The sequence below is a fragment of the Sinorhizobium terangae genome, from assembly GCF_009601505.1.
Lineage (GTDB): Bacteria > Pseudomonadota > Alphaproteobacteria > Rhizobiales > Rhizobiaceae > Sinorhizobium > Sinorhizobium terangae.
Genome location: NZ_WITC01000101.1, coordinates 1 through 53010, shown reverse-complemented (window position 1 = coordinate 53010; position 53010 = coordinate 1). Strand labels below are relative to the sequence as shown.

Genomic DNA, 53010 nt, shown 5'->3' with positions numbered 1-53010 from the left:
CAATTCGACGCGCCAATGATCAATGCCGTCTGCGGCGCACTGGTCACGGTTCAGGCGGCCGTGCTTTCTTCCGTCGCCGACACGCACCACCGAAAGGAACTGCGCAAGGCGATGGAGCGTGCGCTTCCGCGAGCGCTTGCGGAGCAGATCGCCAGAGGCAACGGCCACTGCCAGACAGTCGTGATTGGAGCGCCGCGCCAATGACGAAGCCCGTCCGCCTCCAGCTTTCCCGCCGCAAGGGCTTCGACCTGCAGGCGCATTCCAAATCGGTCAACGGCCTCGAAGTCGTCCATGTCGGACGGCCCGGGCTATGGGGAAATCCCTTTGTCGTCGGCAAGCATGGAGAGGCGGCCTATTGCGTTGACCTCTATAAGGCGCTGCTTGCCGGACTGCTGCACGTCGGCGCCGATCCCGATGTCGAGGCGCTGCAGCGCACCCGTCGCTTCATCGCCGAAAACATCGACGAGCTTCGCGGCAAGAATCTCGCCTGCTGGTGCAGGCCAGGCGCGCCCTGCCACGGCGAAGTGCTGCTCGGTCTCGCCAACGCTCCCGAATGGAAGGGCGGCCGCCGATGAATGCAGGCCCGTCTCCAGATCAGATACGGCTGGACAAGATCCGTGCCCGCCATGGCGAGGCCAGCCGTGACTGGACCGTGGACGTCAAGGCACGCGGCCAGCGTCAGCTCTTCGCGCGCCTGCTACCGGGCGCTGCGCTATCGCCTGTCGCCACTGTTACCGAGGAATGCGGTTGGCAGGACGAGGAGTTTCTCCTCCACGCCCATTCCGATATCGAATTCCTGCTGCGGATCTATGGCCGCCTCGTTGATCGACTGGCCGAAAAGACGCGCGCGCTCGCCTGCTACGAAGAGCGGCCGGAAAAGAACTATGCCGCCGAGTGCGCCATTAAATGCGGCGAGCCGTCATTCAAGAAATTCCTCGAGGAGTGCCACGGCCTTGATCGTCCGCTGACCGACGAACGCGCCGCCACGAAAGTGCGCTCCATCCTCGGCATCGGCTCGCGCAGGCAGTTGAACGAAGATCACGCAGCCGCGGAGCGCTGGTGCGACTTGCGCGGCCACTTCGACGCCTGGAGGCGCCGCGGATGAGCAGCAGGCGTGACCGCATCAGGGCGAAGATTATGGCCCGGGTCGAGATCGACCCTGTTACCGGCTGCTATGTTTGGACCGGCCCGGACTCGGGAAAGAACGGCCGCGGCGCTGGCTACCCGCGCATGTCGCTCGACGGCCAAACCGTTGCCGTCCACATCGCCATGTGGACCAACGAGCACGGATACATCCCGGGCAAAAAGGAACTCGACCACTATTGCCGCAATCGGCTCTGCGTCCGGCCGGACAAGGGACACGTCGAGATGGTTACCCGCAAGGAAAACGCGAAGCGCCGAGAGCAGGCAAAGCGCGGCATGATCGGCCACAACGGCGGGCCGGCACTGGAATGTGAGGAGGTACTGTGATGGCAACAGCACTTAACCGCGCACAGAACGACCGCCCCCGCCGTTCGGCCATCCTTCCGACGACGCTGCAGCCCTTCGGCGTTACACGCGAGCAGGCAGCGGCCCTCCTTAGCATCAGCCCATCGCTGTTCGACAGCGCTGTCGAGGCCGGCACCATGCCGCAGCCGCGCGTGCTACGCGGCCGCAACATCTGGAGCGTAGACGAATTGTGGGATAGCTTCCTTGCGCTCCCCCACAAGGCTGGCGCGGCGAGCGACCAAGACGAACAACAGCCACAGGGCAATGCTTTCGACAATGCCAAAAAGGGTCAATGACAAACTGCCGAAAGGCGTCAGCCTCGATCGCGACTTCCGCACCCGGGAGCCGCGATATTATTTTCGCGCGCCGGGCAAGAAGAAGATCCGCCTTCGCGAGAAGCCGGGAACGGCCGAGTTTGACAGGGAAGTCGCCTGCGCACGCCTCGGGGTGGCCTATGTGCCGGAGGGACAGGAGGAGAAGAGACCGGAGCCACTGAAGCGTCAGGCGGCGGAAGGCACCGTCGATTGGCTTCTGGCAGAGTATAAACGGCGCGTTCAGGGAAATATCAGCGCCACTGTACTTGCTCGCCGGTCGACCATTCTGGAAGAAGTCTGCGAGTACAAGTTCGGCAAGGCCCGCTGCGGCGACCTGCCCTATGCCGACATGCGCAAGCGGCATGTTCTGGAGATCCGTGACGCGCTACGCGAAAAGCCCGGCGCCCGCAACGACGTAAAGCGGGCGATCTCCGCGATGTTCTCATGGGCAGTCGAAAGCGACCTAGCCGCCTTGAATCCGGCCGCCAAGATCAAGCTCCTCTATTCAGGCGACGGCTTCCACACATGGACAGTCGAAGAGGTGCGGCAGTTCGAGGCAACGCATCCAGCTGGATCGAAGGCGCGACTTATGCTGCACTTGGCGCTCTATACTGGCCTGCGTCTCGACAGCCTTGCCATCCTCGGTCGCCAGCACATCCGCAACGGCATCCTGTCCATCCGGCCGGAGAAGACGCGGAAGTCCAGCGGCGTCACGGTCGAGATCCCCGTCCTGCCTGATCTGCAGAAGACGATTGATGCGAGCCCGACCGGTGAGCTGACGTTTCTCGTGACCGAGTTCAAGAAGCCGTTCACTACCAACGGCCTCGGCAACAAGATGCGCGACTGGTGCGACCAGGCCGGGCTCTTCCATTGCACCACCCACGGCCTGCGGAAAGCCGGCGCCACGATTGCTGCAGAGAACGGCGCGACGGACGAAGAGTTGATGGCAATTTTCGGCTGGACGACGAAGAACCAGACGACGACCTACACCAAAAAAGCACGCCGAAAGAAGATGGCGGCAGGCGCAATGCACAAGCTCGTGCCGGAACAAAAGTAGGTCATTTTTGTCCCACACTTTCGAGGGTTGGAAAATGTGAGGCAAAAACAGGCAAAAAGCACAATAAAATCAAAGCTGATTTTAGAGGTTGGTGCCCCATGCCGGGGTCGAACCAGCACTCCTTTCGGAACTCGATTTTGAGTCGAGCGCGTCTACCAATTCCGCCAATGGGGCTCAGGCTGTGATGTCAGCGGATTGCGATTTACACGATCGATTTCGCGCCGGTCAACCGCGAAAATGCATTTCGCCATCCGGCGATCACAAAAGCGTGCAGGCTGTGTGTCTTGCGGGCAATTTACAGCGCCGCCAATCCTTCTTAAGAAGGCGTCGTGATTATACGTCCGGCGCCGCAGCGCCCACCCTGTCGCTCGACCGCGAGGTATCCATGACCGCAGTTTCCGTCGTCCAACGCCAGCATCTTGTTGGCGCCGTTCTTGTCACGCTCGGCATGGCGGCGACGGTCGGCGGCGCGCTCGGCTTCGAGCACATTGGCGGCTATATCCCCTGTGCGCTTTGCCTGCTGCAGCGCAATCCCTATTACTACGGCATTCCGCTCGGCCTTCTGGCAATCGTTTCGAGCGCTCTCAAGCTGCCGGCATGGATCACGCGCACGCTGCTTCTGCTCGTCGGCGTCCTGATGCTCGTCGGCGCCGGGATGGGCGTCTATCATTCGGGCGTTGAATGGCATTTCTGGGAGGGACCGTCGACCTGCGCGACGGCCGCCCAAGGCGTCTCGTCTGATGTGGGCGACCTGCTCGGCGATCTCGATGCGAAGCACGCCCCTTCCTGCACGGATGCGGCGCTGCGCGTGCTTGGCCTCTCATTCGCGGGCTGGAACGTGATCGCAAGCCTTATCCTGGCTGCGATCGCATTGCGCGCTGCCGCCAAGGCTTGATGACGCCTACTGCATGTTTCCTTGAATCGTAGCCGATTGCGCATCTGATAGGACGCGCGGCGCTGTAGGCCTGACCCTTACGGCTGCAGTTCAACATCCCAGTAGAGATAGTCCATCCAGCTTTCGTGCAGATGGTTCGGCGGGAAGAGCCGGCCGTTGTTGTGAAGGTCCTGCACCGTCGGCTGGTACGGCTTTTGATGCGGGAACATATTGGCCTGCTTCGGTAGCTTGCTGCCCTTGCGCAGGTTGCACGGCGAACAGGCCGCCACGACATTTTCCCAGGTCGTCTGGCCACCATGGGCGCGCGGCACCACATGATCGAAGGTCAGGTCGTCCGGCGATCCGCAATACTGGCACTCGAACTTGTCACGCAGGAAGACGTTGAACCGGGTGAAGGCCGGATGGCGCGACGGCTGCACATAACTCTTGAGACAAACGACGCTCGGCAGCCGCATCGAAAAGCTTGGCGACGAGACTGAATGTTCGTATTCGGCGAGGATCGTGACGCGGTCAAGGAAGACGGCCTTGATCGCGTCCTGCCAGGACCAGAGCGACAAGGGATAGTAACTCAGAGGCCGGTAGTCGGCGTTCAAGACGAGCGCCGGCAGGGCCTGTGGTGAGACTGCAATCGTCAAGCGTATTCTCCTGATCGATTCGGCATCTGCACCTTCTATATTAGTCGTGTTGCAACAGGATTGTGAAGCCACAAACAAAAACGGCGTGAAGGATTCGCTTTTTTCTTCAAGGCGTCACCGGCAGCACATCGCGCCGCATTTCCTGTGCATAATAGGCCCAGAACAGGCGCGCGGCGACGCTGCGCCAGGGTGACCAGGAGGTCGCGAGCGAATCAATCTCGCTTGCCGTCGGGCGCAGATCGAACTCGAGCGCGTGGCCGATGGCGTTCTGCAGTGCCACGTCGCCGGAAGGAAAGACGTCCGGATGGCCGGCACAGAAAAGCAGGTAGACCTCCGCCGTCCACCGACCGACCCCCTTGATTGCCGTCAATTCGTGGATCGCCACCGTGGCCTCAGCGTTGCAGATGGCGTCGAGATCGATCTCGCCGGCAGCCGCCGCTGCTGCGACTCGCCGCAATGTATCGGCCTTGGCGCGGGAGAGGCCGAATTGCCGGCAATCTTCGTCGCCGAGCGAAAGGACCGCCGCCGGACTGATCTCGCCGAGGGAGGCTTCCATGCGCCGCCAGATCGCGGCGGCGCTCGCCTTCGAGACCATTTGCGAAACGATGATGTTGGCGAGACCGCGATATCCGGGATCGGTTCTCCTGAGCGGCACCGGCCCTGCCTTGGCGACCACGTGCTCGAGGCGGGCGTCGAGCATCACCAGGCCGGCAAGCCCGGCCTCGATATCCTCGTGCGTCCGGATGATCCGCATGCGCCCTCCACTGCATAAGTTTCCTTGGATCGTAACCGATTCAAGGACAAAAACATGCAGCAATTCAAAGTGCTACAACGTGCCTTGTGCGTATGAAAAGACGCGCGGCGCTGTAGAAAGCGGATGACCTTTATACCGCTTCCATGTCAAAGGAAACGATGCCCATTTTGCCGGAACAACCCGTTTTTCGTTTCGCACCGAGCCCTAACGGCCTTCTGCACCTCGGTCACGCCCTGTCCGCCATCCTCAATCATGACATGGCGGCCGCCGCTAATGGACGCTTTCTGCTGCGGATCGAGGATATCGACCGCGCGCGTTGCCGCCCGGAGCTCGAACAGGCGATCTTCGACGATCTTGGCTGGCTGGGTCTTAGTTGGGAGCAGCCGGTTCGCCGCCAATCCGAACACCTCGACCTTTATGACGATATGCTTCAGCGCCTGCTGGCAATGGGTATCGTCTATCCATCCGTCATGACCCGCGGGGAGATCCGGGCGGCGGTGGCCGCGGCGGAAGCCGAGGGGTCGGCCTGGCCGCGCGATCCGGACGGAACGCCGCTTTATCCGGGCCGCGAGCGCGAACTATCGCTGGGCGAGCAAGCTGCTCTCATCGCCGGAGATCGGCCCTTTGCCTGGCGCCTGGACGTCGAAAAAGCGGTCGATCTCGTTCCCGGCCCATTGACGTGGCAGGAGACGGGAGCGGGGCCCGCCGGGGAAAAGGGCCAGATCGCGGCCGATCCCGCAAGCTGGGGCGATGTGATCCTTTCGCGTTCGGACGCGCCATCGAGCTACCACCTCTCGGTGGTTGTTGACGACGCGTTGCAGGGCGTCACCCATGTCGTGCGGGGGCGCGATCTCTATCATGCGACGTCGCTCCATCGTCTGCTCCAGCGGCTTCTCGACCTGCCGGAACCGGTCTACCACCATCACCGCCTGATCCTCGGGCCGGACGGCAGGAAGCTGGCGAAGAGCAACAAGGACACCGGAATCGCGGCTTTCCGCGCTGCCGGAAGGACGCCCGCGGATATTCGTGAAATGGTGCTATGAGCCATTCTCGGCGGGGTGATCGTCATTCACGCGCTGGCCCAGGAAACTGCGCATGACGAGGCGCTTGACCCTGAACTTCATGATGGCGGCGTTGATCTCGGCGCCGATGATGAAGATTGCGCCGATCATGTACAGGAACACCAGAACGATCACGACCGAGGCGAGACCGGCATAGGTGGTCACATAGCTGGAGAAGGCTTTGAGGTAGTAAGCAAAGGCGTAGGCGCCAATCGACCAGCACAGCAGTGTCAGAACAATTCCGGGAAGCACATCGAGGATCTTGCGGTGCCCGTCCGGAAGCCAGAGATGCGATACCAGCAGCCCGCCGGTGACCATGACCAGGGCCAGCGTCAGCCCCCAGTCATCGGCGGTTGCGAGGACGGAGTCCAGCCAGGGTAGCCATTGGTCGGCATTGCGCACCGCAAGCGGCACGGCGACGAGCAGGACGCTGATGACGGCAAGGATGAGCACGCCGGCGATCACGAAGCCGAGGCTCGCAAGCCGCGTCATGTACCAGGGGCGGCTTTCCGCCACCCGGTAGGCGCGGTTTAGCGCAATTCTGAGCGCTTCGACACCGTTGGAGGCGAAATAGGCGGCAGCGAGCACCGAGACGGTGAGCAATCCGCCGCGCGGGATCGTCAGCACCCGCACAACCTCGTCAGCCACCGGTTTGGCGATCGATTCCGGCCAGGCATCGAAAATCAGATGGACGGCGGTCTCCGCAAACTGGTCGGCGCCGAGAAAGCTGCCGAGCGCCGTGCCGAAGATCAGGAAGGGAAAGACGGCCATCAGCGAGGACAGTGCCACATGGCTCGCCATCGCCCAGCCGTCATCCTCGCTGAAATGCCAGAGCGCATCGAACACGACCTTCCAGATGATGCGAACGACGGCCATTCCAACTCCGAGCCTGCGGTATCCACGCGCACCGACTGGCGCCCGTGTAACACACGCAATTCAATTGTATCCCACCGACGAATATGGGAAACGGGGGATGGATTTCTACAGGAATCGACCGGATGCCCGATCGCCCCACAATCATCGTCACAGGCTGCTCTTCCGGCATCGGCGCCTACTGCGCCCGCGCGCTGAAGGCGGACGGCTGGCGCGTCTTCGCGACCGTTCGCCGGCCTGAAGATCAAGGGGAACTGGAGGCCGAAGGCATCGAGATCTTCATCATGGACTACACCAGGCCCGAAACGATCGTCGCGCTGACGGAGGCGGTGATGGCCCGTTCGGGCGGGCGCATCGACGCACTCTTCAACAATGGTGCCTATGGCCAGGCGGGTGCGGTCGAGGACCTGCCGGCCGAGGCACTCAGGCTGCAGCTCGAAACCAATGTCGTCGGCTGGCATGAACTGACACGCCGTGTGATACCGGCGATGCGCGCCCGCGGCCACGGCCGCATCGTCCAATGCTCCTCGATCCTCGGCATCGTCCCCTATCGCTGGCGCGGTGCCTACAACGCCTCGAAGTTCGCCATCGAGGGACTGTCGCTGACCTTGAGGATGGAGCTCGCCGGCAGCGGCGTCTACGTCAGCCTGATCGAGCCCGGGCCGATCGCGTCGAAATTCACGGCCAACGCGATCCCCTATATCGAGCGCTTCATCGATCTCAAGAATTCCGTGCACCGCGAGGAGTATGAGCGGCAGATGCGACGCCTGCGCGGCGAAAGCAAACCAGCACGGGGCAAGCTCGGGCCGGACGCCGTCTATGCTGTTTTGAAACATGCGCTGACGTCACGCAGGCCGAGACCGCACTATATAGTGACAAGACCCGCCAAGCAGGGTGCACTGTTGAAGAAGCTCCTGCCGGCCGCACTATTCTATCGCATCATCGGCCGTCTCGGCTGACCGAAATTGGAGGGATCTGCATCATGTCCACTTTCTTCACCGGCCTGACCCTGCTCGTCATGGGCCTGGTCGTCATCGTTCTGATCCGCGGCCTCTTCAATATGGCGGTCGGCGGCAGCGGCAATACTTCGAACAAGCTGATGCAGGCGCGCATCGTCCTGCAGGCGATCGCCATCGCGCTGATCCTGCTGACGCTTTGGTTCACCGGCGGCGGACGGCCGGGCTGAGAGAGGGCGACGACATCATGGTGAGGCTCAACAAGATATACACCAGAACAGGCGACGACGGCACGACCGGACTTGTTTCCGGCCCACGCCGAGCGAAATGCGACCTGCGCGTCGATGCCTATGGCACGGTCGACGAGGCAAACGCCCTGGTCGGCCTTGCGCGCCTGCATACAGAGGGCATGACCGATCTCGACGCCATGCTGATGCGCATCCAGAACGACCTCTTCGACCTCGGAGCAGACCTTGCAACACCGGATACCGGCGAGACGCTTGACCATGAACCGCTGAGGATCGCAGCCGCCCAGGTCAAAAGGCTCGAAGTTGAGATCGACCGCCTCAATGCCGATCTCGAGCCCTTGCGATCCTTCGTTCTGCCGGCCGGCAGCCCGGCCTCCGCGGCCCTGCACGTTGCCCGCACCGTCGCACGACGCGCCGAACGCCAGATCGTTGCACTTGCGGCCGGCGAGATCGTCAGCCGGGACGCCATCGCCTATATCAATCGACTCTCCGATTTCCTTTTCGTGGCCGCTCGCTGGGCAAATGACAGGGGACGTTCGGATGTGCTTTGGGTTCCGGGCAAGAACAGGTAACGTTCCTCAAGAATCGCGCTCGAGGGCCGCATGTTCATACCGCTTCACGACAGCAACGCACTGAAGCACATCAGCATGCAATACGTGACGATCGCACTGATCGCGACGAACGTCGCGGTCTGGCTGGTTACCGGCCCGATCGCCACGGAGGAATTCGCGAACGCAGCCGTACTCGGGCTCGGCTACATCCCGGCGGTGATCTTCGAGTACGCCGACCTCGATCCATCGCTCGTCATCGTTCCCGATCAATTCACGTTCGTCACCTATTCGTTCCTGCATGGCGACTTCTCGCATCTGGCGATGAACATGCTGTTTCTCTGGGTCTTCGGCGACAATGTCGAGGATGCCCTCGGGCATTTTCGCTTCCTCGTCTTCTACCTGCTGTGCGCTGCCGCGGGCGCGCTTGCGCACGGCCTGCTCGATCCTGCCTCGGAAGCGCCGCTGATCGGCGCCTCCGGCGCCATTTCCGGTGTCGTCGCCGCCTATTTCCTGCTGCATCCGAAGGTGCGCGTGTGGGTTCTCGTCCTTTTCCGCATTCCGCTGCCGCTGCCCGCGGCGATCCCTCTGGCTTTCTGGATCGGCCAGCAATTCTACATGCTGGTGGTTGACCCCGGCAGCGGTGTCTCCTGGAGTGCGCATGTCGGCGGCATTGTTGCGGGACTGCTGCTGGTGGTCGCTTTGCGACGTCGCGGCGTCCCGCTTTTCGATCGCACCATCGTCAGCCCGCGCGCCGTCGAGCATCGTGAGGAGCGTCCGGCGGACGTCGACGTCAGCACGGCGAGCACCCGCAAACCGCCTACTCCGTGGGGGCGCCCAACCTGAGACCTGGAGCGGGCGGAGAATATTTGGGCAGATATGGATCGCAATTTCAATATGTTGATCGTGTCGCGAGCGGCAATATCGGGCCGTTCGACGCCCCTCGCCTCAACTCTTGCCACGCGACTATATGACGTGTACGTAAACGTCATTCGAAATCTCGAGCATATATCGATTTAGCTTCGTGGGCGACGATTGTAATTGGAGAAAAAACGCGTATCGATGTCGCCAACCGACAATCAGGCAGCTCTGTTAAGGGGCATTTTCCTGCGAAAGCTCTTGGAGGGAATGAATCCATGAAAATCCTAGTAACGGTGAAGCGTGTCGTCGACTTTAACGTCAAGATCCGCGTGAAGGCGGATGGCACCGGCGTCGAGCTTGCCAATGTCAAGATGTCGATGAACCCGTTCGACGAGATCTCGGTCGAAGAGGCGCTGCGGCTGAAGGAAGCCGGCAAGGCGAGTGAAGTGGTCGTCGTCTCGGTCGGCCCGGCCAAGGCCGAGGAGACGCTGAGGACGGCGCTCGCCATGGGCGCCGACCGGGCGATCCTGGTCGAGACCGAAGACCAGGTCGAGCCGCTCGCCGTCGCCAAGATCGTCAAGGGTGTGGCCGAGGCCGAACAGCCGGGGCTGATCATCGTCGGCAAGCAGGCGATCGACGACGATTCGAACCAGACCGGCCAGATGCTCTCGGCGCTGTTGGGCTGGGCCCAGGGCACCTTCGCCTCCAAGGTCGAGATCGGCGACGGCAAGGTCAACGTCACCCGCGAAGTCGACGGCGGCCTGCAGACGGTGGAACTGAAGCTGCCGGCAGTGGTCACCACCGATCTCAGGTTGAACGAGCCGCGTTATGCCTCGCTGCCGAACATCATGAAGGCGAAGAAGAAGCCGCTCGACAAGAAGAGCCCGGCCGATTTCGGCGTCGACACGGCGCCGCGGCTGAAGGTGTTGAAGACGGAAGAGCCGTCGGGCCGCAAGGCCGGCGTCAAGGTCAAGTCGGTCGCCGAGCTCGTTGAGAAGCTCAAGAGCGAAGCCGGCGTGCTTTAGTTCATGCGTCCGGAAAGTGGGCACCGGTTTCCGGACAAACGCATGAACCACTTCAGAATCTAGAAGCTCCGATCGGGAACCGATCGTTGAGCTCAAACCGAAAGGGAGATCTCACCATGGCCATTCTGCTTCTGGCTGACCACGACAATGCCAATCTTTCCGACCAGACCGCCAAGGCGCTGACGGCGGCAACGAAGATCGGCGGCGACGTTCACATTCTCGTTGCCGGTTCGGGCGCCAAGGCGGTCGCCGAACAGGCGGCGAAGCTTGCCGGTGTTGCCAAGGTGCTCGTCGCCGACGACGCTAGCCTCGCCAACAGTCTCGCCGAGCCGCTCGCCGCCACAATCGTCTCGCTTGCCGGCGGCCACGACACCATTGTTGCCGCCGCCACCTCGGTCGGCAAGAACGTCATGCCGCGGGTTGCCGCGCTGCTCGACGTCGCCCAGGTGTCGGAGATCATCGAGGTGGTGTCCAGTGACACGTTCAAGCGGCCGATCTATGCCGGCAATGCCATCCAGACGGTGCAGACGAGCGAAGCGAAAAAGGTGATCACCGTGCGCACCGCCGCCTTCGCCTCGGCGCCGGCAGGCGGCTCGGCCGCGATCGAGACGGTCTCGGCCGCCGCCAATCCCGGTCTTTCGAGCCATGTTGCCGATGCGCTGTCGTCGTCGGACCGGCCGGAACTGACCTCGGCGAAGATCATCATCTCCGGCGGCCGGGCGCTCGGCTCGTCGGAAAAGTTCAAGGAAGTGATCCTGCCGGTTGCCGACAAGCTCGGTGCCGCCGTCGGCGCCTCGCGTGCCGCCGTCGATGCCGGTTATGCCCCGAACGACTGGCAGGTCGGCCAGACCGGCAAGGTGGTCGCCCCCGACCTCTACATCGCCTGCGGCATCTCCGGTGCCATCCAGCATCTCGCCGGCATGAAGGATTCCAAGGTGATCGTCGCGATCAACAAGGACGAGGAAGCGCCGATCTTCCAGGTCGCCGACTACGGCCTCGTCGCCGACCTCTTCGATGTTCTGCCGGAACTCGAAAAGGCGCTGTAACCATGCGTAAATCCCGTTTGCTTCCGGCATGAAAAAGGCTGGAAAAAGCGCGGACTTGGCATTAACAATCGTACCGGGCCGGCGCCATCGGCCCGGTATTTTTGTTTCTGCGGCTGCAAAGCTGCGGAAAGTCTCTTGAGGATGGATGTTCGCTTCGATGATCAAGACGGTCGGAATCATTGGCGCTGGTCAGATGGGCTGCGGCATTGCCCACGTTTCGGCAGCCGCCGGATACAAGGTGCAGCTCTATGATCTCGCTGCGGACCGCATCGAGGCCGGGCTTGCGACCATCAACGGCAATCTCGCCCGTCAGGTCTCCTCCGGCAAGATGACCGACGAGGACCGCAAGAAGGCGCTTTCCCTGATCAAGGGCTCCGCCGACATCAATGATCTCTCGCAGGCCGACCTCGTCATTGAGGCGGTGACGGAAGACGAAACCGTCAAGCGCAAGATCTACGGCCAGGTTTGCCCGATCATGAAGCCGGAGGCGATTCTCGCAACCAACACCTCTTCGCTGTCGATCACGCGGCTTGCATCCGCGACCGACCGGCCGGAACATTTCATGGGCATCCATTTCATGAACCCGGTTCCGGTGATGAAGCTGGTGGAACTGGTGCGCGGCATTGCGACCGATGAAGAGACCTTCAAGACGGCGAAGGAGTTCGTTGCTCATCTCGACAAGACCGTCACCGTCGCCGAGGATTTCCCCGCCTTCATCGTCAACCGCATCCTGCTGCCGATGATCAACGAGGCGATCTACACCCTCTACGAGGGCGTCGGCACCGTGGATGCCATCGATACGGCGATGAAACTCGGTGCAAACCATCCTATGGGACCGCTGCAGCTGGCCGACTTCATCGGCCTCGACACCTGCCTCTCGATCATGCAGGTGCTGCATGACGGCTTGGCCGATTCGAAGTACCGCCCCTGTCCGCTGCTGGTCAAATATGTCGAGGCTGGCTGGCTCGGCCGCAAATCCGGCCGCGGCTTCTACGACTATCGCGGCGACGTTCCGATTCCGACGCGCTGAGCCTTTTTGGTCCACATGCCTCTGGCCTGCCGGCCATCTCCCCCACAAGGGGGGAGAATAGATGCGGCCCGCCCGTCACTCCCAGCGAAGCATTCTGCTTGCGGCAGCGTAGCGAACGTAGCGAGGCGAAGCCGCTTGTTTTCTGCCCCCTTGTGGGGGAGATGGCCGGCAGGCCAGAGGGGGTAGTCCGGTGCGACTCCGTCGATGCAGCGCGCTTTGAAGCGCTAATCTCAAGTGCCCGCAGGCGACTTCAGCGCCGCCTGGATAAGCCTCTTCGCATCTTCGCTGTCCCAGGCGGCCGGACCGTTCATCGATCCGATCAGGCAGCCCTTCTCGTCGAGAAGCAGTGTCGCAGGAAGACCGAAGGCGAGGCCCTCCTTCTTGAGCGTATTAAACACGCCCATCGATGCATCCCGGTAGTAGCCGAGTTCGTGAACCCCGATCTCATCGAGGAAGGCCTTCGGCTTTTCGTCGTCGCCGGCATCGATGTTGATCGCGACGACCGAGAAGCGGTCGCCACCGAGCGCTTTCTGCAGTCCGTTCAGCGCCGGCATCTCTTCCCGGCAGGGCACGCACCAGGTCGCCCAAAGGTTGACGAGGACGGTCTTGCCGGCAAAGGCGGCAAGCGTCAGCGGTTTGCCATCGGGGCCGTTAAAATTGAGATCACGGATCGGACGCGGGTCGTCCGCCGGCGTCATGGCGGCGACCTGGCCCTTCATGAACGGGGTCAGCGAGGCGACTTTTTCCTTGATTTGCGGGCAGCTCCCGCCATCAGCCGTTTGCGTCGCCACGCGGTCGCCGGATCCTGTGGCATTGCCAGACCCCGTCTCCTTCACGTATACCGCAGCCGCGCCGACGATTACGCCGAAAAGGGCGGCGAGCGCGATCAAACGGACGGCCAGGGGATTTTTTTTCTGGTCTGGCATTTCATTCTCCAAGGCGGGCATCCTCATGGCTGACGGCAGTTCCGAGACGAAATCCTCCAACCAGATGTGGGGCGGGCGCTTTGCCTCTGGCCCGGATGCGATCATGGAGGAGATAAACGCCTCGATCGGCTTCGACAAGAAGCTCTACGCACAGGACATCCGCGGCTCAATAGCGCATGCGACCATGCTGGCGCATCAAGGCATCATTTCTGCCGAAGACAAAGACAAGATCGTTCACGGGCTTAACACGATCCTGTCAGAGATCGAAAGCGGTGCGTTCGAGTTCTCGCGGCGCCTGGAAGACATTCACATGAATGTCGAGGCGCGGCTGGCGACCCTGATCGGGCCCGCTGCCGGCCGGCTGCACACGGCACGCTCGCGCAACGACCAGGTCGCGCTCGACTTCCGCCTGTGGGTCAAGGAAGAACTGCAAAAAACCGAAAAGGCACTGACCGCGCTGATCGCCGCCTTCCTGGATCGCGCCGAAGAGCATGCCGACACGGTCATGCCGGGCTTCACGCACCTGCAAACGGCGCAGCCGGTCACCTTCGGCCATCATTGCATGGCCTATGTCGAAATGTTCGGCCGCGACCGCTCGCGCGTCCGCCATGCGATCGAGCACATGGATGAAAGCCCGATCGGCGCTGCGGCCCTGGCGGGCACGGGCTTTCCGATCGACCGGCACATGACGGCAAAGGCGCTTGGCTTCCGCGAGCCGACCCGCAATTCGATCGACACCGTCTCCGATCGCGACTTCGCACTGGAGTTCCTTTCGATCGCCTCGATCGCGGCGACCCACCTGTCGCGCCTTGCCGAAGAGATCGTCATCTGGTCGACGCCGCAATTCGGCTTCATCCGTCTGTCGGACGCGTTCTCGACCGGCTCGTCGATCATGCCGCAGAAGAAGAACCCCGACGCGGCCGAGCTCGTGCGCGCCAAGACGGGCCGCATCAACGGCTCGCTGATTGCACTGCTGACCGTGATGAAGGGCCTGCCCCTCGCCTATTCGAAGGACATGCAGGAGGACAAGGAGCAAGTCTTCGACGCCGCCGAAAGCCTCGAACTGGCAATCGCCGCGATGACCGGCATGGTGCGCGACATGACCGTGCGCGCCGATCGAATGAAAGCTGCCGCCGGCTCCGGCTATTCGACCGCGACCGACCTTGCCGACTGGCTGGTCCGGGAAGCAGGTCTGCCCTTCCGCGACGCTCACCATGTAACCGGCCGCGCCGTGGCGCTTGCCGAACAGAAGGGCTGCGACCTCGCCGATCTGTCGCTCGCCGACTTGCAGTCGATCAATCCGGCGATCACCGAGAAGGTCTTCGACGTACTGACCGTCGAGGCCTCGGTCGCGAGCCGCACCAGCTTCGGTGGCACCGCGCCTGCCGAAGTGCGCAAGCAGATCGCCTGGTGGCGGGCCCGCAACTAGGACAACGACGTGCATGCAAGCAAAGACCGAAAGCGTGTCGCCGCGCTGCCATTGTGTGCGCCATGCGTTGGGCAGCGCAGAAAGAGGGTGCACAAGGCCCTGAAAAATCGATAAGACATCGCACCAGAGCGGGAGAGAAAGACCCGCCCGCTCCAACTCACTCGGCTCCCGTTTCGGCAAAGGATAATGACGATGACATTGACGAAGTCAGCCCGGCTTGCGCTTGTGCTCGCTATCTCCGGGCTGGTTCTCATCGGTTGTGGGCGTAAGGGCGATCTCGACCGACCGGGCGCCACCACGCTCAACACCAAAGCGCCGGCGGGAACCGTCGAAGAGAAGGATACGGTAGAGGACCGGCCCTTCCTGCTTGATCCCCTCCTCTGAACCGAGCAAAGCCCCGTGAACCATTTCCAATACCGCGACGGAATTCTTTATGCCGAAGACGTCCCCGTAACGGACATCGCAAGAGCCGTCGGAACACCCTTCTATTGCTATTCCACCGCAACGCTGGAACGCCATTACCGGGTCTTCGCGCAAGCCTTTGCCGATGTTGATGCCATGGTCTGCTACGCGATGAAGGCCAATTCGAACCAGGCCGTGCTGAAGACGCTGGCCCGGCTTGGCGCGGGGGTTGATGTGGTTTCCGAGGGTGAACTCCGTCGCGCGCTTGCCGCCGGGGTGCCGGCGGACCGGATCATGTTTTCCGGCGTCGGCAAGACGGCGCGCGAGATGGACTTCGCGATCGAGGCGGGCATCTATTGCTTTAATGTCGAATCCGAGCCGGAGCTGGAGGTCCTGAACCAACGGGCACTACGGGCCGGCAAGCAGGCGCATGTTTCCTTCCGCATCAATCCGGACGTTGATGCCCGCACGCATGCGAAGATTTCGACCGGCAAGAAGGAGAACAAGTTCGGTATTTCCTGGGAGCGGGCGCGCAGCGTCTATGCCCACGCCGCCACCCTGCCTGGCATCAAGGTCACCGGCATCGACATGCATATCGGCAGCCAGATCACCGAGTTGCAGCCGTTCGACGATGCCTTCAAGCTGCTGCGCGAACTCGTCGATACCCTCAGGTCGGATGGCCATGCGATCGACCACGTCGATATCGGCGGAGGTCTCGGCATTCCCTACAGGGACGACAACAATCCGCCGCCGTTGCCCGATGCCTATGCCGACATCGTCAAGAACCAGCTCAAGGGCCTCAACTGCCGCATCGTCACCGAACCCGGTCGGCTGATCGTCGGCAACGCCGGCATTCTTGTTACCGAAGTGATCTACGTGAAGGATGGCGGCGACAAGACCTTCGTCATCGTCGACGGCGCGATGAACGACCTGATCCGCCCGACCCTCTACGAGGCATATCACGAAATCCGGCCGGTGAAGATTTCCGCCGCCAATGCACCGCGCATCAAGGCCGACGTGGTTGGCCCTGTTTGCGAAACCGGTGACTACCTGGCGCTCGATCGCGAGATGGCGATGCCGAAACCGGGCGATCTGTTCGCAATCGGCTCGGCCGGTGCTTACGGAGCGGTGCAGTCGGGAACCTACAACAGCCGCCTGCTCGTGCCGGAAGTGCTCGTCAAGGGCGACCGCTTCCACGTCGTGCGCCCACGCCAGGACTATGACCGCCTGATCGGCCTCGACTCGGTGCCGGACTGGCTCGACTGAGCCGCATCGTTCGGCTTCTGGCCAGGATGTCGCAGGGCCGTGCGGCGATCACGATTTGTTGTCGCCCTCGTCTTCGCCACAAACGGTGTTATCCTGCGTTGCAAGGATCACTACGCGCCGTGCGTCTGTTCAGACACGCAAGAACGCTGTAGCACTTTGAATTGCTGCATGTTTTATCCTTGATCGGCTGGGATTTGAGCATACATGCAGAAGAACGACCATGAGCGACCGAAAGGGAACTTGGGCGGATGACGCAATTCCGGCGGGATGACACGCCACAACCGAAGCCCTTCGCCAGGATGCTGGCGACAAAGAGGTTTTTCGCCCGCTTGGTCCTTTTCGCGGAGCAGGTTCTGCCCCGCGCGCTGTTGCCTGCGTCGATCGTTCTCCTGTTCCTCTCCGCAGGCTGGCTCGGTTTCTTCCGCGTCGCGCCGTTGTGGCTGCACGCCGCAATCCTTCTCGTCTTCCTCGCAGGATTGTTCTTCTCGCTCCTGCCGCTGACCCGGGTCCGCTGGCCGGAAAACACTGATGCCGACCGGATGCTTGAAGACCGCAACGAGCTGCCCCATCAGGCGATCCGCGTCCAGGACGACACGCCGGCAACAGAGGGAGCATTCGGGGCGGCGCTGTGGCGCGAGCACCAGGTGCGCATGGCCAAACTGGTCCGTGCATTGGACACCGGCCTTCCGCGTCCCGATATCGCGCGGCACGACCCCTGGGCACTGAGAGCGGTCCCCGTGTTGCTCGCCTGCCTTGCATTTGCCTATTCCTATTCGAACCGCGCGGGGTTGGTAACGGACGCTTTCCGACTGCCCCAGCAGACGGCTGTGGCGGCGGACATCCGCATCGACGCCTGGGTGACGCCGCCGGCCTACACGGGCCGGGCACCGATTTTCCTGACCGGCCGGCATGACACGGCTTCAGCTCAAGAGCAGGCTCCGGCTCCTGACAAAGCCCTCATCACCGTGCCGCAGTTCAGCGATTTGACGGTCAGGATAACCGGTGCCGGACCGGAGACACGCGTGAGCTATGCCGAAACCGCTGGAACCGGACCGGTGGTCATTCCCGCTGCCGCGGACAAAGCGAAGTCGGAACCAAAGACGGAACCGCAGGAAGCGGTGCAGGCGCGGAATGACGTCCGCAACCATCTCTACAAGATAACCAAGGACGGAACGCTTTCAGTCGGCGGGCAAAGCTGGAACTTCAAGATCACGCCGGACAGCGTCCCCGACATCGCTTTCGATGGGCCCCCGCGCCCGACCGCGAATGCGTCGCTCGAAATAAGTTTCCTTGGGCATGACGACTACGGCATCTCGCAGGCCTGGGCTGAAATCAAGCCGTTGGACGAGCCGCCCGGCGCCCGGTCGCTTTACCCCCCGCCCGAGTATCGCCTCGACCTGCCGCGCCGCAATGCCCGCGAGGCCAAGGGGACCACGAGCCGGAACCTTAGCGAGGATCCGCTCGCCGGAAAGCGTGTGCGCATCACCCTGGTCGCCCGCGATGCCGCCGGTCAAGAAGGCCGAAGCGTGCCGCAGGACATCATCCTTCCGGCACGCCAGTTCTTCGAACCGCTCGCTGCTGCCGTTGCCGAGCAAAGGCAGGTCTTCGCGCTTAACGTCAACGACCTGCCACGCGCGATCGATCTCAACGACGCACTGACGCTCTACGCGGAGGAGACGATCCCGAACCTTACGCATTTCCTGCTGATCCAGTCGGCACGCACGCGCATGGCGCTCGCGCGCAACGACGACATGCTCAGGGACGCGGCTGATCATCTCTGGGAGATTGCCCTCGGCATCGAGGACGGCGACCTGTCGCTCGCCGAACGGAGGCTGCGCGACGCTCAGCAGAAGCTTTCCGATGCACTCGACCGCAATGCGTCCGACGAGGAAATCGCCAAGCTGATGCAGGAATTGCGCCAGGCGATGCAGGAATACATGCAGCAACTTGCCGAGCAAGCCGCAAAAAACCCGCGCATGGCGATCAACCCCAACCAGAACAACGTGCTGCGCCAGCAAGACCTGCAAAAGATGATGGACCAGATTGAAAATCTGGCCCGGTCCGGCTCGCGCGACGAGGCGCGCCAACTCCTGTCTGAACTGCAGAGAATGATGAACAACCTGCAGGCCGGGCGCATGCAGCAGATGGGCGAGCAGAACGACGCGATGCGCCAGCAGATGGACAAGCTCGGTCAGTTGATGCAGCAGCAGCAACAGTTGATGGACGAGACCTTCAAACTTGACCAGGCGCTCCGCGACCGGATGCAACGTGGCGATCCGCTACAGGGCGAAGACAACGAGCTTTTCGGTCAGGACATGCCGCAGGATCCCGGGCAGCAAAGCGATCCCAACGGCAAGCCCAACCCGCTCGACGACAAGACTGCCGAACAGTTGAAGGAAGCCTTGAAGCAACTGCGGCAGCAGCAGGAAGGGCTTGGCAAGCAGCTCGGGGAACTGCAGAAAGGCCTCGAGCAGCTTGGCGTTAAGCCCGGCAAGGGCTTCGGCCAAGCACAGCGCGAGATGAAGGGAGCGGCCGACGCGCTTGGCGAGGGCGAGGGCGAACAGGCTGTCGGCAGTCAGGGCCGGGCGTTGCAGGCCTTGCGCGAAGGCGCACAGGACATGATGAACCAGATGCAGGCCCAAGGGCAGCAGGGTCCCGGACAGGGCGTTCCCCAATACGGTCAGAATGGACGGGACCCGCTCGGCCGTCGTCAGCAGAATGTCGGCCCTGACTTCGGCGACCAGGTCAAGGTTCCGGACGAAATCGATACCCAGCGCGCCCGCGAAATCCTCGACGCGATCCGCCGCAAGCTCGGCGACAGCCTGTCTCCGGAGGCCGAGCGGCAATATCTCGAACGCCTGCTCGATATGCGCTGACCGCCGCATAATTCCTTCGGTGGTATAGAAGGATGCATGTGACCGGCCATCGCCGGCAAGCGGCGACGGCCCTAAATCGGAAATGGCTGTCAGGCGACGAGCGCCAGGGCGACTGCCTTGCGAATATCGGGCAGCGAGAACGGCTTGGAAATGACATCGACAACCTTGCCCGAGAGATCGTCCGCGCGTTCGCGCTGTTCCGCATAGCCGGTCATGAGCAGGATCTTGAGCGCGGGAAACGCGGCGGAGGCCTGATGCGCCAATTCGATGCCGTCCATCACCGGCATGCGGATATCGGACAAGAGCAGATCAAAGGCCTGGCTTTGCAGGCAGGCGAGGCCGTCGGCTCCATCGCCCGCCTCGACAGTTTCATGTCCATCGAGTCGCAATGCGCGCGCCACAAATGAGCGCAAGGCATCCTCATCCTCGGTAATCAGGATTCTCGCCATCATGGCCTCCCGTCTTCGCTCCCATTGAGCGCCATGCGTCCCTTGGACTTACAAAGGACGCTCATCTCGTTGAACTCGAGCATCATGCCTTCTGAAACCGCTGCCGATTTCGAGCATATGCCGACGCCACGCTTCGACATGCCGAAGCCGTGACGCCCCTCCAAACAACCAGCTTTTCGTTTGCTTTCGGTAAACGCCGCAGCGTCGATTTTCAGAAAAGGCGGCGCATCACACCTTGGGCCGGTCCCGATCCAAGGACAAAGTCATGTAGAAAATCAAACAGCGACCTATGCGCGTCTAACTAGACGCGCGCCGCTGCAGGTATCACTCAGCATCACCCGTGACGACGCCGACGAATGGCAGTTCGCGGAAGGCGTAGGCGACGTCCATGCCGTAACCGACGACGAAATGGTCCGGACATTCGAAGCCGACGTAATCGGCCTCCAGATCGACCCGACGCTTCATCCGCTTGTCCAAAAGGACGGCGATCGTGACATTTCGCGCGCCGCGCTCCAAAAGCAGGTCCTTGGCGAAACGCAACGTCCCGCCGGATTCGAGAATGTCATCGATCAGCAGGACATCGCGACCGTGCACGTCGCTATCGATATCCTTGGTTATCTTCACGCCCTTGGATTCGGTTCCCGTGCCGTAGCTCGATAGCGTGATGAATTCGACCTCCGGCGCGAGACCGGCGTCATGCATGGCGCGGATGAGATCGGCCGCAAAAATGAACGAGCCTTTCAATATCGAAATGACCAGCAGATCCTTGTGGGGCCCACGAACGATCGCATCCGCCAGTTCGTGATTGCGGGCAGCGATCGTCTCGGCGCTGTACAGGACTTCGATATTCTTGCCGCGGACGACGGGCATGCGGGACTCTCCAGCACTTCATTGCGGAAGACAGGGAGTGGCTTCCTTTCAAGCGCCGCTTAGCACAATCAGAGCCGAGAAACACTGTTTTCGGCGAAAGAAACCGTGACGTCCGGCATTTTTCCGCCCGCGTAGGGAAGGCGGGCAGCGAAATGACGACTCTCGCCGGGTGCAATCGACGCACCGTCGGGCATCAACCGCGTTGCCGTCACCTTGTGCCCGTTGCTCCTGACATCGACCACGACAAGCGGCAGACGTTGTTCCGTGCCGGAGCGGTTGTCTATGCTTCCGTAGACCGAAAGCACCTGCATGCCACCGGCATAGTCGAACGATGCCCTGACGCCTCCGATCGACAGAGGTTGGGTGTCCGCCTGTCCTTCGCTGAAAAGGCCTGCGATCAGAAGGAACACCCCGAGGCCCAACCCGCTGACCAGCCCGGCGAATTGGCGGGCCGGCATGCCGCGCAACCTGGCCTCGACGATCGTCAAAACCTGCCGAGTGGGCTTTCCGCGCCTGGCGAGCGCGGCTTTCCGGTTGACGTTGAAGACCGGATAAGGGCTGGGCCGCGCGGTGGTGGCAATAGTCTCGAATTCGGCGTCGACATAATCGAGCATTCTGGCTGTGGCGCCACTCGGACGCGCCTCCCGTTCCGGCGGAAGCAGATCGACGTGGGCGGTCGTTCTTGAGCGAAATGCCTGCATGGGTTCCCCCTGATGCATGTCGCCCAAAAGTGTGCAGCGGTTTTGGACAACGACATGCATGAAAACAAAGAACTAAAGCGCGTCGCATAAGGCCGTTTGAATGCGACCCGCTTTGGATCGCTCCGTCGCTCCTCCCGAAGCAACGTGCGGCACCGTACGGCAGCGCGACCGGCGGCAGCCTTGAGCGGAGCTTGCGGGCAATGCCTGTAACCGGCCTGTGCAAGAAACAGGGCATTGCATCAAATCCTGACGACACGTAAACCGAAATGGTTAATGTTTCGGAAAGAAGCCGTGAAAGCGACGCCTTTTCATGGAAAGTTAACCGCCGTGCCGCACACGGATTTTACTCTGGCGGAATTGCTGTCCTCTGCGCGGACGATCGGCTTGGCGGCGGATGTCGAAGGTCGTGACGAGAAACTGGGCTGGCCCATTGATTCACTTTGAGAACGTCGGATTGCGCTATGGCATGGGACCGGAAATCCTCCGGGACCTGACATTCGACATCCCACGCCGGTCGTTTCAGTTTCTCACCGGACCGTCGGGCGCCGGCAAGACGACCCTGCTGCGGTTGCTCTTCCTGTCGCTGCAGCCGACACGCGGGTTGATCCGCATGTTCGATCGCAACATATCCTCCATCCCGAGAGACGAATTCCCGATGCTGCGCCGGCGCGTCGGCATCGTCTTTCAGGACTTCCGCCTGCTTGACCATCTGACAACCTACGAGAACGTCGCCCTGCCACTCAGAGTGCGGGGCAAGGAGGAGGCAAGCTATCGCGCGGACGTGCTCGAACTTCTAAAATGGGTCGGCCTCGGCGAGCGTATCAACGTGCTGCCGCCGGTGCTTTCGGGTGGCGAGAAACAACGCGCGGCGATCGCCCGGGCTCTGATCGACCGGCCGGAGATCCTGCTCGCCGACGAGCCGACGGGTAACGTCGATCCGCCGATGGCGCGCCGCTTGCTGAACCTCTTCCTCGAGCTCAACCGGCTCGGAACGGCGGTGGTGATCGCCACCCACGACCTGTCCTTGATGGATCAGGTCGAAGCCCGGCGCATGATCCTGTCACAGGGGCGGCTCGACATCTATGAATGAGAACAGCGTCCCCCGCCGCGAACCCGAACAGCAGCCGCGCCGCACCGAAATGCGCGTGCGCCCGACCGGTCCGATCGTGCCTTCGGCCAATGTTTCCGGTCACGCGCTGATGTGCGTCATCGCGATCATGTCCTTCCTCGCCTGCCTGACGCTCGGCGGGGTCAGCATGGTACGGGCGACGGCGCAAAGCTGGCAGTCCCAGATCTCGCGGGAAATCACCATCCAGATCAAGCCTGACGACAATCTCGACATGGAAAAGGCGCTCGCCGACGCGCGCGACCTGGCGCTGACCTTCAGCGGCACGACCGGCGGGAACATCATCGATCGGGCCGCTACGGCACGGCTCCTCGAGCCGTGGCTCGGCGAGGGTCTCGATCTCGACGAACTGCCTGTGCCGCGACTGATCGTCATTACCATCGACGAGAACAACCCGCCCGACTTCGCCGCCATGCGCAAGGCGCTGACGGAAACGATTCCGCAGGCCTTTCTCGATGATCACCGCACCTGGGTCGACCGTCTTGTGGCTATGGCCAATACCACTGCGATGATCGGGAGCGGCGTCCTCGCGCTGGTTTTCTCGGCCATGGTGCTCACCGTCGTCTTCGCGACCCGCGGTGCCTTGTCCGGCAACCGTCACATTGTCGAGGTGCTGCATTTCGTCGGTGCGGAGGCGGGTTTCGTGGCCTCCGAGTTCCAGAAGCACTTCCTGCGGATCAGCCTGAAAGGCGCCGGGACCGGCGGCCTGCTGGCTGCGCTTTCCTTCGCCCTGGCCAGTTTCTGGCAGTCGCAGACGCTTGCCACCCCCGAGTCGGACCAGGCTACCGCCCTGTTTGGCCGATTTGCCATCGGTTACGCCGGTTATCTTGGCATATTCGCGATCATAATCGTCATCGCCCTGCTGACGACTCTGACGGCGCGCCTTACAGTCATGCGAACGATCTACGAAATAGATCTCATCCGGTCGGATCCTGGCCGGACGGACACCTTTCAAAGCTGACAGCCATGAACCGCGTTCACTCCATCTATTCCCTGCCGCATTCTGCGGCTACTGGATGATTCCCAAATCGGAATCGATTTAGGGAAAAAATCATGCAGCAATTCAAAGTGCTACAGCGACCTTTGCGTGCGATTGGACGCGCGGCGCTGTAAGTGAAGAGAATCATGATGGTGCGAGAATTGGGCGAGAGCGAAATGGCCGGGAGGGGCAGTTGGCGGGAGAGAGCCGTGCGCCGCCGCCGGTCCCGCAGCCTGCTGCGCAAAATCCTGCGCCGGACATTTTTCGTGCTGCTTCTCTTCCTTGCCGTTTTCATCGCCGGCTTCCTGCAGTTTGCGGACACCGTCGCCTCACTGCAGCCGCCGGCTCATCCGAGGGCCGACGCGATCGTCGTCCTGACGGGCGGCTTCCAGCGGATCGATCAGGCGGTGGATCTTCTGAAGTCAGGATCAGGCAAGCGGCTGCTGATCTCAGGCGTCCATCCGGCGACGACGGGCACCCAGATACGCCGTAACACGCAGAGTTCGGCCGATCTCTTCAAGTGCTGCGTCGACATCGGGCATGAAGCAATCGACACGATCGGCAACGCCACCGAGGCTGCGCAGTGGATCCGCAATCGCGGCTACAAGACCGTGCTCGTCGTCACCAACAATTACCATATGCCGCGCAGCCTTCTGGAGTTGCGCCGCGCCAAGCCCGACACGGAGTTCATCGCCTATCCGGTCGTCAATTCCGATCTGAAGACGACCAACTGGCTGCGTAACCCGCGCGTGCTGAAGGCCATCCTGCTCGAATATGGCAAATATTCCGTCGCCTCCATGCTCGACATGATGGGCGCACGTCCGACGAATGGCCTCAGGGTACTTTCGTCTCGGGCGACCCCGGCCGAAGAATAGCGCCGAGTGCCACGACGACTTTGCGCTGGTAAACGCGTGCCGAGCCGTCGCGGCGGTTTTCCTCGACGGCATATTCGTGTAGGCAGCGGAGTGCTATCCCGCCACTAACGCCCTGCACTGCATCGAGAGCCACCTGATGATCATACTGCGTTCGATCCTTTTCAACCTGGTCTTCTATGCCAATCTGATCGTGCAGATGATCGTGTTGACGCCGATCTATTTCATTCTCCCCCGCAAGAAAGCCTGGTTCGTGCCGAAGAACTGGGTGCGCAGCAATCACTGGCTTCTGGAGAAGATCGTCGGCACAACGTTCGAAATCGAAGGTTTGGAAAATATTCCGCAAGGGCCTTATATCTTCGCGCCCAAGCATCAGTCCTTCTGGGATGCCTATGCGCTCCTGCCTTGGCTCGACGACCCGTTCTACATCCTCAAGCGCGAGCTCACCTGGATACCGCTGTTCGGCTGGTACATCATCAAGCAGCGCATGGTGCCGGTAAACCGCGCGGCGCGCGGCAAGGCGATGACCGACGTCATGGAGCGGACCAAGAACGAGATGGCGACCGGGCGGCAGTTGATCATCTACCCGGAAGGCACGCGTCGTCCCCCGGGGGCTCCGCCCGAATACAAATACGGCATCGCCCGCCTCTACCGTGATCTGAAAGTTCCGGTGGTGCCCGTTGCCATGCATCCCGGCCTCTTCTGGCCGCGGCGCAAGTTCCTGCGCTTCCCCGGTCATTTCAAGGTGCGCGTCCTGCCGCCGGTCGAGGCCGGGATGGATCCGGATGCGTTCCTCAAGAAGCTGATCGAGGTAACCGAGGCCGCAAGCGATGAGTTGCTTGTCGAGACCGCCAAGGCCAATCCGCAGCTGCCGTTGCCGGAGACGGCAAAGCAGCGGCTGCGCGAACTCGGTCAGGCTTGAACTGCGACCGCGCCCGTCGCGGTCAATCTTGCAACGACGTCCTCCAGCCACTGGTCGCGGATACCCATTTCCTGGAGATGCGCGAGCGTGTTGAGCACGTATTCGATGTTCGGCCCGGATTTGCCGGAGGCGGTCGCAACAGTTTCTGCCGCTTCCGCCGCGCTGAGTGCTCCGGCATATTGGGCGTGGCCGCGGTCGATCACATAGGCAAGTGCCGGCACGCGGCGTCCGTCGGCAAGCTGGACCGGCATGGTCCGCTCTCTGTAGACATGGGTTACAAGTTCACGCTCGCGCAGATAGTCGATCACGTCGGCTTTTTCGCTTCCCGGAACACGGAATGCGGTGCCGATGCAGGAGCCGCCATAGTCAAGGCCGAGCACGAGACCGGGCCGCTGCTCCGTGCCGCGATGCACCCATGAACGCACGCACAGCGAACGTCGGTAGCCGAAGGCGCGCGCCGTCGACTTCTCTTCAAAACGGAAACCCGGGTTCCACATCAACGACCCGTAGCCAAAGACCCAAAATTCGTCCATATCAACTGCCATTTAATCCATGCCGCCTGCCACGTGTTGAACCATTCGCGAGCGCTGTCGTGATCGATCAAGCCGAAACTATTTCGGCACACGGAAGGGGAGGCCGGCAACCATACACAGGAATGAAAAATAGTTTGCAGGATCGGCAACCGCCACCCGGAACGGAATGAGAAAGAATGCCAGGTCGTTTTTCCATCCCTTCCGCCTTCGATCAATGGTCCGATGGGGGCCCGGCCACAGCAGCAATTGGAGTACGCGATTAGAATGACCGTCACCGATGTCGCCAACGGATCACCAGCCGGCAAGAAATTTCTCTGGCTGACAGTGGGCATCGTGCTCGCCGCCGGCATTTATTCTGCAGGCTGGTTCTTTGCTGCGGACCAGATTGAAAAACGACTGACAACCTACCTCTCGGAAAAGCGGCCGAACGGCCTTGGCGGTGAGTGCACGGAGATGGACGTGCGTGGTTTCCCGTTCCGCATCGGCCTTTTCTGCGACAAGCTGCGGCTCGACGACAATCTTCGCGGCGCCTCCGCATCCTTCGGCGCCTTGAGAACGGCCGCCCAGGTCTATCAGCCGGGACATGCCGTCGTCGAACTCGACGGTCCCGCCGAGGTCCGGATGTCGCCCGGCCTGACGCTCTCGGCCGATTGGACGCTGCTGCACGCGAGCCTCAAGGCGACGATGTCGGGCCTCGACCGTACGTCGATCGCCTATGACAATCTCACGGGAACGGCGCGTTGGCCGTTGACGGGCGACAGCCTCGGTTTCGGCGCAAGCCACGGCGAGATGCACCTGCGCCAGAACGGCGAAGACCTCGACGCCGCCCTGAGCGTGGAGAAACTCGATCTGCGCCCCGCACAAGGGCCGAGCCTTGCCGCCCCGGTCGATGTCGCAGCGGACGTCACTGTCGTCGGCAAGGCCGGGTGGATGCAGGCGGGAGCCCTTTCCGAACACATGCTTCGCGGCAGCAGCGGCGAACTGCGTCACTTGACCCTTGACGCGGGCGACGGAATGAGCGCGAAGCTTTCGGGCCCCTTTTCGGTGAATGATCAAGGCCTGATTTCCGGCGAATTCTCGCTGACTATGATGAATATCGATGCCTGGCGGGCAAGTCTCGTGAAGGTGGTTCCGGACGAAACGGACCTGATCAACAACATCGCCAACATGCTGAAAACGCTTGCCGGCGGCAAGAACGAGGCAACGGTGAAGCTCAACGTCCGCGATAGCACTGCCTTCGTGGCCTTCATCCCGGTCGGCGTGCTGCCGCCGCTCTGAAGAGCCCTGATGTTTCCTTAGATCGTAGCCGACTAGCGCATCGGCCCGAAAATCGGACCCGATTTTCGGAAGGCACGATGCGTGGAATCAAAGAGTTACAGCGTCCTTGGTGCGTCGGATAAGACGTGCGGCGCTGTAGGCGATTATTTGGGATCCATTGCGTGCCGGCCGAAATCCGGCATGGCCGTATCCTGGCCCGCCTGGATGATCGAGCGGCGGATTGCCCGCGTGCGGGTAAAGAGGTCGAACAGCTTGTCGCCGTCGCCCCAGCGGATGGCTCGCTGCAGGTATGCAAGGTCCTCGGAAAAGCGGGCGAGCATTTCCAGGATCGCGTCCTTGTTGTGCAGGCAAACGTCACGCCACATGGTCGGGTCCGAGGCGGCGAGGCGCGTGAAATCGCGGAAGCCCGACGCCGAATATTTGATGACCTCGGACTCGGTGACCGCTTCGAGGTCATCTGCCGTGCCGACGATGTTGTAGGCGATGATGTGCGGAACGTGCGAGACGATCGCCAGCACCTTGTCGTGGTGCTCCGGATCCATCTCGTCGACCATCGAGCCCATCGTCTCCCAGAAAAACCTGAGCTTTGCGACGGCCTCTTCATCGGCACCGGGTAGCGGCGTCAGGATGCACCAGCGTCCGCGGAAAAGTCCGACGAAGCCGGCGTCCGGGCCGGAATGCTCGGTGCCCGCGATCGGGTGGCCGGGGACGAAATGGACCGTGTCGGGCAGGTGCGGCGCCATCTGTGCGATGACCGAGCCCTTCGTCGAACCGACATCGGTAACAATCGCGCCGGGCTTCAGATGCGCGGCGATTTCAGCAGCGACGGCACCGGAAGCGCCGACCGGCACCGAAACGACGACGAGGTCGGCATCCTTGACGGCCTCGGCTGCCGAAAGCATGTAGCGGTCGCCAAGGCCGAGCTGCTCCGCCCGGGCGAGCGTCGCAGCACTCCGCGTCGAAACGACGAGCGTACCGGCAAGCTGCTTCTCGCGAATTTCCCGGGCGATCGACGATCCGATCAGGCCAATGCCGACGAGGGCGATCGTTTCGAACTGTTGAGCCATCATTCTTGTCCCATGAATTCAGTCAGTGCGGCGATGACGCCTTCGTTCGCTTCCTCGGAACCGATGGTCATGCGGAGCGCATTGGGAAAACCATAAGCGCGCACGGCGCGCAGGATGAAGCCGCGAGCCGTCAGGAACGCATCAGCGTCCTCGGCCGATTTGCCGCCCGTCTCCGGAAAATGGATCAGCACGAAGTTGGTGACCGAAGGCGTCACCCGCAGACCGATTCCCTGCAAGGCCGCAGTGACCTTTGCGAGCCAGGTAAGATTGTGATCGACCGCCGCGGCAACAAAGGCCTGGTCGCGGATCGCTGCCGCCCCGGCGGCGATCGCCGGCGCATTGAGATTGAACGGGCCACGCACACGGTCCACGGCGTCCACGATCTCATGCGGGGCAAACATCCAGCCGATGCGAAGCCCGGCGAGCCCGTAGATCTTCGAGAACGTCCGCGTCATCACGACGTTGCGATTGGCCGACACCAGTTCGAGGCCCGCCTCGTAATCGTTGCGCCGGACATATTCCGCATAGGCAGCGTCCAGCACCAGCAACACGCCGGAGGGAAGACTCGCATGCAGCCGGCGGACCTCGTCCACGGGGATATACGTGCCTGTCGGGTTGGCCGGATTGGCGATGAAGACGATCTTCGTCCGCTCTGTCACTGCAGCGAGGATCGCGTCGACATCGACATGCGCGTCCTTTTCCTTGACCGTAACCGCAGTGGCGCCCGCCGCCATGATCTGGATCTTGTAGACGAGGAAGCCGTGCTCGGTGATGATCCCCTCGTCGCCCGGGCCGAGATAGGTGTGGCAGATAAGCCCGAGCAGCTCGTCGGAACCGTTGCCGCAAACGATATTGGCCGGGTTGAGGCCGTGAACCGCAGCGATCGCATCCTTCAGCGCATGCGCCTGACCGTCCGGATACCGTTCGAGATTGAAAGCCGCCTTCTGGAACGCCTCGATCGCGTGCGGGCTGGCGCCGAGCGGTGTTTCGTTCGACGAAAGCTTGTGGACCTTGGCAACACCCGGCGCATGTTCGTTGCCTGGCACATAGGCGGCAATGTCCAGAATACCGGAACGCGGCTGCGGGCTCTTTGAAACAAGGTTCATCGGATCGGCTTTCACGGGAGGAAATGTGGCCAAGCCAATAGCGGGGCGGAGGAAATTTGTCGAGTGCGGCAAGCCCACGCGACTACAGCACCGTGGTCGGCAGCACCGGCTGGGTGCGCGTGCTCGGCACGCCATGCGGCGCCAGCACCGGCACGAAGACCCGGCGCGAGGCGCGGACAGCGACCGGCAGGCCCTGATAGAGCCGTTTTTGCGCCTCCACGATGATCACTCCGGAAAACACAGGCCACAACGAACGGCCGAACCGCTCCAGGCTGCGTCGCAAACGGAGAACGACCTTGCGCTTCGATGGCGGAAAGAACAGCGCCTCGGAAGTGGCGCCGGGCGTGAAATTTGTCTCGCGCAGGAGCGCCGTCAACTGGCCGCGCGAATAGGGCCGTCCCGAGCCGAAGGGCGTGTGCTCCATCCGCGCCCAGACGCCGCGACGATTCGGCACGACGATCACCAATCGGCCGCCGGGCGCGAGAACGCGCCAGATTTCCTTCATCGTTTCGCGGGGGCTTTCAGCGAATTCCAGCGAATGGACCATCAGCACGCGGTCGATCGAGGCGTCCGGCAGCGGCAGTTCCTCGTCGAAGACCAGCGCGGTCGAAGACAATTCCGCGACAGGCCAATTCACCGCGCCCTGCCCCGCCGGCATGAAGGCGAAGGTCCGCTCGGTGTCGGCGCGGAATCGTTCGAGATAGGGCACGGCATAGCCGAGACCGACGAGCCGCTCCTCAGGCAATCGCGCCCAAACCGAGGAGAGCGCCATGCTGACGGAATGCTCCGCCATCCGGCCCAGCTCGGAATGATAAAATTGGCGAAGATCGACGATATCCGTGTGCATGGCCAACATGTTAGCTTTGGAACGGTAGACTTCAAGGCGAGCCTCGCTACATTCCGCTGGAGCGGGATGGGCGTGGCTTCGCCCGCATCCCGCGTCACGCCCGATCGGAGGACCTCATCATGGCCGCGCTCGAACTCGACCTCTTCCTCTGCCGCACCGATAATTTTGGTGTGCTTCTCCATGATCCGGCAAGCGGTGCGACGGCATCGATCGATGCTCCGGAAGAACGGCCGATCCTCGAGGCGCTCGAGCGGCGGAGCTGGCGCCTCACGCATATCCTTACGACCCATCACCACGGCGACCACGTGGCGGCGAATGTCAGCCTGAAGGAGCGCTTCGGCGTCACGATCATCGGGCCAAAAGGCGAGGCATCTAAGATCCCTGGCCTCGACAGGAGCGTCGGCCAAGGGGACCGTTTCGATTTTGCCGGGCACCCGGTCGAGGTCATCGAAACGCCGGGACATACCGCGGGCCACATCTGCTTCCATTTCCCGAAGGATAAGCTGCTGTTTGCAGCGGACACGCTGTTTGCGCTCGGCTGCGGGCGGCTGTTCGAGGGAACGGCCGAGACGATGTGGCAATCGCTGAACCGGCTGATGGCGCTCCCGGACGACACCGCCGTCTATTTCGGCCACGAGTACACGCTCGCCAATGCGCATTTCGCCGTGACGATCGACCCCGAAAATACAGCGCTCAAGACGCGTGCCGCCGAAATCGAGGAGACGCGCTCGGACGGCGGTTTCACCGCACCAACGACGATCGGCCTCGAAAAGCGGACCAATCCATTCCTTCGCGCAGGCGACCAGAAGATCCGCAAGCATCTTGCCATGGAGAGCGCGAGCGATGCGGAGGTGTTTGCAGAGATCCGCAAGCGCAAGGATAATTTCTGATGGACGTCTCGCGGCACCTGACGCCGGCCGCAATTGTCGACGCGCTTGGGTTGGCGAGGCATCCGGAGGGCGGCTGGTACGTGGAGACCTTCCGCGACAGTGGCGCGCCACGCAGCCATTCGACGGCAATCTACTATCTGCTCGAAAAGGGCGAGCGCTCGCACTGGCATCGCGTGCGCGACGCGGCCGAGATCTGGCACTACTATGCGGGCGCCCCTCTCGAACTCAGCATCGCCGAGCCGGGCAAGCCGGCCTCACGCTTCCGGCTTGGGCCGGATCTGCTTGAGGGCGAAAGGCCGCAACGCGTCGTTCGCGCCAACTGGTGGCAGTCGGCCGCCTCGCTCGGAGACTGGACGCTCGTCGGCTGCACGGTAGCGCCCGGATTCGACTTTTCCGCCTTCGAAATGGCGGCAGCCGACTGGCAGCCGCCTGAGGAATGAGGAAAGACAGGGTTTCCGTCTCCGCCCCTCATCCGGCCTGCCGGCCACCTTCTCCCCGCGAGCGGGGCGAAGGAGATTCGAGGCAGCGCCCCGTCCAGAAGCCCCCTCTCCTCGAGGGTTAGGAAGGGGCTTCCTTGCACCTATTCCGCCGGCTGCGGTACAGCGATCCTCTTGCGAAAGATCATGTCTCTCGCAGCCAGCACGGCGCCGCCGGTCACGAGCAGGCAGGCGGCGGCAATACGCCAGGAGGGGTCCGCAAAGCCGAACAGGATCAGGACGAGCGTCGAGAGAACCGGTGCGGCATAGCTGGCAACGCCGAGAAGCTGGATGTCTCCGTTCTTCACACCGAAGTCCCAGGCATAGAAAGCCGCGCCGACCGGCAAGAGGCCAAGTCCGGCAACCGCCAGCCACTCGAAAGCCGTCTCCGGCCATACTGTCGTTTCGAGACCGAGATGGCAGAGGAAGGAAAGGATGGACGTCGCAAGGCAGAAACCGGTGACGACATCGGTCGAGACCGCTTCGAAGCGGCGCGTCAGCAGGGAATAGCCCGACCACGTTAACGCGCAGAGGAATGCCGCGCCGTAACCGAGCGTATAGGCCTCATCGAAGGCGACGCCATTGCCGGCGACGATCAGGATCGTGCCGACAAGTCCCGCCAGTGCGCCGGCGATGTGGTTCCAGCGAAGCTTCTCGCCCGGCAGCAGCGTCGAGCCGACCACGATCAGCAGCGGCCAGAGGTAGGCAATCAGGCCCGCCTCGACGGCCGGCGCGTTGCGAAGCGCGGTGAAATAGAGAAAGTGATAGCCGAAAAGCCCGGCAATGCCGGTGATCCAGACCTTGGCCGGCTGCTTCAGCAGCTTCAATCGCTCCGGCTTCAGCGCAAGCACCACGATGCCCGGCAGGCTACCGATGAGGAAACAGATTGCTGATAGCTGGAACGGCGGCATTTTGCCCGAAGCGGCGGTAAAGAGCGCCAGCAGCGACCACATCAGGATCGCGGCAAAACCGATCAAGGTTGCCTTGAATTTCATTCCTGCCCCCACGCCCGGCTCACGTGCGTGAAAGCCGCGTCAAATCAATCATGCATTGCATAGTTAGCGTCCGTTTGCGACGGACGGAAGAGAATTTTCGGGATTGATCACCCGCCGAATCGCGTCGCGGAAACGGTTACCGGACCAAGCTTCGTCGGGATGCGGACATAAACCGGGGCATAGACATCGACGGCCTCGGCCCTTGCGAACCAGACCTCCATCGTCTCCAGCCGGCGCAGATATTCGACGTCCTCGCGCCCCTTCCTGTATCCCGCTCTTGGAACGAAGCGGACACCACAGACGATGACTTCGCCCTCGAATCCTCTGGTCTTGAAGCTTCGGGTCCCCTTGGGCGAGAGCTTGATGTCGAGCCGCGATTCGCCATCGAAGATCGGCAGCGTGTTGGGGCAAACCCTGTTTTTCCCCGGAATGATCAGCCCGGAAAGCGGGTCCAGTACGTTGCGCATGTCGCGGCTCGTCACCGGCACCCAGTTCTTCGGAAGCGGGTTGCGTTTCGGGGTCATGCTCGCGCGTACGACATTGCCGTTCCGGAAGGTCACGCTGATTGCGCGCGATTTCCTGCCGCTGCGATAGGACATGGAATATTGCGAGGCGCGCAGATGATCATTCGCGATCACACCGGAAACGCGCGTCTGGCCGGACGTGCGGCTGATGATGTCGACGAGTCCGGCGGAATTCAGCGTGCCGGAAATCGTGTAGCGATTCTTTACGAGTTCTGTATGGAAAGTGGCGCGCGCCAGGGGTAAGCCGGCAAGCGAAATGCTGTAATCCGTTTGATGTGCGATATCTGCAGCTACCGATGTTGTGGAAAACATCGTGGCAGCCAGCAATGCTGATGCCCGGAAGCCATTGCGCCTGTTCATGCCCGAAGACCTGTCGTTTCCTTGCCCCTTGCAATCCTCTGGGATGCAAGGGGTTTGCGGCTTTTTTTGCGCCAATTGCTCAAAATCCGGCCAGCCGCAAGGAGAACAGGCGGCACCTTTTCGTTGCACGGCGTTCAGGAGAAATAGCGCAGTGAGCAACGGCTTGGAATGGGTATCGGGAGAGATTATTGTAGCGGCGGCAGCGATCGCGTTGCGGTTTTTCTAGAATGCGCAGTGTTTGGCTTGACTGGCAGGCCTTCTGTGACTATAGAACCGCGACTTTCCAATAATGGCCAACAGGAACGCGGCCTGGGCTCTGGGCCCGCTACCGCATTGTCCGGCGGCGATAAAGAGAATAGGTGTACCATGTCCCGTAGTTGCGAATTGACCGGCAAGGGCGTCCAGTCGGGCCACAATGTCAGCCACGCCAACAACAAGACCAAGCGCAAGTTCCTCCCGAACCTGTGCAACGTCACGCTGATTTCCGATGCTCTCGGCCAGCGCTTCCGCCTGCGCGTTTCCGCAGCCGCTCTCCGCTCGGTCGAACACCGCGGTGGCCTCGACGCTTTCCTGCTGAAGGCTGACGAGAACGAGCTGAGCATGCGCGCTCGCCTGTTGCGCCGCCAGATCGTCAAGAAGACCGCTGAAGCAGCCTGATCGGCGCCAGCTCTTCCGACAAGACTTGAAGGCTTGCGGACTTCGTCCGGCAAGCCTTTTTCTCGTGTCGTGATCTATTTAGCCGCCGGTCAAGCACCCGGTCACGTTCTCCAACTGGTGGCATCACCCAGGATAAAAAAATGCTGATCAAACGCACGTTCTTTGTCTATGTCGTACTCATGACCCTCGTGGTCGTGGCGTCGAATTTCCTTGTCCAATACCCGCTTCCGGGCTCCATTGCCGGCATGAACCTCGGCGACCTGTGGACCTGGGGTGCTTTCAGCTATCCCTTCGCCTTCCTCGTCACGGATCTCACCAACCGCCATTTCGGCCCACGGATCGCGCGCCGCGTGGTCGTTGCCGGCTTTATCGTCGGCGTCACTGTCTCGATCTACCTCGCGACGCCGCGCATCGCGATCGCCTCCGGTTCCGCGTTCCTGTTCGGTCAGCTCCTCGACATTTCCGTGTTCAACCGCCTGCGCCGGCAGACCTGGTGGCAGGCACCGCTCGCCGGCTCTCTCATCGGATCGGCATTGGACACCGCGATGTTCTTCTCTTTCGCCTTCGCTCCGCTCTTCGTATTCTTCGGACCGAACGACAACTTTGCCCTCGAGACCGCTCCCCTCCTCGGCGTGCTCGCAGCAGGAGCGCCGCGCTGGATTTCCTGGGCGCTCGGCGATCTTCTGGTGAAGATCCTGTGCGGCATCGTGCTGCTCTTGCCCTATGGAGCGCTGATGAGCGTCATCAAGCCGATGCCGCCCGCCAACGCCACCGCATGAGACCAGCGGAGAATGAAAAATCACGTTGACGGGGTCGATGCGGCCCCGTTTTCGTTTGCGACGTCCCTCGCTCCTAATGAGGTGCTGAGTTGGCTCAACCCAAAACCAACCGGAATTCGAGCATCAGGTTGCGCTCGAGAATCGAGTGGTTGTCATCGGAAACGATGATCACGCGAATCTCGCCGTCGGGCCGAACGACGACATCCAGCCCCTCCATATTGTCGATCTGATAGCTCATGTCGGCCTTGAGCAACACCTCGCCGTCGACGACGGCGCCCGGGCGGATGTCGGCGGCAGCAATCCTGCGAATGCGCATGCCGAGGCCGGAGGCCAGATTGAACCGGCGTTCGAGGAGAAGCAGATCGCCATTTGGCAGGAAGTCGCCGTCGGTAACTGCATAAGGATCCTCGCGGACGACCGTGAAGGCACCCTTCATCGGCCCTTCGAGTATGCCCGCCAGAAGGTTATCCGCCTTGTCGACGCTGCGTTCCGCCACCACGACCGCAGCACCCCGAAGCGGACTGTTCTTTGGCGCGATCGCCATCGTTTCGAGGCCGCCATTGATGCGCAGTTCCTCGATGGGAAACGGCAGGGCCATCTGTCCCACGGGTCTTGATCGCGCGAAACCCGGGTCGGGATAGACCTCGACACGGGCCTGCTGCTCATAACTGACGATCGCCTCACCTTCGCGCAACGCCAACCCTTCCGAGTCTACTCTCCATTTTTCGAGCTCGGCGCCACCGTCCCCATCGATCATCGAGGTCACGGTGAGGTCGGTCAGCCCCAGAAGCCTGCCCCTATTGTCGCGGACGACGGCTCCTTCGACCCAGTGGCCGGTATCCATCACGGCGACGAAGGAATCGCTGCCCGGCCGGAACCGGATCGCTGAAATCGCGCCGAGCAGCGGGTTGCGCGAGCTTATTTCGATGCCACCGATGAATTCGAGGTGGCCGAACACCGTCTCGTTGGAGCCGGCTTTGAATTGCCTTATCTGCCGCGCCTGAACCGGCACGATTTCGGTCGTCGGCTCCGGCTGCGCGATTGCAGGCGATGCCAGAAGGGAGAGAAGAACGAGACTTCGACGGAGCATCTAGGAGGAACCTTCGGAAGGCAATGCGAGTGCGTGACAAGTCGCAGCGGCATTCCCGCTCTCAAACCGGACTTAGAAGCCTTCGCAGGCAGAAACCACTCAATCAATTTCGTGCCGTGGATCGGCTGCACCCCTAGCCCGCGCGGCGCATGCGCACTGGGCGACGATGCAGACTTTCGTCCTCGAAAAGCGCTGCAAGCTGCTCCGTCATCGCACCCGCCAGTTCGTCCGCATCGACAATGGTCACCGCCCGGCGGTAATAGCGCGTCACGTCGTGGCCGATACCGATCGCCAGAAGCTCGACCGGCGAGCGGGTCTCGATCTGCTCGATAACGGCGCGCAGGTGGCGTTCGAGATAGTTCCCAGGGTTCACCGACAGCGTGGAATCATCGACCGGCGCACCGTCGGAGATCATCATCAGGATGCGCCGTTGCTCCGACCGCGCCAGCAGCCGGTCGTGCGCCCACATCAGCGCCTCGCCGTCGATGTTCTCCTTCAGCAAGCCTTCGCGCATCATCAGCCCGAGATTGCGGCGCGCCCGACGCCAGGGTGCATCGGCGGACTTATAGACGATGTGCCTCAGATCATTGAGACGGCCGGGCGCCTGCGGCTTGCCACCCGCCAGCCACTTTTCGCGCGACTGTCCGCCCTTCCACGCCTTGGTGGTAAAGCCGAGGATCTCCACCTTGACGCCGCAGCGCTCCAGCGTGCGGGCGAGAATGTCGGCGCAGGTCGCCGCGACCGTGATCGGCCGGCCGCGCATCGAGCCGGAATTGTCGATCAGCAGCGTCACAACCGTGTCACGGAAGGTCGTATCCTTCTCGCGTTTGAAGGAAAGCGGCTGCATCGGGTCGATGATGATGCGTTGGAGACGGGCCGTGTCGAGATAGCCCTCCTCGAGGTCGAACTCCCAGGAGCGATTCTGCTGCGCCATCAGGCGGCGCTGCAGGCGGTTGGCGAGGCGGCCGACCGCTCCTTGCAAGTGGGCAAGCTGCTTGTCGAGGAACGCACGGAGGCGATCGAGCTCCGCCTCGTCGCAAAGCTCCTCGGCGGTGATCGTCTCGTCGAATTCCCGCGTGTAGACGGTGTAGTCGACCTTCTCGTTGAAATCCGCGAACGGATGGTTCGGCCGCTTGACCTCGCCGGGCGTCTCGCTCTCCTCTTCGCCCTCGTCCTGAAGGTCGTCGTCGGAGATCTCGGCGCCGTCCATCTCGCCTTCTTCCATCTGCTCCTCGGCAGGCTGGTTCTCATCGGCGGGTGCGGCGTCGGAGCCTTCTTCCTCGTCGCTGGCGTTCTCGTCCTGCTCCTGGCTGCGCGGTTGGTCCTCGTCGGTCTCGCTTTCCTGCTCGTCCGGTTCGATATCGTCCTCGGCGTATTTCTCGGCAACATCCATCGAAGACAGCATGTCGCGCACGACGCGGGCGAAGGCCTGCTGGTCGTTGATCGCGGCGGGCAGGTTGCGCATGTCTCCGGCCGCCTTTGTCTCGATGAAATCGCGCCAGAGGTCGAGCACCTTGCCGGCCGATGCCGGTGGCTTCACCCCGGTCAGCTTTTCACGCACGAGGAGCGCCACCGCTTCTTCAAGCGGAGCATCCGACTGGCTCTCGATCGCCGCGAAGTTCGCCTTGGCATATTTCTCGTCGAGCATCGAGGAGAGGTTGTCGGCGACACCGGCCATCCGGAGCGCACCGATCGCCTCGACGCGGGCCTGCTCGACCGCATCGAAGATCGCCCGCGCATCCGCTCCCTGCGGCGACATCGTTGTGTGGATGCGCGCGTCGTGGCACGCCTTCCGCAGCGCCATGGAGTCGCCCAGGCCTCGCGCCACGGCAAGTTCCTGCCGGCTCGGGCGCTTGGAGAGTTCCGGAAGCCGGATGCGTTCGCCCGCCATTCCGGGGCGCTCGTTTGCAAAGGCGACTTCGATCTCGGCATCGCCGGCAATCGACCGGATGCAACCGGAAAGCGCCCGCTTGAACGGCTCAGCGGCGTTTTCCCTCGTGGTCGGTTTCGCCTTGGAGTTCGAGCTCACGACAAATCCTTTTCAGCCAGTACGGTGACATCCGGGCGTTGGAGGCCTGCGAAGCCGGCTTCTCACCGAAGCCGGCAGAAGCCTTAGGCGGTGGCTTCCAGCACGATGTTGGCGGCGCTCTCCTTGAGCTCGACGCCGAAGGCCCGCTGGTAGTGCTCGGCGACTAACGCCCGCTCCAGCTCGTCGCACTTGTTGAGGAACGTCACGCGGAAGGCAAAGGCGATATCGCCGAAGATATAGGCGTTCTCCGCCCAGGTGATGACCGTACGCGGGCTCATGACCGTCGAAAGGTCGCCATTGATGAAAGCCGCACGCGTCAGGTCCGCGACGCGAACCATCTTCGATACCGTCTCGCGGCCCTTGTCGGCAGTGAAGCCCTTGACCTTGGCGGCGACGATGTCGACCTCCTTGTCATGCGGCAGATAGTTGAGCGTGGTGACGATCGACCAGCGGTCCATCTGCGCCTGGTTGATCTGCTGCGTGCCGTGATAGAGGCCGGTCGTGTCGCCAAGGCCGACCGTGTTTGCGGTCGCAAACAGGCGGAAGGCCGGGTGCGGACGAATGACGCGGCTCTGGTCGAGCAGGGTCAGGCGGCCCGACGATTCGAGCACGCGCTGGATAACGAACATGACGTCCGGACGGCCGGCATCGTATTCGTCGAAGACGAGCGCGACATTGTGCTGGTAGGCCCAGGGCAGGATGCCGTCCTTGAACTCGGTGACCTGCAGCCCGTCCTTGACGACGATCGCATCCTTGCCGACGAGGTCGATACGGCTGACATGGCTGTCGAGGTTGACGCGCACGCAGGGCCAGTTGAGCCGCGCTGCGACCTGCTCGATATGGGTGGACTTGCCGGTCCCGTGATAGCCGGCGACCATGACGCGTCGGTTGTGGGCGAACCCTGCAAGAATGGCGAGCGTCGTTTCGCGATCGAAGAGATAGTCGGGGTCGAGGTCGGGCACATAGGCGTCGCCCTTCGAATAGGCAGGAACGCGCAAATCCGTATCAATGCCGAAGACCTCCCGGACCGAGATCGTCGTGTCGGGGAGGTTGGAAATGTCGAGGTCAATCTTGCTCATCATGTCTCCAGAGCGGCCGCCGGTCGGCACCCGCGCATTCGCCTGCATAAAGTGCTTTCTGTCATAATCCGCGTTGTTAGCAGAAACCAGCCTGTTTTAACAATTGATAGGCTTGAATAACCGCGCGAAAACGGTCTTCAGATCCTCTGTCTCCGCCATTTGCATCGGGGTGATGCTTCTTCACCAGATCCTTGTAGGCCGCCTTGATATCGGCAGCCGTTGCCGAGGCGGCAAGGCCAAGCGTTTCGAAAGCCTTGGCTTCGAGCGTTTTCAGCTTGCGCAGGCGCGGTTCGTGCCGGGCCGACCGGGCGCGCGCCTCGTTGAAGAAGCCGAACGGATCGCGCATGCGGGCCTGCGCGCCCGCCGTGCCGGAGCGCATCTGCGACTGGCTCGGCCCATTGCGGGCGTTCCTGTTGACGCCGACGGTCCAGGTCGGACGATGACCGGTCACGGCTTCCTTCTGGTAGCGCGCGATCTCGCTATCGGAAAGCCCGGAGAAATAGTTGTAGCCCTTGTTGTATTCCTTCACATGCTCGAAGCAGAACATGAAATATTCGCCTTCGGCGTTGCGGCCGACGGGCGCCCGATGCATCGCCTTCTTGTCGCAGCCGTCCCACTGGCATACGGGCGCAGACGGTTCTGCGCGCGGCTCCACTCTGCGGCGCGTACGGATGCGATCGAAGTATTTTGAATCGAGTTTCATAGCCGACATTATGGGGTTTGCAGGCCCCCACAACAAGAATTGACAAAGGCGAATGTTGCTGGCTTTGTGCGAGCATTTTGCGCCGCTACTGCATGTTTCCTTAAATCGGAGCCGATTTAAGGATGAAAACAAGCAGCACCTCAAAAGTGCTACAGCGTCCATGGCGCGTCTCGCAAGACGCGCGGCGCTGTAGCGCTAATATGGGCGGCACTGGCAGCAAGCAGGGAAATAGGACGGAACAATGTCGCTGCAAAGCCGGATCGAACAGAAACTCCTCGATGCCTTCCAGCCAGAGCGCCTCGCGGTGATCAACGAAAGCCATCTGCATGCCGGTCATCAGCCCGGTTTCGACGGCGAAGGCGAGACGCATTTCCGGGTCAGGATCGTCGCCAGCGCATTTTCCGGCATGAGCCGGGTGGCGCGCCACCGCGCGATCAACGACCTCTTAAAGCCTGAGCTCGATGCGGGTCTGCATGCGCTCGCCGTCGAGCCGGCCGCGCCGGGAGAGCCAACAAGCTGGTGAGCCTCGTCCGGTTATCTCCGGCTTCAACCCTTCGAACTAACCGATCGACGTTTCATCCTCGGCGGGCCGGATGCGCAGTCTGGTGATCCGGTTCTTGACGCGCTTCATGACGATGAAGCGCTTGCCGTAGAAGGTGAAGGCCTGCCGTTCTTCCGGAATGCTCTTCGATTCGTGGATGACGAGGCCGGCGACGGTGGTTGCCTCCTCGTCCGGCAGCGACCAATCTAGCGCCCGGTTGAGGTCGCGGATCGGCACGGAACCATCGACGACGATCGACCCGTCAGCCTCCTGCCGCACGCCCTGGATGTCGATGTCGTGTTCATCGGCGATATCGCCGACGATCTCCTCAAGAATATCCTCGAGTGTCACGAGGCCCTGGACCTGGCCGTATTCGTCGACGACGATGGCGAGGTGCAGCTTGCGTCGCAGAAAGGCATTGAGCTGATCCCTGAGGTTGGTCGTATCCGGGACGAACCAGGGCTTCTGCGCAATCTTGACGATGTCGAGGCTCGCGGGCTCGACGTCGGGCTCCGCAAGCGCGCGTAGGAGATCCTTGGAATGGATGACCCGATGATGTTGTCGGTCGAGCCGCGCCAGAGCGGCAGGCGCGTGAACGGACTTTCGAGGATTACGCGTACGCAGACCTCCGATTGGTCTTCCGCATTGACCGCCTGCATGGCGGTGCGGTGGATCATGATATCGGAGACCTCGAGTTCGCCGAGATCCAGCACGCCGCCCAGACGATCGAGGTCCGCCTTGATTACGGATCCTTCCCGGTGGAGCAGGTCGACGGCGCCGCGCAGTTCCTCCTGCGCCGTCAGCATCGGCTTGTCGGAGGAAACGTTCACGCCGAAGAGCGTCAAAAGGCGCCGGACGAAGGTATTGATGAGAGAAGACACCGGACCGGCAACCGCCATGAAGGGCCTTACCAGAGGTGCCACGGCGAGCGCGAACCGGTCCGGGGAGGCAATGGCCCAGCTCTTCGGCAACACTTCGGCAAAGACGACGAGCAGCACGGTCATGCTAAGCGTGGCGACCGCCACTGCGGAACTGCCAACGAGGCCGATCAGCAGGCTCGTGGCCAGCGATGTCGCGAGAATGGTGACGAGGTTGTTGCCGAGGAGAAGCGTTCCAACGAGGCGGTCACGCCGCTCGATCAGCCGATTGACGATACCCGCCCGCCGATCGCCGTTGCTTTCGAGCATGTGCATCCGCGCCCGGGATGCCGCGGTCAAAGCAGCCTCCGATCCGGAAAAGAACGCCGAGAGCAACAGCAGGCAGATGACCGAAACAAGAGACGGCCAATGCTCCGCCACGAATGCCCATAGCGTGTCGCTGGTCATCGGGGATGTTTTTCCTTGAGGAAGCTCAGCACCTCGGAAGCCGGAACATCATCGGCGACAAAGGACTGGCCGATGCCCCTGGTCAGGATGAAGGTGAGTTTGCCGCCCTTCACCTTCTTGTCCTGGCCGATCGCGTCCATCAGCCGCTCGGCCGGCGGCAGGCTGCCGGGTATGTCGGCCATCCGCGTCGGCAGGCCGACCGCCTTGAGATGAGCTTCCACGCGCCGCGCATCGTCCGGGCTCGCAAGGTTCATGCGGGCAGAAAACTCGTGTGCCAGCACCATGCCGATCGCAACGCCCTCGCCGTGCACCAGACGCGCGCTGTCATATTCCGTCGCCGCCTCCAGGGCATGACCGAAGGTATGTCCGAGATTGAGAAGCGCGCGCAAGCCGTTCTCGCGTTCGTCCGCAGCCACCACGTCGGCCTTCGCCTGGCAGCTGACGGCAATGGCCTCGATGCGCGCCGGGCCCCCGGCGAAGACGGCCTGCCAGTTCCGTTCGAGCCATTCGAAGAATTCCGGCTTGTCGATCAGGCCGTATTTGGCGACTTCGGCATAACCCGCCCGGAATTCGCGCGGGCTCAGCGTATCGAGCACGTCCGTGTCGGCCAGCACGAGATCCGGCTGATGAAACACACCGATCAGGTTCTTGCCGTGCGGCGAATTGATCCCGGTCTTGCCGCCGACGGAAGAATCAACCTGCGCCAGCAGCGACGTCGGAATCTGGATAAAGCGCGAGCCGCGGCGTACGATGCCGGCCGCAAAGCCGGTAAGGTCGCCGATCACGCCACCGCCAAGCGCGATCACGGCGTCGTTCCGCTCGATTCTGGCGCCGAGCACGGTCTCGCAGACGGGAATGAGATGGTCGAAGCTCTTGGTCTTTTCGCCGGCGGGCAGCACGAGCGACACCGCGTTGATGCCATTTTCGTTGAGGCTCGCCATCAGCGGCTGAAGGTAGCGAGGCGCGACGTTCTCGTCGGTAATGACCGCCATCTTCCGGCCCTTGAGCCGCGAAACGATTTCCTTGCCCGCCGCGGCGATGAGGCCGGGGCCGATAAGAATGTCATAGGAGCGATCTCCGAGGTCGACACGGACCTTGCGTTCAGCGGCGGGTATCACATGGCTAGTCATGGCTTTGAGCTTTCTGGCGATCGGCGATGGCGATGAGAACCTCCTCGACGATCATCTCCTTCTTCACGTCGCGCGATTGGACGGTCAGATCCGCCTCCGCATAGATCGGGTAACGTGCTCGCATCAGGTTTTCGAGCGTCTGTTTCGGGTTCTCGGTTTTCAGAAGCGGCCGGGTGTCGCGCTTGTTCACCCGCTCCCACAACACGTCGAGCTCCGCATTGAGCCAGATCGTCATGCCGCCCTTCTTGATCTGCCGGCGCGAGCGTTCGTTGATGTAGGCGCCGCCGCCAGTGGAGACCACCCGGGGGCCGGATCTCAAGAGCCGTTTCAGCACGCGGGCCTCGAGCGCGCGAAATTCTTCCTCGCCATAGGCCGCGAAAAGCTCGCTGATCGTCATGCGGGAAACCCGTTCGATCTCATGATCGGAATCGATAAAAGGAATGCCGAGCGCCTGCGCGGTCAGTCGGCCGATTGCCGATTTTCCCGCTCCCATCAATCCGATGAAAACGAGATTGCGCTTACCGAGGGCGAGCTTCGCCCGTTCGGCGAGCGTCGCGGAAACCGGTTCGGTCACGTCGTTCATTGCACTTCATTTTCCCCATTCCCCTTCGATATCGACAAATCGACGGGGAGCGTCAAGTCGTCGCGCGTGCTGCGCGACGCTTCTTGAACTCGGCGGCGGGTCCGTTCATATAGTCCACGCATCCGCTGCAGACGCATGGAAGGTCGCTGCGGGACTTTGAAGAACGACTGCATGATCTTAACCGGCGCCGAGTAGGAATCATGCAGAGGAGACCGAAATGCCGACCCTTTTCCGCTTCCTGTTCTTCTTGGCCGTCTTTGCCGCCATCGTCTATGGCACGATGGTGGCGCTGGTGACCTTCGTCGAGCCGGTCGAACGGGACGTCACGGTGCGCATTCCATCGGAACGGGTCAACAAACCGCAATGACCGACCGATCCGCCGCCTATGTCGAGTCCTTCCTGGAGATGATGAGCGCCGAGCGCGGCGCTGCGACCAATACGCTGCAATCCTATGAGCGCGATCTGGAAGACGCGCTCTCCTTCCTGCGGACCCGTGGCATACGGCTGGCCGATGCCTCGGCCGACGACTTGAGAAGCTACCTTTCACATCTCGCCGGCGAGGGATTCAAGTCCTCGTCGCAGGCGCGCCGCCTGTCCGCATTGCGGCAATTCTACAAGTTTCTTTACGCCGAGGGCCTCAGGGGCGACGATCCGACCGGAATTCTCGACGCGCCGAAGAAGGGGCGCGCGCTGCCGAAGACGCTCAGCATCGATGACGTGACCAGGCTGATCGGCCAGGCGGAAGCGGAAGCCGCCGCCGGCGGTGAAGACACGCTGGCAAAACTGCGCATGCACGCGCTGATCGAGCTTCTCTACGCGACGGGGATGCGTGTCAGCGAACTCGTCTCTCTGCCAGCAAGCGTGCTCTCGCAAAACGGCCGCTTCCTCGTCATTCGCGGCAAGGGCAACAAGGAAAGGCTGGTGCCGCTGTCGCAGGCCGCCATCAGTGCCATGCGCGCCTATGGCGACGCGCTCCGATCGGCGAATGCGGAGGCAGACCGGCCCGAGGAGAGCCCATGGCTCTTTCCATCCCACGGAAAGGCCGGCTATCTGCCGCGCCAGGTATTCGCACGCGACCTCAAAGGCCTCGCGGCGCGTGGCGGCATAAGGGTCGCGACCATCTCGCCGCACGTGCTGCGCCATGCCTTCGCCAGCCACCTGCTCGCCAACGGCGCCGACCTGCGTGCCGTGCAGGAACTCCTCGGCCATTCGGACATTTCAACGACACAAATCTATACCCATGTGCTTGAAGAACGGCTGCATGACCTCGTGCAAAACCATCACCCCCTTGCCAAACAGGCGAAAAAACAGGATTAGGACCGCCGGGCAGGCTGGCTTCGACCGGACAGCCCTGTCGCAAATTGATCGGAAACGCATCTCATGCACAACTATCTCGACTTCGAAAAACCCATCTCTGATCTCGAAGGCAAGATTCTCGAACTGAAGAAGCTCGCCAGCGAAGATGAGAGTGTGAACACATCCGACGAGATCGCGCGGCTTGAGGTGCGTGTACGCGACGCGATGGCAGAGATCTATTCCAAGCTGACGCCGTGGCAGAAGACACAGGTCGCCCGCCACCCGTCGCGCCCGCATTTTCTCGACTACGCCGCCGAACTCTTCACCGAATTCACGCCGCTCGCCGGCGACCGCAACTTTGGCAACGACGATGCGATCCAGGCGGGTCTCGCCCGCTTTCGCGGCATGCCGGTCGCCGTCCTCGGTCAGGAAAAGGGCAACGACACCAAGTCGCGCATCAAGCATAATTTCGGCAGCCCGCGGCCGGAAGGCTACCGCAAGGCGATCCGCGTCATGGAGATGGCCGACCGCTTCAGTCTGCCGCTGATCACGCTGGTCGACACGGCGGGCGCCTATCCGGGCGTCGGCGCCGAGGAGCGCGGCCAGGCCGAGGCGATCGCCCGCTCGACCGAGATGTGCCTCAACGTCAAGGTGCCGATCGTGACCGTAGTTATCGGTGAAGGCGGCTCCGGCGGCGCGATCGCGATCGCAACAGGCAACCGCGTCTATATGCTGGAACACGCGATCTACAGCGTCATCTCGCCGGAAGGCGCGGCTTCGATCCTGTGGCGCGATTCAACGCGCGCCAAGGAAGCCGCCAGCAACATGAAGATCACTGCCGAGGACCTGAAGTCGCTCGGCATCATCGACGGTATCATTCCCGAACCGGTCGGCGGCGCCCATCGTGATCCGGCGTCGGTCATCGGCCGCACCGGGACCGTCATCGCCGACGCGCTCAGGGACCTGTCCGGCCGCAACGGTGACGAATTGCGAACAGACCGTCGGCAGAAATACCTCAACATCGGCCGAAATCTCTGAACCATTGCGATTAAAAACGCCGGCACGGCAACCGGAAATCAAACTGTGGCCAAATCTTGGCCATATTCGTGCGGTCATGAAAGACGGCGTGCGCAGGGGGATCCTGCAGGGTTAAGATTTCGTGAAGAATAATCGCTTACTGATTCGTTGAGGCCGCCCCTCGACGGGTGCGGCGCTCAATGACGGATTGTGTTTTTTAACGGGCCTCTGCCGATGCGTTTCAGGAACCTTGTCGCCACCGCCGCTATCGCAGCCGCGCTCGCCGGCTGCACCAACGAGACGCTGGATTCGGTCAATCTCTCCTCGGTCAAGAGCAAGACCAACTATGAACTCTCCGGCAAGATAACCGCCAAGATGAGCGAACTCGGGATGCAGAAGACGTCCCCGATCGCTCTCAGGATCTTCAAGGAAGAAGGCACGCTCGAAGTCTGGAAGGCCAACACCGCGAACCGCTTCCAGCTCCTGAAGAGTTACAAGATCTGCGCGTGGTCCGGAAAACTCGGCCCTAAGGTGAAGGAAGGCGACCGGCAGGCGCCGGAAGGGTTCTATCCGCTGTTCCCGCACCAGATGAACCCCAATTCCAATTACTATCTCGCGATCAACACCGGGTTCCCGAACACCTACGATAAGGCGAACGGCCGTTCCGGCACGCATCTGATGATCCATGGCGCCTGCTCTTCGTCGGGCTGCTACTCGATGACCGACGAGCAGATCATCGAGATCTTCGCGCTTGCGCGTGACGCCTTCAAGGGCGGCCAGCAAAGCGTCCAGCTCCAAGCCTTTCCCTTCCGCATGACCGCGGAGAACATGGCCCGCCATCGCGACAACCCGAACATCGAGTTCTGGAAGATGCTGAAGACGGGCTACGACCAGTTCGAGGTGACCAAACGCCCGCCGGAAGTGAATGTCTGCGAGAGGAAGTACGTCTTCAACCAGCAGAGCGACGGCGCGTTCAATCCGATGGGCCAATGCCCCGCCATGTCGACGCCGCCGGCCTTGCAGGTGGCGATGGCCAGCTTCGAGAAGGATTACCAGCGCGACTACGACAAGGCACTGAAGAAGTACGAAGGCATGGTCTGGTATGAGCCGACCGAAGCGGAGCGCAAGGCGATCGTCGCCGACCAGCGCAAAGGCCGCGAGCTCGCCTATGCCCCAACCGGCACTTCGCTTGACGCCGGCAAGCTGATGAAGGTGAGCGACCTCGAAAAGAAGCTCGCCGACCAGAAGGCGGCCGAGGAAGCCAAGCAGGCGGCGCTGATCCAGAAGGAGGCGCTGGAGAAAGCGACCCGCGGCGGGGCAAGTGTTCCGGTACCACAGGCAAGCCCGATCGAGCGCCCTGTTCTGCAGGCCGCCATCCACCCGGCGCCCGCCAGGAAATCCTTCTGGAACCTGTTCTCTGCAAGCGAGCCGGAGGTGGCGGCCCCCGCGCCGGCGGTCCAGGCACCCGAGCAGCCGGCCACCGCTCAGTCGGCTGCACCGCAGCCCGCGGCAAACCAGCAGCCGGCAGGCGACCAGAAGCAGGCACCCGCGCCGGCCGGAAACAACGCACAGGTGGCCGCGGCTCCGGCGGATAACTCGCAGGCAGCCGCCGAAAAACCCGCCGCCGAGCAACCGAAGAAGCGCCCGTTCTGGAAGATCTGGGGCAATTGATGCCGGACGAACCCAGGACCGTCTATGATCTGAGGGGGCTGAAATGCCCCCTTCCCGTTTTGAAGACGCGCAAGCGCATGCAGACGCTCGCTCCGGGCACCCTGCTCGAAATCGAGACGACCGATCCACTCGCGGTGATCGACATTCCGCATTTCTGCAACGAGGATGGACACCGGCTCGAGGAAGCGGCACCAACCAAGGGCGGCCATCGTTTCCTCATCCGCAAGAAGGCTTGACGACAAGCGGCGACCTCTGAAGTCTCTCGCCCCGCTTGCGGGGAGAGGGCTACTGCATGATCCCTTAAATCGGAATCGATTTAAGGATAAAAACATGCAGCAAATCAAAGTGCTACAGCGACCTTTGCGCGCCCGATTGGACGCGCGGCGCCGTTGTCCTCGGGTTAAACCCGAGGAGAGGGGCAATTCGCTGGGTCTCAGCCCTCTCGGCGTCCCACACCGCAGCGCTCCAAGGCGGCCGGAATTCTTGCTATGATCCGCGAGAACAATGCGGGCTCAACAATGAACGATGCGGGCGGCAATCTTAACGACAGTTCCGGCGCGGCGGTGCGGCCGCCGATCGTCTGGGCCTTGATGGTCGTGGCGGGGCGCGTGATTGACGTGGTCCACCCGCTGCCATTCCTGCCGGCGGCAGTGCCGGCCGGTTGGTTGGGCGCAATCGTGTTCCTGACGGGCCTGGCACTGTTGATCTGGGCGGCGACGACATTCCGCCGGGCGGGAACGCATGTTCCGACCACACAGCCGACGACGACGATCGTCGAAGAGGGCCCGTACCGCTTCAGCCGGAACCCGATCTACATCGGTATGTTTCTCGGCCTGATCGGCCTCGCCGTAGGCTTCGACAGCCTGTGGCTCCTCATTCTGCTGGTGCCGTTTTACTTCGTCATCCGCTACCTGGTGGTGGCCCGAGAGGAAGCCTATCTCGAACGCAAGTTCGGTGACGCCTATCGCGGCTACAGGAGCCGCGTCCGCCGCTGGCTGTGAATCAACCCGGAGCCATCCAAGAGTTTCGGTCCGGGCCTAGAATTTCACTCCGGGAACCGCGAGCGGGTTGTCGGAGAGCGCCTGTGCGTCGGGTCGATCGATCCGCGGCTTGCCGGTGAAGGCATCGAAGAGGTCGCGCACGAAGGCTTCTTCGAGGCCTTTGGTGATCAGTACCATGCGCGTGCGCTGGTCGGCAGGATCGGGCCAGGCGGCCAGCCGCTCCGGCGCGTGAAAAACCGTCTGCACGCCGTGCAGAACGAGCGGCCGTTCAGGGTTGTCCGCCACGGAAACGACCGCCTTCATCCGCAGCAGCTTGTCGCCATGGGCCGAGCGCAGCAGATCGATGAACATCTCCAGCGCCATAGGCTCGATCGGACGGTCGTGCACGATGCTGAAGGACCGGATGTCCGAGCCGTGGCGCGTAACGTCGTGATGGTGGTGATCGTGATGCCCATGATGATGGTCATGGTCATGCCCATGGTCGTGATCATGGTGATCATGATCGGCGTGCGCCTCGTCCTGAAGCCAACGGCCGACATCGGCGACCTTGGTCGACGCGTCATAGAGACCGCAGGCGAACAGATCCGCACGGCCGGCCTCGTCCGTGTCGCCGTCGATCAACGGCGCACGTGGATTAAGGTCCTTGAGCCGCTCGAAGAGGGCATCGCGCTCCGCCTCATTGGCGAGCTTGGTCTTGCTGATGACGAGACGGTCGGCGACCGCGACCTGCTTCAAGGCTTCCACATGGTTCGCAATCGTCTGCAGCCCGTTGACCGCGTCCACGACCGTGACGACACCGTCCAGCCGGAAGTTCTGCGCGATGACCGGATTGCCGAGCACGGATTGCAGCACCGGCGCCGGATCGGCAAGCCCGGTCGTTTCGATGACGACGCGCCTCAGCGGCTTGATGCGGCCGGTCTGCATCCGGTCCATGAGGTCAGCGAGCGTATCGACAAGCTCGCCGCGCACCGTGCAGCAGAGGCACCCGTCGGAAAGCTCGATCACGCCATCGCTCGACGCCTCGACCAGCAGGTGGTCGATCGAGACATCGCCGAACTCGTTGATGATGACCGCGGTGTCGGCGAGGTCGGGATCCTTGAGCAAGCGATTGAGAAGCGTCGTCTTGCCCGCACCGAGAAAGCCGGTGAGGATTGATACCGGCACCACCGGCAATGGACCGTTCATGGCGGACTCCGTCTTAGATCACGCTGACTTCGGGTCGATTCGTCCCGAAATCAAATTTGAGACGCGGGATGCAGCCGCAGGCCGCGCATCCGAATTAGAAAGTCGGGCGAGGAACCGGGATCGGCACGTTGGCGATCGCGGCGACATCACCCTGCCCCGCGACATCGCTGCCGGCCTTGGCAGTCTTGTCGCTGCCGGGGATAAGCCCGGCAAAAGCAAGCTTCAGCGGGCGATTGAGTTCGTGGATATAGGGAGAAAGCAGCTTCTGGCGGCCGGCTTCGTCGCGGCCCTCGCTGCGCACCTTCGCCGCGGCCTTGGAGCAGATCTCCTTGCTGATGTCGGCAACCAAATCGCGATCCTCGCCATAGGGGGCGATCTGCGTCAGCGATTGCTTGCCGGCATCGCTGGTCGTCAGCGCCATCTGCAACAGACGTGCGGACTCGTCGGCCCGGGCACCGAGACTGTCTTCCCCGAGGACCACCGAAAGGACGCTGCGTCCACCGCGCGTCGCTGACGAGACCTGGTTGAAGCCAGAGGCGCAGATAAAGCCGGTCTTCATGCCGTCCGCGCCATCGAAGCGGCCGATGAGCATGTTGTAGTTGGTATAATCCTTCTTGCCGGTGGTGAAACCCTCCAGCGCGAAATAGGAAGCATATTCGGGGAACTCGCGCTTCAATGTGATGGCGAGTACGGCGAGGTCGCGCGCCGTCGTGTACTGCCCCTCACCGGGCAGTCCGTTGGCATTGATGAAATGCGACGAGGTCATGCCGATACGGCGTGCCTCGGCATTCATCCGCTCGATGAAAGCTGCTTCCGATCCGCCGACCGTTTCCGCGATGGCAACGGCGATGTCATTTGCCGATTTCACCAGCATCATCTTCAGCGCGCTGTCGAGCGTCATCGCCTGGCCGGGCTTGTAGAACATCTTGCTCGGCGGCTCGGATGCAGCGTTCTTCGTCATCACGACCGGGCTTTCCAGCGTCAACTGTCCCGTCTTGATCGCCCGAAACGTCGTGTAGGCCGTCATCAGCTTGGTCAGCGACGCCGGGTACCATCTCTTGAAGATGTCCTGATGCTCGTAGACCTTAAGTGAATTGATGTCGACGACCAGCCGCGGATTGGCAGATGCGGGAAGCACCGCCGCCAGAAATGCCGTACAGGCCCCCGCGAGAACGCCCATCGCCCTCGCCCGGCCATGTCCCAAGAATCCACCTGTCACCACAATCCGACCTCGAAATTCCGCAGTTGCCTCGCCTCGTCCCGGTATTTAGCCTATATGGCGAGGAGATGGCAAAGCCCAATCCATGGCTGCCGCGCCAATCCACTGCGCCTTAGTGCCCGAACCGACAGGACGACCCTATGCCGATTCTCAACCGCGCCGCCGAACTCCAGAACGAAGTCACCGAATGGCGGCGCCACCTGCACAGGAACCCCGAACTTCTGTTCGCGGTGGAAAATACGGCAGCCTTTGTGGAAAGGAAACTGAAGGAATTCGGCGTTGACGAAATCGTGACCGGCCTCGGCCGAACCGGTGTCGTCGGCATCATCCGCGGCAATCTTGGCGCCGGCCGCACGATCGGGCTGAGAGCCGACATGGACGCCCTGCCGATTACCGAGACGAGCGGCAAGCCCTGGGCGTCGACGACCGCCGGCAAGATGCACGCCTGTGGTCATGACGGCCATACAGCGATGCTGCTCGGCGCGGCGAAATATCTCGCCGAGACGCGCAATTTCGCGGGCTCCGTGGCGGTCATCTTCCAGCCGGCGGAAGAAGGCGGCGGCGGCGGCAACGAGATGGTCAAGGACGGCATGATGGAGCGTTTCGCGATCGAGGAGGTCTACGGCATGCACAACATGCCGGGCATGCCGGTCGGCCATTTCGGCAGCCGCGTCGGCCCGATCATGGCGTCCACCGACGAGTTCACCATCACCATCAACGGCCGTGGCGGACATGCCGCGCAGCCGCACAAGACGATCGACCCGATCGTGATCGGCGCGCAGATCGTCAACGCACTCCAGACGATCGCCTCGCGCACGGTCGATCCTCTCGGATCCGTCGTCGTCTCGGTCACGAAGTTCAACGCCGGCTTCGCCCACAACGTCATTCCCGAACAGGCGGTGCTCGCCGGAACCGTCCGCACCCTGATGCCGGAGGTGCGCGACACCGGCGAGGCCCGCATCCGCCAGATCGCCGAAAGCATCGCCGGCGCCTATGGTGCGACGGTCAACGTCTGGTATGGCCGCAACTATCCGGTGACCGTCAACCACGCCGATGAGACCGGCCACGCGCTTGCGGCAGCCGCGACGGTTGCCGGCGCCGCCCAGGTCAATGCTTCACTCGACCCGATGATGGGCGGCGAGGATTTCTCCTACATGCTGCTCGCCCGCCCCGGCGCCTTCATCTTCATGGGCAACGGCGACACGGCCGGCCTTCACCATCCGGCCTACGACTTCAACGACGAGGCAATCCCCCATGGGATTTCCTATTGGGTGAAGCTCGCTGAAACGCGACTGGCCGCCTGAGAGACAAAAGCGGGGAGGCGGCGGCAATGCATCAGATCGACAAGACGGATCGCAGAATCCTGAACATTCTGCAGGCGGATGGGCGGATCACCAATCTCGAACTCGCAGACCGCATCGGCCTGTCGCCGACAGCAACCAGCGAAAGGTTGCGGCGCCTGCTGAAGGAAGGCTACGTCTCGGGTTTCGGCGCACGGCTCGACCCGCACAAGCTCGGCTTCGGCCTGCTCGTCTTCATCGAGGTCATGCTGGACAAGACGACGCCGGAAGTCTTCGACCAGTTTGCGATCGCCATCAAGCAGGCACCCGCCGTGCTGGAGTGCCACATGGTCGCCGGCGGCTTCGACTATCTGGTCAAGACCCGCTTCGAGGACATGACCGCCTACCGCAACTTCCTCGGGCAGGTGCTCTGGACGCTGCCAGGCGTCAAGGAAACCCGCACCTACGCGGTCATGGAAGAGATCAAGAACGACGGTCCGCTGCCGCTCGTCTGAAGGCGGCAGGCCTGAGCAGCGACATATCCGGACTGCTCAGCGACACCCCCTCTGCCCTGCCGGGCATCTCCCCCACAAGGGGGGAGATCGGCTGGAGCAATCGCCTGCCCCTATAACTGCGAGCACACGATATCCAGAGCCAACAGGCGAACCATTGGTGGAAAGCGGCATCGCCACTTGCCAATCTCCCCCCTTGTGGGGGAGATGCCCGGCAGGGCAGAGGGG

Annotated in this window: 60 protein-coding genes, 1 tRNA gene and 1 pseudogene (1 of these 62 only partly in view); 39 read left to right on the top strand and 23 right to left on the bottom strand. The window is 62.2% G+C overall.

Features of this window, described 5'->3' with window-relative positions; genetic code table 11:
- The 6 genes in view from GHK62_RS24345 to GHK62_RS24320 are tightly spaced (each overlapping or abutting the next) and all read left to right on the top strand, a layout consistent with a single transcriptional unit that may run on beyond the window.
- Positions 1 to 204, top strand: partial view of a hypothetical protein gene (locus GHK62_RS24345; RefSeq protein WP_153441616.1) — the 3' portion only. The gene continues 105 nt to the left of window position 1, outside the view; only the last 204 of its 309 coding nucleotides appear in the window; its start codon lies off the left edge, out of view; it ends in the stop codon at positions 202 to 204.
- The gene (locus GHK62_RS24340; RefSeq protein WP_153441615.1) at positions 201 to 575 is read left to right on the top strand and encodes a DUF4326 domain-containing protein; all 375 of its coding nucleotides are present in this window, start codon (positions 201 to 203) and stop codon (positions 573 to 575) included. Before GHK62_RS24345 ends, GHK62_RS24340 begins: the two co-directional genes overlap by 4 nt.
- Positions 572 to 1105 (top strand): hypothetical protein, encoded by a 534-nt coding sequence (locus GHK62_RS24335; RefSeq protein WP_153441614.1) that lies wholly within the window; start codon positions 572 to 574, stop codon positions 1103 to 1105. Before GHK62_RS24340 ends, GHK62_RS24335 begins: the two co-directional genes overlap by 4 nt.
- Complete coding sequence (locus tag GHK62_RS24330) at positions 1102 to 1470, top strand: HNH endonuclease signature motif containing protein (protein WP_153441613.1); 369 nt, start codon at positions 1102 to 1104, stop codon at positions 1468 to 1470. The genes GHK62_RS24335 and GHK62_RS24330 overlap by 4 nt, the downstream gene beginning before the upstream one ends.
- Positions 1470 to 1784, top strand: a complete 315-nt coding sequence (locus GHK62_RS24325; protein WP_153441612.1) for a hypothetical protein — start codon at positions 1470 to 1472, stop codon at positions 1782 to 1784. The genes GHK62_RS24330 and GHK62_RS24325 overlap by 1 nt, the downstream gene beginning before the upstream one ends.
- Positions 1765 to 2859, top strand: a complete 1095-nt coding sequence (locus tag GHK62_RS24320; RefSeq protein ID WP_167528351.1) for a tyrosine-type recombinase/integrase — start codon at positions 1765 to 1767, stop codon at positions 2857 to 2859. Before GHK62_RS24325 ends, GHK62_RS24320 begins: the two co-directional genes overlap by 20 nt.
- Before the next feature lie 89 nt (positions 2860 to 2948).
- Here GHK62_RS24320 and GHK62_RS24315 read toward each other — a convergent pair.
- Positions 2949 to 3033, bottom strand: a tRNA-Leu gene (locus tag GHK62_RS24315).
- Between the two features lie 211 nt (positions 3034 to 3244).
- Here GHK62_RS24315 and GHK62_RS24310 point away from each other — a divergent pair.
- Positions 3245 to 3754, top strand: a complete 510-nt coding sequence (locus GHK62_RS24310; RefSeq protein WP_153441610.1) for a disulfide bond formation protein B — start codon at positions 3245 to 3247, stop codon at positions 3752 to 3754.
- A 77-nt stretch (positions 3755 to 3831) separates the two neighbouring features.
- On the opposite strand, the gene GHK62_RS24305 is transcribed toward GHK62_RS24310, so the two are convergent.
- Both GHK62_RS24305 and GHK62_RS24300 read right to left on the bottom strand, forming a co-directional pair.
- Positions 3832 to 4389, bottom strand: a complete 558-nt coding sequence (locus GHK62_RS24305; RefSeq protein ID WP_136508865.1) for an HNH endonuclease — start codon at positions 4387 to 4389, stop codon at positions 3832 to 3834.
- Between the two features lie 106 nt (positions 4390 to 4495).
- The gene (locus GHK62_RS24300) at positions 4496 to 5143 is read right to left on the bottom strand and encodes a DNA-3-methyladenine glycosylase family protein (RefSeq protein ID WP_153441609.1); all 648 of its coding nucleotides are present in this window, start codon (positions 5141 to 5143) and stop codon (positions 4496 to 4498) included.
- Between the two features lie 158 nt (positions 5144 to 5301).
- Here GHK62_RS24300 and gluQRS point away from each other — a divergent pair, with 158 nt between their 5' ends.
- Positions 5302 to 6186: a tRNA glutamyl-Q(34) synthetase GluQRS gene (gene gluQRS, locus GHK62_RS24295; protein WP_153441608.1), complete on the top strand. Its 885-nt coding sequence runs from the start codon at positions 5302 to 5304 to the stop codon at positions 6184 to 6186.
- On the opposite strand, the gene GHK62_RS24290 is transcribed toward gluQRS, so the two are convergent.
- On the bottom strand, positions 6181 to 7080 hold the full coding sequence (locus tag GHK62_RS24290) for a YihY/virulence factor BrkB family protein (RefSeq protein ID WP_153441607.1): 900 nt from the start codon (positions 7078 to 7080) through the stop codon (positions 6181 to 6183). The two genes, gluQRS and GHK62_RS24290, sit on opposite strands and share 6 nt — an antisense overlap.
- 122 nt (positions 7081 to 7202) lie before the next feature.
- Between GHK62_RS24290 and GHK62_RS24285 the strand changes: the two genes are divergently transcribed.
- The 7 genes from GHK62_RS24285 (at position 7203) to GHK62_RS24255 (ending at position 12791) form a co-directional block, all read left to right on the top strand.
- Complete coding sequence (locus GHK62_RS24285; protein WP_153441606.1) at positions 7203 to 8036, top strand: SDR family oxidoreductase; 834 nt, start codon at positions 7203 to 7205, stop codon at positions 8034 to 8036.
- A gap of 23 nt (positions 8037 to 8059) precedes the next feature.
- A complete protein-coding gene (locus tag GHK62_RS24280) occupies positions 8060 to 8263 on the top strand; it encodes a twin transmembrane helix small protein (protein WP_153441605.1) in 204 nt (67 codons plus the stop codon).
- A 17-nt stretch (positions 8264 to 8280) separates the two neighbouring features.
- Positions 8281 to 8853, top strand: a complete 573-nt coding sequence (locus tag GHK62_RS24275) for a cob(I)yrinic acid a,c-diamide adenosyltransferase (protein WP_153441604.1) — start codon at positions 8281 to 8283, stop codon at positions 8851 to 8853.
- 30 nt (positions 8854 to 8883) lie between these two features.
- Positions 8884 to 9675 carry a rhomboid family intramembrane serine protease gene (locus GHK62_RS24270; RefSeq protein WP_153441603.1) on the top strand — a complete coding sequence of 264 codons (792 nt, stop codon included), beginning with the start codon at positions 8884 to 8886 and terminating at the stop codon, positions 9673 to 9675.
- 290 nt (positions 9676 to 9965) lie between these two features.
- Positions 9966 to 10715, top strand: coding sequence for an electron transfer flavoprotein subunit beta/FixA family protein (locus GHK62_RS24265; protein WP_153441602.1), 750 nt, complete (start codon positions 9966 to 9968; stop codon positions 10713 to 10715).
- Between the two features lie 116 nt (positions 10716 to 10831).
- Positions 10832 to 11761, top strand: a complete 930-nt coding sequence (locus GHK62_RS24260; protein WP_153441601.1) for an electron transfer flavoprotein subunit alpha/FixB family protein — start codon at positions 10832 to 10834, stop codon at positions 11759 to 11761.
- Positions 11762 to 11918: 157 nt separating this feature from the next.
- The gene (locus GHK62_RS24255) at positions 11919 to 12791 is read left to right on the top strand and encodes a 3-hydroxybutyryl-CoA dehydrogenase (RefSeq protein ID WP_153441600.1); all 873 of its coding nucleotides are present in this window, start codon (positions 11919 to 11921) and stop codon (positions 12789 to 12791) included.
- 230 nt (positions 12792 to 13021) lie between these two features.
- Here the strand turns inward: GHK62_RS24255 and tlpA are convergent, their stop codons facing one another.
- A complete protein-coding gene (tlpA, locus tag GHK62_RS24250) occupies positions 13022 to 13717 on the bottom strand; it encodes a thiol:disulfide interchange protein TlpA (protein WP_153441599.1) in 696 nt (231 codons plus the stop codon).
- A 25-nt stretch (positions 13718 to 13742) separates the two neighbouring features.
- Between tlpA and argH the strand changes: the two genes are divergently transcribed.
- From argH to GHK62_RS24230, 4 genes are all read left to right on the top strand, one after another.
- Entirely contained in the window at positions 13743 to 15146 is a 1404-nt protein-coding gene (gene argH / locus GHK62_RS24245; RefSeq protein WP_153441598.1) for an argininosuccinate lyase, read from the top strand.
- Between the two features lie 192 nt (positions 15147 to 15338).
- The gene (gene lptM, locus GHK62_RS24240; RefSeq protein WP_153441597.1) at positions 15339 to 15530 is read left to right on the top strand and encodes an LPS translocon maturation chaperone LptM; all 192 of its coding nucleotides are present in this window, start codon (positions 15339 to 15341) and stop codon (positions 15528 to 15530) included.
- Positions 15531 to 15545: 15 nt separating this feature from the next.
- Positions 15546 to 16814 (top strand): diaminopimelate decarboxylase, encoded by a 1269-nt coding sequence (gene lysA / locus GHK62_RS24235; protein WP_184108570.1) that lies wholly within the window; start codon positions 15546 to 15548, stop codon positions 16812 to 16814.
- A 248-nt stretch (positions 16815 to 17062) separates the two neighbouring features.
- The gene (locus tag GHK62_RS24230) at positions 17063 to 19690 is read left to right on the top strand and encodes a TIGR02302 family protein (RefSeq protein ID WP_153441596.1); all 2628 of its coding nucleotides are present in this window, start codon (positions 17063 to 17065) and stop codon (positions 19688 to 19690) included.
- An 89-nt stretch (positions 19691 to 19779) separates the two neighbouring features.
- Here the strand turns inward: GHK62_RS24230 and GHK62_RS24225 are convergent, their stop codons facing one another.
- The 3 genes from GHK62_RS24225 to GHK62_RS24215 all read right to left on the bottom strand — a co-directional run bounded on the left by GHK62_RS24225 (position 19780) and on the right by GHK62_RS24215 (position 21710).
- On the bottom strand, positions 19780 to 20139 hold the full coding sequence (locus tag GHK62_RS24225) for a response regulator (protein WP_136508849.1): 360 nt from the start codon (positions 20137 to 20139) through the stop codon (positions 19780 to 19782).
- 324 nt (positions 20140 to 20463) lie between these two features.
- A complete protein-coding gene (hpt, locus tag GHK62_RS24220) occupies positions 20464 to 21009 on the bottom strand; it encodes a hypoxanthine phosphoribosyltransferase (protein WP_153441595.1) in 546 nt (181 codons plus the stop codon).
- Between the two features lie 68 nt (positions 21010 to 21077).
- Complete coding sequence (locus tag GHK62_RS24215) at positions 21078 to 21710, bottom strand: hypothetical protein (RefSeq protein ID WP_153441594.1); 633 nt, start codon at positions 21708 to 21710, stop codon at positions 21078 to 21080.
- A 234-nt stretch (positions 21711 to 21944) separates the two neighbouring features.
- Between GHK62_RS24215 and GHK62_RS33705 the strand changes: the two genes are divergently transcribed.
- The 5 genes from GHK62_RS33705 (at position 21945) to GHK62_RS24195 (ending at position 25609) form a co-directional block, all read left to right on the top strand.
- A complete protein-coding gene (locus tag GHK62_RS33705; RefSeq protein ID WP_167528350.1) occupies positions 21945 to 22154 on the top strand; it encodes a hypothetical protein in 210 nt (69 codons plus the stop codon).
- Between the two features lie 22 nt (positions 22155 to 22176).
- Positions 22177 to 22800: a cell division ATP-binding protein FtsE gene (ftsE, locus tag GHK62_RS24210; RefSeq protein ID WP_234887029.1), complete on the top strand. Its 624-nt coding sequence runs from the start codon at positions 22177 to 22179 to the stop codon at positions 22798 to 22800.
- Entirely contained in the window at positions 22793 to 23797 is a 1005-nt protein-coding gene (locus GHK62_RS24205; protein ID WP_153441592.1) for a cell division protein FtsX, read from the top strand. The genes ftsE and GHK62_RS24205 overlap by 8 nt, the downstream gene beginning before the upstream one ends.
- Before the next feature lie 194 nt (positions 23798 to 23991).
- Positions 23992 to 24690, top strand: a complete 699-nt coding sequence (locus GHK62_RS24200; RefSeq protein ID WP_153441623.1) for a YdcF family protein — start codon at positions 23992 to 23994, stop codon at positions 24688 to 24690.
- 136 nt (positions 24691 to 24826) lie between these two features.
- The gene (locus GHK62_RS24195) at positions 24827 to 25609 is read left to right on the top strand and encodes a lysophospholipid acyltransferase family protein (RefSeq protein ID WP_153441591.1); all 783 of its coding nucleotides are present in this window, start codon (positions 24827 to 24829) and stop codon (positions 25607 to 25609) included.
- On the opposite strand, the gene GHK62_RS24190 is transcribed toward GHK62_RS24195, so the two are convergent.
- Positions 25600 to 26154, bottom strand: a complete 555-nt coding sequence (locus GHK62_RS24190) for a gamma-glutamylcyclotransferase (RefSeq protein WP_153441590.1) — start codon at positions 26152 to 26154, stop codon at positions 25600 to 25602. The two genes, GHK62_RS24195 and GHK62_RS24190, sit on opposite strands and share 10 nt — an antisense overlap.
- 252 nt (positions 26155 to 26406) lie before the next feature.
- On the opposite strand from GHK62_RS24190, the gene GHK62_RS24185 reads away from it, so the two are divergent.
- Positions 26407 to 27420 (top strand): DUF2125 domain-containing protein, encoded by a 1014-nt coding sequence (locus GHK62_RS24185; RefSeq protein WP_153441589.1) that lies wholly within the window; start codon positions 26407 to 26409, stop codon positions 27418 to 27420.
- 143 nt (positions 27421 to 27563) lie between these two features.
- Here the strand turns inward: GHK62_RS24185 and GHK62_RS24180 are convergent, their stop codons facing one another.
- The 3 genes from GHK62_RS24180 to GHK62_RS24170 form a co-directional block, all read right to left on the bottom strand.
- Positions 27564 to 28490, bottom strand: coding sequence for a prephenate/arogenate dehydrogenase family protein (locus GHK62_RS24180; RefSeq protein WP_153441588.1), 927 nt, complete (start codon positions 28488 to 28490; stop codon positions 27564 to 27566).
- Complete coding sequence (gene hisC / locus GHK62_RS24175; protein ID WP_153441587.1) at positions 28487 to 29593, bottom strand: histidinol-phosphate transaminase; 1107 nt, start codon at positions 29591 to 29593, stop codon at positions 28487 to 28489. Before hisC ends, GHK62_RS24180 begins: the two co-directional genes overlap by 4 nt.
- An 82-nt stretch (positions 29594 to 29675) precedes the next feature.
- Positions 29676 to 30449: a class I SAM-dependent methyltransferase gene (locus tag GHK62_RS24170; protein ID WP_153441586.1), complete on the bottom strand. Its 774-nt coding sequence runs from the start codon at positions 30447 to 30449 to the stop codon at positions 29676 to 29678.
- A gap of 110 nt (positions 30450 to 30559) precedes the next feature.
- Between GHK62_RS24170 and gloB the strand changes: the two genes are divergently transcribed.
- Both gloB and GHK62_RS24160 read left to right on the top strand, forming a co-directional pair.
- Positions 30560 to 31330 (top strand): hydroxyacylglutathione hydrolase, encoded by a 771-nt coding sequence (gene gloB / locus GHK62_RS24165; protein ID WP_153441585.1) that lies wholly within the window; start codon positions 30560 to 30562, stop codon positions 31328 to 31330.
- Positions 31330 to 31770, top strand: coding sequence for a cupin domain-containing protein (locus GHK62_RS24160; protein WP_153441584.1), 441 nt, complete (start codon positions 31330 to 31332; stop codon positions 31768 to 31770). Before gloB ends, GHK62_RS24160 begins: the two co-directional genes overlap by 1 nt.
- Positions 31771 to 31910: 140 nt before the next feature.
- Here the strand turns inward: GHK62_RS24160 and yddG are convergent, their stop codons facing one another.
- Positions 31911 to 32801, bottom strand: coding sequence for an aromatic amino acid exporter YddG (gene yddG / locus GHK62_RS24155; RefSeq protein WP_153441583.1), 891 nt, complete (start codon positions 32799 to 32801; stop codon positions 31911 to 31913).
- Between the two features lie 107 nt (positions 32802 to 32908).
- Positions 32909 to 33685 carry a DUF3108 domain-containing protein gene (locus tag GHK62_RS24150; protein WP_153441582.1) on the bottom strand — a complete coding sequence of 259 codons (777 nt, stop codon included), beginning with the start codon at positions 33683 to 33685 and terminating at the stop codon, positions 32909 to 32911.
- On the opposite strand from GHK62_RS24150, the gene GHK62_RS33700 reads away from it, so the two are divergent.
- The 3 genes from GHK62_RS33700 (at position 33639) to GHK62_RS24140 (ending at position 35121) form a co-directional block, all read left to right on the top strand.
- Positions 33639 to 33911, top strand: coding sequence for a hypothetical protein (locus GHK62_RS33700; protein WP_167528348.1), 273 nt, complete (start codon positions 33639 to 33641; stop codon positions 33909 to 33911). The two genes, GHK62_RS24150 and GHK62_RS33700, sit on opposite strands and share 47 nt — an antisense overlap.
- Positions 33912 to 34051: 140 nt before the next feature.
- Positions 34052 to 34342: a 50S ribosomal protein L28 gene (gene rpmB, locus GHK62_RS24145; RefSeq protein ID WP_136508834.1), complete on the top strand. Its 291-nt coding sequence runs from the start codon at positions 34052 to 34054 to the stop codon at positions 34340 to 34342.
- 140 nt (positions 34343 to 34482) lie between these two features.
- The gene (locus GHK62_RS24140) at positions 34483 to 35121 is read left to right on the top strand and encodes a VUT family protein (protein ID WP_153441581.1); all 639 of its coding nucleotides are present in this window, start codon (positions 34483 to 34485) and stop codon (positions 35119 to 35121) included.
- Between the two features lie 94 nt (positions 35122 to 35215).
- Here the strand turns inward: GHK62_RS24140 and GHK62_RS24135 are convergent, their stop codons facing one another.
- From GHK62_RS24135 to GHK62_RS24120, 4 genes are all read right to left on the bottom strand, one after another.
- A complete protein-coding gene (locus GHK62_RS24135; protein ID WP_153441580.1) occupies positions 35216 to 36211 on the bottom strand; it encodes an esterase-like activity of phytase family protein in 996 nt (331 codons plus the stop codon).
- A gap of 133 nt (positions 36212 to 36344) precedes the next feature.
- Positions 36345 to 38240, bottom strand: coding sequence for a cobaltochelatase subunit CobT (gene cobT / locus GHK62_RS24130; RefSeq protein ID WP_184108571.1), 1896 nt, complete (start codon positions 38238 to 38240; stop codon positions 36345 to 36347).
- An 83-nt stretch (positions 38241 to 38323) separates the two neighbouring features.
- Complete coding sequence (gene cobS / locus GHK62_RS24125; protein ID WP_136508830.1) at positions 38324 to 39319, bottom strand: cobaltochelatase subunit CobS; 996 nt, start codon at positions 39317 to 39319, stop codon at positions 38324 to 38326.
- A 76-nt stretch (positions 39320 to 39395) separates the two neighbouring features.
- Positions 39396 to 40031: a J domain-containing protein gene (locus tag GHK62_RS24120; RefSeq protein ID WP_153441579.1), complete on the bottom strand. Its 636-nt coding sequence runs from the start codon at positions 40029 to 40031 to the stop codon at positions 39396 to 39398.
- Positions 40032 to 40263: 232 nt separating this feature from the next.
- On the opposite strand from GHK62_RS24120, the gene GHK62_RS24115 reads away from it, so the two are divergent.
- Positions 40264 to 40545 (top strand): BolA family protein, encoded by a 282-nt coding sequence (locus GHK62_RS24115; protein WP_153441578.1) that lies wholly within the window; start codon positions 40264 to 40266, stop codon positions 40543 to 40545.
- Positions 40546 to 40581: 36 nt separating this feature from the next.
- Here the strand turns inward: GHK62_RS24115 and GHK62_RS24110 are convergent.
- From GHK62_RS24110 to GHK62_RS24100, 3 genes and pseudogenes are all read right to left on the bottom strand, one after another.
- Positions 40582 to 41888, bottom strand: a pseudogene (locus tag GHK62_RS24110) (HlyC/CorC family transporter).
- A complete protein-coding gene (gene aroB, locus GHK62_RS24105) occupies positions 41885 to 43018 on the bottom strand; it encodes a 3-dehydroquinate synthase (RefSeq protein ID WP_153441577.1) in 1134 nt (377 codons plus the stop codon). The pseudogene GHK62_RS24110 and the gene aroB overlap by 4 nt, the downstream one beginning before the upstream one ends.
- Positions 43011 to 43601 (bottom strand): shikimate kinase, encoded by a 591-nt coding sequence (locus GHK62_RS24100; protein ID WP_153441576.1) that lies wholly within the window; start codon positions 43599 to 43601, stop codon positions 43011 to 43013. Before GHK62_RS24100 ends, aroB begins: the two co-directional genes overlap by 8 nt.
- Before the next feature lie 217 nt (positions 43602 to 43818).
- Here GHK62_RS24100 and GHK62_RS24095 point away from each other — a divergent pair, with 217 nt between their 5' ends.
- From GHK62_RS24095 to GHK62_RS24065, 6 genes are all read left to right on the top strand, one after another.
- Positions 43819 to 43968, top strand: coding sequence for a hypothetical protein (locus GHK62_RS24095; protein ID WP_153441575.1), 150 nt, complete (start codon positions 43819 to 43821; stop codon positions 43966 to 43968).
- On the top strand, positions 43965 to 44918 hold the full coding sequence (xerD, locus tag GHK62_RS24090; RefSeq protein ID WP_153441574.1) for a site-specific tyrosine recombinase XerD: 954 nt from the start codon (positions 43965 to 43967) through the stop codon (positions 44916 to 44918). The genes GHK62_RS24095 and xerD overlap by 4 nt, the downstream gene beginning before the upstream one ends.
- A 63-nt stretch (positions 44919 to 44981) precedes the next feature.
- Positions 44982 to 45935: an acetyl-CoA carboxylase carboxyltransferase subunit alpha gene (locus GHK62_RS24085; RefSeq protein ID WP_153441573.1), complete on the top strand. Its 954-nt coding sequence runs from the start codon at positions 44982 to 44984 to the stop codon at positions 45933 to 45935.
- Between the two features lie 213 nt (positions 45936 to 46148).
- Positions 46149 to 47585, top strand: a complete 1437-nt coding sequence (locus tag GHK62_RS24080; RefSeq protein WP_153441572.1) for a L,D-transpeptidase family protein — start codon at positions 46149 to 46151, stop codon at positions 47583 to 47585.
- Complete coding sequence (locus GHK62_RS24075; RefSeq protein WP_153441571.1) at positions 47585 to 47821, top strand: sulfurtransferase TusA family protein; 237 nt, start codon at positions 47585 to 47587, stop codon at positions 47819 to 47821. The genes GHK62_RS24080 and GHK62_RS24075 overlap by 1 nt, the downstream gene beginning before the upstream one ends.
- Before the next feature lie 252 nt (positions 47822 to 48073).
- A complete protein-coding gene (locus GHK62_RS24065; RefSeq protein ID WP_234887028.1) occupies positions 48074 to 48586 on the top strand; it encodes a methyltransferase family protein in 513 nt (170 codons plus the stop codon).
- A 36-nt stretch (positions 48587 to 48622) separates the two neighbouring features.
- Here the strand turns inward: GHK62_RS24065 and GHK62_RS24060 are convergent, their stop codons facing one another.
- Positions 48623 to 49771: a CobW family GTP-binding protein gene (locus tag GHK62_RS24060; protein WP_153441569.1), complete on the bottom strand. Its 1149-nt coding sequence runs from the start codon at positions 49769 to 49771 to the stop codon at positions 48623 to 48625.
- 94 nt (positions 49772 to 49865) lie between these two features.
- Positions 49866 to 50951, bottom strand: a complete 1086-nt coding sequence (locus tag GHK62_RS24055) for a D-alanyl-D-alanine carboxypeptidase family protein (protein ID WP_153441568.1) — start codon at positions 50949 to 50951, stop codon at positions 49866 to 49868.
- A gap of 179 nt (positions 50952 to 51130) precedes the next feature.
- Here GHK62_RS24055 and GHK62_RS24050 point away from each other — a divergent pair, with 179 nt between their 5' ends.
- Entirely contained in the window at positions 51131 to 52294 is a 1164-nt protein-coding gene (locus tag GHK62_RS24050) for a M20 aminoacylase family protein (RefSeq protein ID WP_153441567.1), read from the top strand.
- Positions 52295 to 52320: 26 nt separating this feature from the next.
- Entirely contained in the window at positions 52321 to 52785 is a 465-nt protein-coding gene (locus GHK62_RS24045; protein ID WP_136508815.1) for a winged helix-turn-helix transcriptional regulator, read from the top strand.
- The last annotated feature ends 225 nt before the right edge of the window (positions 52786 to 53010 follow it).

What these genes read in the sequence shown, in the direction of transcription:
- GHK62_RS24340 (WP_153441615.1), top strand. Translation starts at nt 201, where the DNA reads ATGACGAAGCCCGTCCGCCTCCAGCTTTCCCGCCGCAAGGGCTTCGAC.
- GHK62_RS24335 (WP_153441614.1), top strand. Translation starts at nt 572, where the DNA reads ATGAATGCAGGCCCGTCTCCAGATCAGATACGGCTGGACAAGATCCGT.
- GHK62_RS24330 (WP_153441613.1), top strand. Translation starts at nt 1,102, where the DNA reads ATGAGCAGCAGGCGTGACCGCATCAGGGCGAAGATTATGGCCCGGGTC.
- GHK62_RS24325 (WP_153441612.1), top strand. Translation starts at nt 1,470, where the DNA reads ATGGCAACAGCACTTAACCGCGCACAGAACGACCGCCCCCGCCGTTCG.
- GHK62_RS24320 (WP_167528351.1), top strand. Translation starts at nt 1,765, where the DNA reads ATGCCAAAAAGGGTCAATGACAAACTGCCGAAAGGCGTCAGCCTCGAT.
- GHK62_RS24310 (WP_153441610.1), top strand. Translation starts at nt 3,245, where the DNA reads ATGACCGCAGTTTCCGTCGTCCAACGCCAGCATCTTGTTGGCGCCGTT.
- GHK62_RS24300 (WP_153441609.1), bottom strand. Translation starts at nt 5,143, where the DNA reads ATGCGGATCATCCGGACGCACGAGGATATCGAGGCCGGGCTTGCCGGC.
- gluQRS (WP_153441608.1), top strand. Translation starts at nt 5,302, where the DNA reads ATGCCCATTTTGCCGGAACAACCCGTTTTTCGTTTCGCACCGAGCCCT.
- GHK62_RS24290 (WP_153441607.1), bottom strand. Translation starts at nt 7,080, where the DNA reads ATGGCCGTCGTTCGCATCATCTGGAAGGTCGTGTTCGATGCGCTCTGG.
- GHK62_RS24285 (WP_153441606.1), top strand. Translation starts at nt 7,203, where the DNA reads ATGCCCGATCGCCCCACAATCATCGTCACAGGCTGCTCTTCCGGCATC.
- GHK62_RS24280 (WP_153441605.1), top strand. Translation starts at nt 8,060, where the DNA reads ATGTCCACTTTCTTCACCGGCCTGACCCTGCTCGTCATGGGCCTGGTC.
- GHK62_RS24275 (WP_153441604.1), top strand. Translation starts at nt 8,281, where the DNA reads ATGGTGAGGCTCAACAAGATATACACCAGAACAGGCGACGACGGCACG.
- GHK62_RS24270 (WP_153441603.1), top strand. Translation starts at nt 8,884, where the DNA reads ATGTTCATACCGCTTCACGACAGCAACGCACTGAAGCACATCAGCATG.
- GHK62_RS24265 (WP_153441602.1), top strand. Translation starts at nt 9,966, where the DNA reads ATGAAAATCCTAGTAACGGTGAAGCGTGTCGTCGACTTTAACGTCAAG.
- GHK62_RS24260 (WP_153441601.1), top strand. Translation starts at nt 10,832, where the DNA reads ATGGCCATTCTGCTTCTGGCTGACCACGACAATGCCAATCTTTCCGAC.
- GHK62_RS24255 (WP_153441600.1), top strand. Translation starts at nt 11,919, where the DNA reads ATGATCAAGACGGTCGGAATCATTGGCGCTGGTCAGATGGGCTGCGGC.
- tlpA (WP_153441599.1), bottom strand. Translation starts at nt 13,717, where the DNA reads ATGCCAGACCAGAAAAAAAATCCCCTGGCCGTCCGTTTGATCGCGCTC.
- argH (WP_153441598.1), top strand. Translation starts at nt 13,743, where the DNA reads ATGGCTGACGGCAGTTCCGAGACGAAATCCTCCAACCAGATGTGGGGC.
- lptM (WP_153441597.1), top strand. Translation starts at nt 15,339, where the DNA reads ATGACATTGACGAAGTCAGCCCGGCTTGCGCTTGTGCTCGCTATCTCC.
- GHK62_RS24230 (WP_153441596.1), top strand. Translation starts at nt 17,063, where the DNA reads ATGACGCAATTCCGGCGGGATGACACGCCACAACCGAAGCCCTTCGCC.
- GHK62_RS24225 (WP_136508849.1), bottom strand. Translation starts at nt 20,139, where the DNA reads ATGGCGAGAATCCTGATTACCGAGGATGAGGATGCCTTGCGCTCATTT.
- hpt (WP_153441595.1), bottom strand. Translation starts at nt 21,009, where the DNA reads ATGCCCGTCGTCCGCGGCAAGAATATCGAAGTCCTGTACAGCGCCGAG.
- GHK62_RS24215 (WP_153441594.1), bottom strand. Translation starts at nt 21,710, where the DNA reads ATGCAGGCATTTCGCTCAAGAACGACCGCCCACGTCGATCTGCTTCCG.
- ftsE (WP_234887029.1), top strand. Translation starts at nt 22,177, where the DNA reads ATGGGACCGGAAATCCTCCGGGACCTGACATTCGACATCCCACGCCGG.
- GHK62_RS24205 (WP_153441592.1), top strand. Translation starts at nt 22,793, where the DNA reads ATGAATGAGAACAGCGTCCCCCGCCGCGAACCCGAACAGCAGCCGCGC.
- GHK62_RS24200 (WP_153441623.1), top strand. Translation starts at nt 23,992, where the DNA reads ATGGCCGGGAGGGGCAGTTGGCGGGAGAGAGCCGTGCGCCGCCGCCGG.
- GHK62_RS24195 (WP_153441591.1), top strand. Translation starts at nt 24,827, where the DNA reads ATGATCATACTGCGTTCGATCCTTTTCAACCTGGTCTTCTATGCCAAT.
- GHK62_RS24190 (WP_153441590.1), bottom strand. Translation starts at nt 26,154, where the DNA reads ATGGCAGTTGATATGGACGAATTTTGGGTCTTTGGCTACGGGTCGTTG.
- GHK62_RS24185 (WP_153441589.1), top strand. Translation starts at nt 26,407, where the DNA reads ATGACCGTCACCGATGTCGCCAACGGATCACCAGCCGGCAAGAAATTT.
- GHK62_RS24180 (WP_153441588.1), bottom strand. Translation starts at nt 28,490, where the DNA reads ATGATGGCTCAACAGTTCGAAACGATCGCCCTCGTCGGCATTGGCCTG.
- hisC (WP_153441587.1), bottom strand. Translation starts at nt 29,593, where the DNA reads ATGAACCTTGTTTCAAAGAGCCCGCAGCCGCGTTCCGGTATTCTGGAC.
- GHK62_RS24170 (WP_153441586.1), bottom strand. Translation starts at nt 30,449, where the DNA reads ATGTTGGCCATGCACACGGATATCGTCGATCTTCGCCAATTTTATCAT.
- gloB (WP_153441585.1), top strand. Translation starts at nt 30,560, where the DNA reads ATGGCCGCGCTCGAACTCGACCTCTTCCTCTGCCGCACCGATAATTTT.
- GHK62_RS24160 (WP_153441584.1), top strand. Translation starts at nt 31,330, where the DNA reads ATGGACGTCTCGCGGCACCTGACGCCGGCCGCAATTGTCGACGCGCTT.
- yddG (WP_153441583.1), bottom strand. Translation starts at nt 32,801, where the DNA reads ATGAAATTCAAGGCAACCTTGATCGGTTTTGCCGCGATCCTGATGTGG.
- GHK62_RS24150 (WP_153441582.1), bottom strand. Translation starts at nt 33,685, where the DNA reads ATGAACAGGCGCAATGGCTTCCGGGCATCAGCATTGCTGGCTGCCACG.
- rpmB (WP_136508834.1), top strand. Translation starts at nt 34,052, where the DNA reads ATGTCCCGTAGTTGCGAATTGACCGGCAAGGGCGTCCAGTCGGGCCAC.
- GHK62_RS24140 (WP_153441581.1), top strand. Translation starts at nt 34,483, where the DNA reads ATGCTGATCAAACGCACGTTCTTTGTCTATGTCGTACTCATGACCCTC.
- GHK62_RS24135 (WP_153441580.1), bottom strand. Translation starts at nt 36,211, where the DNA reads ATGCTCCGTCGAAGTCTCGTTCTTCTCTCCCTTCTGGCATCGCCTGCA.
- cobS (WP_136508830.1), bottom strand. Translation starts at nt 39,319, where the DNA reads ATGAGCAAGATTGACCTCGACATTTCCAACCTCCCCGACACGACGATC.
- GHK62_RS24120 (WP_153441579.1), bottom strand. Translation starts at nt 40,031, where the DNA reads ATGTCGGCTATGAAACTCGATTCAAAATACTTCGATCGCATCCGTACG.
- GHK62_RS24115 (WP_153441578.1), top strand. Translation starts at nt 40,264, where the DNA reads ATGTCGCTGCAAAGCCGGATCGAACAGAAACTCCTCGATGCCTTCCAG.
- aroB (WP_153441577.1), bottom strand. Translation starts at nt 43,018, where the DNA reads ATGACTAGCCATGTGATACCCGCCGCTGAACGCAAGGTCCGTGTCGAC.
- GHK62_RS24100 (WP_153441576.1), bottom strand. Translation starts at nt 43,601, where the DNA reads ATGAACGACGTGACCGAACCGGTTTCCGCGACGCTCGCCGAACGGGCG.
- GHK62_RS24095 (WP_153441575.1), top strand. Translation starts at nt 43,819, where the DNA reads ATGCCGACCCTTTTCCGCTTCCTGTTCTTCTTGGCCGTCTTTGCCGCC.
- xerD (WP_153441574.1), top strand. Translation starts at nt 43,965, where the DNA reads ATGACCGACCGATCCGCCGCCTATGTCGAGTCCTTCCTGGAGATGATG.
- GHK62_RS24085 (WP_153441573.1), top strand. Translation starts at nt 44,982, where the DNA reads ATGCACAACTATCTCGACTTCGAAAAACCCATCTCTGATCTCGAAGGC.
- GHK62_RS24080 (WP_153441572.1), top strand. Translation starts at nt 46,149, where the DNA reads ATGCGTTTCAGGAACCTTGTCGCCACCGCCGCTATCGCAGCCGCGCTC.
- GHK62_RS24075 (WP_153441571.1), top strand. Translation starts at nt 47,585, where the DNA reads ATGCCGGACGAACCCAGGACCGTCTATGATCTGAGGGGGCTGAAATGC.
- GHK62_RS24065 (WP_234887028.1), top strand. Translation starts at nt 48,074, where the DNA reads ATGATCCGCGAGAACAATGCGGGCTCAACAATGAACGATGCGGGCGGC.
- GHK62_RS24060 (WP_153441569.1), bottom strand. Translation starts at nt 49,771, where the DNA reads ATGAACGGTCCATTGCCGGTGGTGCCGGTATCAATCCTCACCGGCTTT.
- GHK62_RS24055 (WP_153441568.1), bottom strand. Translation starts at nt 50,951, where the DNA reads ATGGGCGTTCTCGCGGGGGCCTGTACGGCATTTCTGGCGGCGGTGCTT.
- GHK62_RS24050 (WP_153441567.1), top strand. Translation starts at nt 51,131, where the DNA reads ATGCCGATTCTCAACCGCGCCGCCGAACTCCAGAACGAAGTCACCGAA.
- GHK62_RS24045 (WP_136508815.1), top strand. Translation starts at nt 52,321, where the DNA reads ATGCATCAGATCGACAAGACGGATCGCAGAATCCTGAACATTCTGCAG.